Source organism: Paracoccus sp. SSJ (genome assembly GCF_030234105.1).
GTDB lineage: Bacteria > Pseudomonadota > Alphaproteobacteria > Rhodobacterales > Rhodobacteraceae > Paracoccus > Paracoccus denitrificans.
The window spans coordinates 93,997-150,060 of the sequence record NZ_JASSPE010000004.1 but is presented as its reverse complement, the minus strand read 5'-3'; the positions used below and the strand labels follow the sequence as shown (position 1 = coordinate 150,060).

General features: G+C 66.9%; 53 protein-coding genes and 1 pseudogene (1 of these 54 only partly in view). 13 read left to right on the top strand and 41 right to left on the bottom strand.

All coding sequences use genetic code 11. The features are described from left to right. The 3 genes in view from QPR87_RS05975 to lpdA are tightly spaced (at most 57 nt apart) and all read left to right on the top strand, a layout consistent with a single transcriptional unit that may run on beyond the window. Positions 1–569: the 3' portion of an MFS transporter gene (locus tag QPR87_RS05975; protein ID WP_104491236.1), read on the top strand. Its footprint begins 682 nt before the window's first position; the window shows 569 of its 1,251 coding nt (coding positions 683–1,251); its start codon lies beyond the left edge, outside the window; it ends in the stop codon at positions 567–569. A 57-nt stretch (positions 570–626) separates the two neighbouring features. Continuing rightward, positions 627–1,208, top strand: coding sequence for a DUF924 family protein (locus QPR87_RS05970; RefSeq protein WP_285048746.1), 582 nt, complete (start codon positions 627–629; stop codon positions 1,206–1,208). A 45-nt stretch (positions 1,209–1,253) separates the two neighbouring features. Then, complete coding sequence (lpdA, locus tag QPR87_RS05965; RefSeq protein ID WP_011746956.1) at positions 1,254–2,645, top strand: dihydrolipoyl dehydrogenase; 1,392 nt, start codon at positions 1,254–1,256, stop codon at positions 2,643–2,645. Positions 2,646–2,731: 86 nt separating this feature from the next. On the opposite strand, the gene QPR87_RS05960 is transcribed toward lpdA, so the two are convergent. Both QPR87_RS05960 and QPR87_RS05955 read right to left on the bottom strand, forming a co-directional pair. Next, positions 2,732–3,901: a M20 aminoacylase family protein gene (locus QPR87_RS05960; RefSeq protein ID WP_104491235.1), complete on the bottom strand. Its 1,170-nt coding sequence runs from the start codon at positions 3,899–3,901 to the stop codon at positions 2,732–2,734. 98 nt (positions 3,902–3,999) lie between these two features. Next, positions 4,000–5,829, bottom strand: coding sequence for an ABC transporter ATP-binding protein (locus QPR87_RS05955; protein ID WP_285048745.1), 1,830 nt, complete (start codon positions 5,827–5,829; stop codon positions 4,000–4,002). Positions 5,830–6,049: 220 nt separating this feature from the next. Here QPR87_RS05955 and QPR87_RS05950 point away from each other — a divergent pair, with 220 nt between their 5' ends. Genes QPR87_RS05950 through QPR87_RS05940 form a run of 3 tightly spaced genes read left to right on the top strand, consistent with a single transcriptional unit; the run spans position 6,050 to position 9,729 of the window. Beyond that, positions 6,050–7,750 (top strand): peptide ABC transporter substrate-binding protein, encoded by a 1,701-nt coding sequence (locus QPR87_RS05950; RefSeq protein WP_285048744.1) that lies wholly within the window; start codon positions 6,050–6,052, stop codon positions 7,748–7,750. A 7-nt stretch (positions 7,751–7,757) separates the two neighbouring features. After that, positions 7,758–8,765, top strand: coding sequence for an ABC transporter permease (locus tag QPR87_RS05945; protein WP_104491232.1), 1,008 nt, complete (start codon positions 7,758–7,760; stop codon positions 8,763–8,765). Continuing rightward, on the top strand, positions 8,758–9,729 hold the full coding sequence (locus QPR87_RS05940) for an ABC transporter permease (RefSeq protein WP_011746951.1): 972 nt from the start codon (positions 8,758–8,760) through the stop codon (positions 9,727–9,729). Before QPR87_RS05945 ends, QPR87_RS05940 begins: the two co-directional genes overlap by 8 nt. An 85-nt stretch (positions 9,730–9,814) precedes the next feature. Here QPR87_RS05940 and QPR87_RS05935 read toward each other — a convergent pair whose 3' ends face one another. The 3 genes from QPR87_RS05935 to QPR87_RS05925 are packed head-to-tail and all read right to left on the bottom strand — an operon-like array spanning position 9,815 to position 11,984. Next, the gene (locus QPR87_RS05935; protein WP_285048743.1) at positions 9,815–10,450 is read right to left on the bottom strand and encodes a thiamine diphosphokinase; all 636 of its coding nucleotides are present in this window, start codon (positions 10,448–10,450) and stop codon (positions 9,815–9,817) included. A gap of 17 nt (positions 10,451–10,467) precedes the next feature. Continuing rightward, positions 10,468–10,680 carry a DUF2842 domain-containing protein gene (locus QPR87_RS05930; protein ID WP_011746949.1) on the bottom strand — a complete coding sequence of 71 codons (213 nt, stop codon included), beginning with the start codon at positions 10,678–10,680 and terminating at the stop codon, positions 10,468–10,470. 11 nt (positions 10,681–10,691) lie between these two features. Then, positions 10,692–11,984 carry an adenylosuccinate synthase gene (locus tag QPR87_RS05925; protein ID WP_285048742.1) on the bottom strand — a complete coding sequence of 431 codons (1,293 nt, stop codon included), beginning with the start codon at positions 11,982–11,984 and terminating at the stop codon, positions 10,692–10,694. A gap of 387 nt (positions 11,985–12,371) precedes the next feature. Here QPR87_RS05925 and QPR87_RS05920 point away from each other — a divergent pair, with 387 nt between their 5' ends. Further along, positions 12,372–12,593 carry a hypothetical protein gene (locus tag QPR87_RS05920; protein WP_011746947.1) on the top strand — a complete coding sequence of 74 codons (222 nt, stop codon included), beginning with the start codon at positions 12,372–12,374 and terminating at the stop codon, positions 12,591–12,593. A gap of 404 nt (positions 12,594–12,997) precedes the next feature. Here the strand turns inward: QPR87_RS05920 and QPR87_RS05915 are convergent, their stop codons facing one another. The 4 genes from QPR87_RS05915 to recA form a co-directional block, all read right to left on the bottom strand. Beyond that, positions 12,998–13,792: a class II glutamine amidotransferase gene (locus tag QPR87_RS05915; RefSeq protein WP_285048741.1), complete on the bottom strand. Its 795-nt coding sequence runs from the start codon at positions 13,790–13,792 to the stop codon at positions 12,998–13,000. A gap of 66 nt (positions 13,793–13,858) precedes the next feature. Continuing rightward, positions 13,859–14,149 (bottom strand): DUF1330 domain-containing protein, encoded by a 291-nt coding sequence (locus tag QPR87_RS05910; RefSeq protein WP_011746944.1) that lies wholly within the window; start codon positions 14,147–14,149, stop codon positions 13,859–13,861. Next, entirely contained in the window at positions 14,146–16,803 is a 2,658-nt protein-coding gene (gene alaS / locus QPR87_RS05905; protein ID WP_104491229.1) for an alanine--tRNA ligase, read from the bottom strand. The genes QPR87_RS05910 and alaS overlap by 4 nt, the downstream gene beginning before the upstream one ends. A 225-nt stretch (positions 16,804–17,028) precedes the next feature. Beyond that, positions 17,029–18,099: a recombinase RecA gene (gene recA, locus QPR87_RS05900; RefSeq protein WP_104491228.1), complete on the bottom strand. Its 1,071-nt coding sequence runs from the start codon at positions 18,097–18,099 to the stop codon at positions 17,029–17,031. Between the two features lie 243 nt (positions 18,100–18,342). Here recA and QPR87_RS05895 point away from each other — a divergent pair, with 243 nt between their 5' ends. After that, entirely contained in the window at positions 18,343–18,927 is a 585-nt protein-coding gene (locus QPR87_RS05895) for a hypothetical protein (protein WP_104491227.1), read from the top strand. Positions 18,928–18,950: 23 nt separating this feature from the next. Here QPR87_RS05895 and QPR87_RS05890 read toward each other — a convergent pair. From QPR87_RS05890 to QPR87_RS05870, 5 genes and pseudogenes are all read right to left on the bottom strand, one after another. After that, a pseudogene (locus QPR87_RS05890) lies at positions 18,951–20,994 on the bottom strand (ATP-binding response regulator). Positions 20,995–21,051: 57 nt separating this feature from the next. Then, on the bottom strand, positions 21,052–22,203 hold the full coding sequence (locus QPR87_RS05885) for an RsmB/NOP family class I SAM-dependent RNA methyltransferase (protein ID WP_285048740.1): 1,152 nt from the start codon (positions 22,201–22,203) through the stop codon (positions 21,052–21,054). Between the two features lie 75 nt (positions 22,204–22,278). Next, entirely contained in the window at positions 22,279–23,070 is a 792-nt protein-coding gene (locus QPR87_RS05880; RefSeq protein WP_285048739.1) for a lysozyme family protein, read from the bottom strand. Between the two features lie 333 nt (positions 23,071–23,403). Next, on the bottom strand, positions 23,404–24,852 hold the full coding sequence (guaB, locus tag QPR87_RS05875) for an IMP dehydrogenase (RefSeq protein ID WP_011746937.1): 1,449 nt from the start codon (positions 24,850–24,852) through the stop codon (positions 23,404–23,406). A 69-nt stretch (positions 24,853–24,921) separates the two neighbouring features. Then, positions 24,922–25,893 carry a TDT family transporter gene (locus QPR87_RS05870; RefSeq protein ID WP_285048738.1) on the bottom strand — a complete coding sequence of 324 codons (972 nt, stop codon included), beginning with the start codon at positions 25,891–25,893 and terminating at the stop codon, positions 24,922–24,924. Between the two features lie 166 nt (positions 25,894–26,059). Between QPR87_RS05870 and QPR87_RS05865 the strand changes: the two genes are divergently transcribed. After that, a complete protein-coding gene (locus QPR87_RS05865) occupies positions 26,060–27,208 on the top strand; it encodes an OmpP1/FadL family transporter (protein WP_285048737.1) in 1,149 nt (382 codons plus the stop codon). A gap of 200 nt (positions 27,209–27,408) precedes the next feature. On the opposite strand, the gene murD is transcribed toward QPR87_RS05865, so the two are convergent. The 9 genes from murD to QPR87_RS05820 all read right to left on the bottom strand — a co-directional run bounded on the left by murD (position 27,409) and on the right by QPR87_RS05820 (position 38,266). After that, a complete protein-coding gene (murD, locus tag QPR87_RS05860; protein WP_285048736.1) occupies positions 27,409–28,809 on the bottom strand; it encodes a UDP-N-acetylmuramoyl-L-alanine--D-glutamate ligase in 1,401 nt (466 codons plus the stop codon). Positions 28,810–28,891: 82 nt separating this feature from the next. Next, a complete protein-coding gene (gene mraY / locus QPR87_RS05855; protein ID WP_011746933.1) occupies positions 28,892–29,974 on the bottom strand; it encodes a phospho-N-acetylmuramoyl-pentapeptide-transferase in 1,083 nt (360 codons plus the stop codon). Further along, a complete protein-coding gene (locus tag QPR87_RS05850) occupies positions 29,974–31,359 on the bottom strand; it encodes a UDP-N-acetylmuramoyl-tripeptide--D-alanyl-D-alanine ligase (protein ID WP_285048735.1) in 1,386 nt (461 codons plus the stop codon). The genes mraY and QPR87_RS05850 overlap by 1 nt, the downstream gene beginning before the upstream one ends. Then, a complete protein-coding gene (locus tag QPR87_RS05845) occupies positions 31,356–32,825 on the bottom strand; it encodes a UDP-N-acetylmuramoyl-L-alanyl-D-glutamate--2,6-diaminopimelate ligase (protein ID WP_285048813.1) in 1,470 nt (489 codons plus the stop codon). Before QPR87_RS05845 ends, QPR87_RS05850 begins: the two co-directional genes overlap by 4 nt. 29 nt (positions 32,826–32,854) lie before the next feature. Next, positions 32,855–34,660: a peptidoglycan D,D-transpeptidase FtsI family protein gene (locus QPR87_RS05840; RefSeq protein WP_104491219.1), complete on the bottom strand. Its 1,806-nt coding sequence runs from the start codon at positions 34,658–34,660 to the stop codon at positions 32,855–32,857. Continuing rightward, entirely contained in the window at positions 34,657–35,040 is a 384-nt protein-coding gene (gene ftsL, locus QPR87_RS05835; RefSeq protein WP_011746929.1) for a cell division protein FtsL, read from the bottom strand. Before ftsL ends, QPR87_RS05840 begins: the two co-directional genes overlap by 4 nt. Beyond that, a complete protein-coding gene (rsmH, locus tag QPR87_RS05830) occupies positions 35,040–36,008 on the bottom strand; it encodes a 16S rRNA (cytosine(1402)-N(4))-methyltransferase RsmH (RefSeq protein ID WP_285048734.1) in 969 nt (322 codons plus the stop codon). Before rsmH ends, ftsL begins: the two co-directional genes overlap by 1 nt. Position 36,009: 1 nt before the next feature. Next, entirely contained in the window at positions 36,010–36,519 is a 510-nt protein-coding gene (gene mraZ / locus QPR87_RS05825) for a division/cell wall cluster transcriptional repressor MraZ (protein WP_011746927.1), read from the bottom strand. A 640-nt stretch (positions 36,520–37,159) separates the two neighbouring features. Next, positions 37,160–38,266 carry an Mrp/NBP35 family ATP-binding protein gene (locus tag QPR87_RS05820; protein ID WP_285048733.1) on the bottom strand — a complete coding sequence of 369 codons (1,107 nt, stop codon included), beginning with the start codon at positions 38,264–38,266 and terminating at the stop codon, positions 37,160–37,162. Positions 38,267–38,596: 330 nt separating this feature from the next. Between QPR87_RS05820 and QPR87_RS05815 the strand changes: the two genes are divergently transcribed. Together QPR87_RS05815 and QPR87_RS05810 are read left to right on the top strand one after the other, a co-directional pair. Further along, positions 38,597–38,827: a DUF1127 domain-containing protein gene (locus tag QPR87_RS05815; RefSeq protein ID WP_041529762.1), complete on the top strand. Its 231-nt coding sequence runs from the start codon at positions 38,597–38,599 to the stop codon at positions 38,825–38,827. A gap of 464 nt (positions 38,828–39,291) precedes the next feature. Next, positions 39,292–40,065, top strand: coding sequence for a 23S rRNA (adenine(2030)-N(6))-methyltransferase RlmJ (locus tag QPR87_RS05810; RefSeq protein ID WP_285048732.1), 774 nt, complete (start codon positions 39,292–39,294; stop codon positions 40,063–40,065). Here the strand turns inward: QPR87_RS05810 and QPR87_RS05805 are convergent. From QPR87_RS05805 to gatC, 4 genes are read right to left on the bottom strand one after another with little or no spacing between them, the layout of a single operon-like run. Next, positions 40,053–40,679, bottom strand: coding sequence for an N-acetylmuramoyl-L-alanine amidase (locus tag QPR87_RS05805; protein ID WP_011746923.1), 627 nt, complete (start codon positions 40,677–40,679; stop codon positions 40,053–40,055). The two genes, QPR87_RS05810 and QPR87_RS05805, sit on opposite strands and share 13 nt — an antisense overlap. Then, positions 40,676–41,200, bottom strand: coding sequence for a hypothetical protein (locus QPR87_RS05800; protein WP_285048731.1), 525 nt, complete (start codon positions 41,198–41,200; stop codon positions 40,676–40,678). Before QPR87_RS05800 ends, QPR87_RS05805 begins: the two co-directional genes overlap by 4 nt. A 23-nt stretch (positions 41,201–41,223) precedes the next feature. After that, the gene (gatA, locus tag QPR87_RS05795) at positions 41,224–42,705 is read right to left on the bottom strand and encodes an Asp-tRNA(Asn)/Glu-tRNA(Gln) amidotransferase subunit GatA (RefSeq protein WP_285048730.1); all 1,482 of its coding nucleotides are present in this window, start codon (positions 42,703–42,705) and stop codon (positions 41,224–41,226) included. Next, positions 42,702–42,989 (bottom strand): Asp-tRNA(Asn)/Glu-tRNA(Gln) amidotransferase subunit GatC, encoded by a 288-nt coding sequence (gene gatC / locus QPR87_RS05790; protein ID WP_011746920.1) that lies wholly within the window; start codon positions 42,987–42,989, stop codon positions 42,702–42,704. Before gatC ends, gatA begins: the two co-directional genes overlap by 4 nt. Before the next feature lie 131 nt (positions 42,990–43,120). On the opposite strand from gatC, the gene QPR87_RS05785 reads away from it, so the two are divergent. Continuing rightward, complete coding sequence (locus QPR87_RS05785) at positions 43,121–43,813, top strand: metal-dependent hydrolase (protein WP_011746919.1); 693 nt, start codon at positions 43,121–43,123, stop codon at positions 43,811–43,813. On the opposite strand, the gene QPR87_RS05780 is transcribed toward QPR87_RS05785, so the two are convergent. From QPR87_RS05780 to QPR87_RS05720, 13 genes are all read right to left on the bottom strand, one after another. Further along, positions 43,810–44,643, bottom strand: coding sequence for an urea carboxylase-associated family protein (locus tag QPR87_RS05780; protein ID WP_285048729.1), 834 nt, complete (start codon positions 44,641–44,643; stop codon positions 43,810–43,812). The genes QPR87_RS05785 and QPR87_RS05780 overlap by 4 nt on opposite strands. Positions 44,644–44,868: 225 nt before the next feature. Further along, a complete protein-coding gene (locus tag QPR87_RS05775) occupies positions 44,869–45,030 on the bottom strand; it encodes a hypothetical protein (RefSeq protein ID WP_157137424.1) in 162 nt (53 codons plus the stop codon). Positions 45,031–45,159: 129 nt separating this feature from the next. Next, positions 45,160–45,939 (bottom strand): succinate dehydrogenase iron-sulfur subunit, encoded by a 780-nt coding sequence (locus tag QPR87_RS05770; protein ID WP_011746917.1) that lies wholly within the window; start codon positions 45,937–45,939, stop codon positions 45,160–45,162. Between the two features lie 70 nt (positions 45,940–46,009). After that, complete coding sequence (locus tag QPR87_RS05765; RefSeq protein WP_011746916.1) at positions 46,010–46,336, bottom strand: hypothetical protein; 327 nt, start codon at positions 46,334–46,336, stop codon at positions 46,010–46,012. Further along, positions 46,336–46,692, bottom strand: coding sequence for a hypothetical protein (locus tag QPR87_RS05760; protein ID WP_011746915.1), 357 nt, complete (start codon positions 46,690–46,692; stop codon positions 46,336–46,338). The genes QPR87_RS05765 and QPR87_RS05760 overlap by 1 nt, the downstream gene beginning before the upstream one ends. Then, positions 46,692–48,494, bottom strand: coding sequence for a succinate dehydrogenase flavoprotein subunit (gene sdhA / locus QPR87_RS05755; RefSeq protein WP_011746914.1), 1,803 nt, complete (start codon positions 48,492–48,494; stop codon positions 46,692–46,694). Before sdhA ends, QPR87_RS05760 begins: the two co-directional genes overlap by 1 nt. A 9-nt stretch (positions 48,495–48,503) precedes the next feature. Beyond that, positions 48,504–48,893 (bottom strand): succinate dehydrogenase, hydrophobic membrane anchor protein, encoded by a 390-nt coding sequence (sdhD, locus tag QPR87_RS05750; RefSeq protein ID WP_011746913.1) that lies wholly within the window; start codon positions 48,891–48,893, stop codon positions 48,504–48,506. A 16-nt stretch (positions 48,894–48,909) separates the two neighbouring features. After that, entirely contained in the window at positions 48,910–49,302 is a 393-nt protein-coding gene (gene sdhC, locus QPR87_RS05745; RefSeq protein WP_011746912.1) for a succinate dehydrogenase, cytochrome b556 subunit, read from the bottom strand. A 312-nt stretch (positions 49,303–49,614) separates the two neighbouring features. Continuing rightward, a complete protein-coding gene (locus QPR87_RS05740) occupies positions 49,615–50,649 on the bottom strand; it encodes a MaoC family dehydratase (protein ID WP_285048728.1) in 1,035 nt (344 codons plus the stop codon). 9 nt (positions 50,650–50,658) lie between these two features. Continuing rightward, complete coding sequence (locus tag QPR87_RS05735; protein ID WP_011746910.1) at positions 50,659–50,865, bottom strand: DUF1737 domain-containing protein; 207 nt, start codon at positions 50,863–50,865, stop codon at positions 50,659–50,661. 1 nt (position 50,866) lies between these two features. Continuing rightward, entirely contained in the window at positions 50,867–51,418 is a 552-nt protein-coding gene (locus QPR87_RS05730; RefSeq protein ID WP_285048727.1) for an NnrU family protein, read from the bottom strand. Positions 51,419–51,463: 45 nt separating this feature from the next. Continuing rightward, complete coding sequence (locus tag QPR87_RS05725; RefSeq protein WP_285048726.1) at positions 51,464–52,303, bottom strand: HpcH/HpaI aldolase/citrate lyase family protein; 840 nt, start codon at positions 52,301–52,303, stop codon at positions 51,464–51,466. A gap of 80 nt (positions 52,304–52,383) precedes the next feature. Next, positions 52,384–53,118: a sulfite exporter TauE/SafE family protein gene (locus QPR87_RS05720; RefSeq protein WP_285048725.1), complete on the bottom strand. Its 735-nt coding sequence runs from the start codon at positions 53,116–53,118 to the stop codon at positions 52,384–52,386. 185 nt (positions 53,119–53,303) lie between these two features. On the opposite strand from QPR87_RS05720, the gene mdh reads away from it, so the two are divergent. After that, complete coding sequence (gene mdh, locus QPR87_RS05715; protein WP_011746906.1) at positions 53,304–54,266, top strand: malate dehydrogenase; 963 nt, start codon at positions 53,304–53,306, stop codon at positions 54,264–54,266. Positions 54,267–54,325: 59 nt separating this feature from the next. On the opposite strand, the gene QPR87_RS05710 is transcribed toward mdh, so the two are convergent. Continuing rightward, on the bottom strand, positions 54,326–56,064 hold a 1,739-nt coding region (locus tag QPR87_RS05710), incomplete at its 5' end, for a calcium-binding protein (protein ID WP_285048724.1).

The following is a 56,064-nucleotide window of genomic DNA, read 5'->3' as shown; positions in this document are numbered from 1 at the left end:
AGGGGCTTTCGGTGCGAGAGATCTCGGCCTTCGTTGCCGCGATCTATGCCGGCGGGCTCTTGCTGCAATATCCGATCGGCTGGCTGTCGGACCATGGCGACCGGCGCATCATCGTGCTGGGGCTGTCGGTGCTGGGTGCTGCGGTCAGCCTGGCGACGGTGACGCTGCAGCCGGACATCTGGGGCCTGCTGCTGGCGGCGGCGCTGATCGGCGGCGTGGCCAATCCGGTCTATTCGCTGCTCTTGGCCTATACCAACGACTTCCTGGACAGCAGCGACATGGCCGCCGCCTCGGCCGGGCTTCTGTTCATCAATGGCGTGGGCGCCATGGCCGGGCCGTTGATCACCGGCTGGCTGATGTCGCTGCTGGGGCCGGACGGGTTCTGGGTCTATATCGGCCTGCTGCTGGCGGTGCTGGCCTTCTATGCCGGCTGGCGCCGCACCCGCCGCCCGGCCGCCCCGGTGGCGGATCAGCAAAGCTTTGCGGTCATCGCCCCCTCGGCCACGCCCGTCGCGGTCGAGGCGGCGCTGGAAACCGCCAGTTCCGACGACGGCGACAAACCCGCCTGACGGGGTTGCGACAGGCGGCACGCTCTGCAACCATCCGGGAAAACGGAGGGCGCAGCCATGACCGACACCGTGACACCCGAGGGCATCAACCGCTTCTGGCTCGACGAGGTCGGCGAGGAGGGCTGGTATACCCGCTCGGACGATCTGGACGAAACCATCCGCCAGCGCTTCCAGCCGGCCTGGGAGCGCGCCGCCGACCTGGTGCCCGGCTGGGCCACGACGCCCGAGGGCGCGCTGGCCGGGCTGATCCTGACCGACCAGTTCCCGCGCAACATGTTCCGCGAGGATGCCCGCGCCTTCGACACCGACCCGCTGGCCCGCAGCCTTGCCCGCGAGGCCATAGCCAACGGCTTTCACCTGCGCATCGAACCGCCCGGCCGGCAGTTCTTCTACCTGCCCTTCGAGCATTCCGAGGATCTGGCCGACCAGGAGCGCGCGGTCAGCCTGTTCGCCGAATTCATGCCCGGCGAGAACCTGCGCCATGCCGAGTTGCATCGCGACGCCATCGCCAGGTTCGGCCGCTTCCCCTGGCGCAACGCGGCGCTGAACCGCGTGCCCACGGCGGCGGAAAGCCGCGTGATGGAGGCCGGCGGCTATGGCGCGCTGGTCTCGGGCAAGCTGTCGCTTGCTGACGTCTGAAAATTGGTTTAACGCTGAACTATCTTTTCTGATAGGGGGACATCCATGGCGCAGAGCTTTGACATGGTGGTGATCGGTTCCGGCCCTGGCGGCTATGTCTGCGCCATCCGCGGCGCGCAGTTGGGGCTGAAGGTGGCCTGTATCGAGCGCGAGCATCTGGGCGGCATCTGTCTGAACTGGGGCTGCATCCCGACCAAGGCGCTGCTGCGTTCGGCCGAGGTCTTTCACCTCATGCACCGCGCCAAGGAGTTCGGGCTGTCCGCCGACAAGATCGGCTACGATCTCGGCGCCGTGGTGCAACGCTCGCGCGGCGTGGCCAAGCAGCTCGCCGGCGGCGTCGGCCACCTGCTGAAAAAGAACAAGGTCACCGTCATCATGGGCGAGGCCAGCCTGACCGCCCCCGGCAAGATCAGCGTCAAGACCGACAAGGGCACCGAGGAAGTCACGGGCAAGGCCATCGTGCTCGCCACCGGCGCCCGCGCCCGCGAATTGCCGGGACTGGAGCCGGACGGCGACCTGGTCTGGAACTACAAGCACGCCCTGCAGCCGCCGCGCATGCCGAAAAAGCTGCTGGTCATCGGCTCGGGCGCCATCGGCATCGAATTCGCCAGCTTCTTCAACACGCTGGGCGCCGACACCACCGTGGTCGAGGTCATGGACCGCGTGTTGCCGGTCGAGGATGCCGAGATCTCGGCGCTGGCCAAGAAACAGTTCGTCAAGCAAGGCATGAAGATCCTGGAAAAGGCGGCGGTCAAGAAACTCGACCGCGCCAAAGGCAAGGTCACCGCCCATATCGAGACCGGCGGCAAGACCGAAACGCATGAGTTCGACACGGTGATCTCGGCCGTCGGCATCGTCGGCAACGTCGAAAACCTCGGGCTGGAAAAACTGGGCGCCAAGATCGACCGCACCCATGTCGTCACCGACGAATATTGCCGCACCGGCGTCGAGGGGCTCTATGCCATCGGCGACGTGGCCGGCGCGCCCTGGCTGGCGCACAAGGCCAGCCATGAAGGCGTCATGGTGGCCGAACTGATCGCCGGCGGGCACCCGCATCCGATCAAGCCGAATTCGATCCCCGGCTGCACCTATTGCAACCCGCAGGTCGCCTCCGTCGGCCTGACCGAGGAAAAGGCCAAGGCCGCCGGCTACGAGGTCAAGGTTGGCCGCTTCCCCTTCATCGGCAACGGCAAGGCCATTGCGCTCGGCGAACCCGAGGGGCTGATCAAGACCGTCTTCGACGCCAAGACCGGCGAGCTTCTGGGCGCCCACATGGTCGGGGCCGAGGTGACCGAGCTGATCCAGGGCTATGTCGTCGGCCGCACGCTGGAGACCACCGAGGCCGAACTGATGGAGACGGTCTTCCCGCACCCGACACTGTCGGAAATGCTGCACGAGGCCACGCTCTCGGCCTATGGCCGCGCCATCCATTTCTGAACGGCAAAGGCGCCTCGCGGCCCCTGATTTCTCCGTTTCACAAATACTCTCGGGGGTCCGGGGGCAGACAGCCCCCGGTCCGGCCGTCACGCCGGGATCGGCATCCGCGCCTCGACCATGCCGGCATACCAACTCGACCCGGCCGGAATCGCATTGTCGTCGAAATCATAGGCGGGGTGATGCACCATGGCGGTGTCGCCATTGCCGACGAAGATATAGGCGCCGGGACGTTCGTTCAGCATATAGCTGAAATCCTCGCCCGCCATCAGCGGCTCCATCTCCATGTTCACCTCGCCCGCCACCTGGCGCGCCACCTCGGCCGCGAACCCGGTTGCTTCGGGGTGGTTCATCGTCACCGGATAGCCGCGGTCGTATGTCACCTCGGCCGCGGCGCCGAAGGCCGCGGCGGTATGGGTGGCGACGCGCTTGATGCCCTCTTCCAGCTGGTCGCGCACCTCGGGGGCAAGGCTGCGGGCGGTGCCCTTCAGCTTCACCACCTGAGGGATGACGTTATGCGCGGTGGAATCGGTCTGCACCACGCAGACCGAAATCACGCCGCTTTTCAGCGGATCGACATTGCGCGCCACGATGGATTGCAGCGCCACGATGATCTGCGCCGCGACCAGGGTGGTGTCGATCGCCTCATGCGGCTTGGCGGCGTGCCCGCCCTTGCCGGTGACCACGATGTCGAACTGGTCGGCGGCGGCCATCATGGCACCCTCGCGGATGGCAAAACTGCCGGTCGGATAGCCGGGCATATTGTGCATGCCATAGAATTCCTGGATGCCCCAGCGATCCACCAAACCGTCCTGCACCATGGCCAGGCCGCCTGCCCCGCCCTCTTCGGCGGGCTGGAAGATCACCACGGCGGTGCCGTCGAAATTGCGCGTCTCGGCCAGGTATTTCGCCGCGCCCAGCAGCATGGCGGTATGGCCGTCATGGCCGCAGGCATGCATGACCCCCGGATTTTTCGAGGCATATTCCGCCCCGGTCTGCTCGTTGATCGGCAGCGCGTCCATGTCGGCACGCAGCCCGATCACCCGGCCGCTGCTGTTGCTGCGGCCCCTGATGACGCCCACCACGCCGGTGCGGCCGACGCCCTCGTTCACCTCGTCCACGCCGAAGCCGCGCAGCAGCTCGGCCACGCGGCCGGCGGTGCGGTGGACCTGATAGTCGAGCTCGGGATTCTCGTGGAAGTCGCGGCGCCAGGCGGTGATCTCGGGCAGCAATTCGGCAAAGCGGTTCTTGACGGGCATGTGACGATCTCCTTCGGCCGGCAGGTTACGCCTTTCGCACCGCACCGCAAGGCCGCGCAGCTGGGCGCGCGGCATTGCGTGGCGCAGGTGCCCGCGCCTTATCCATGCGTCGCCGGCTCGGCCTGCACCAGATGGCCGGGCGCCACCTCGCGATAGGCCGAGGGCGCGGGCACATGGCCGACGGGATGGATCGGCGAGGGAATGGGACGAAAGCGCAGGTCCTCGCCGATCTTGCGGCGGCGCGGATCGGCAACCGGCACGGCAGCCATCAACTGGCGGGTATAGCCGTGCTGGGGGTTCTCGAAGACCTGCCTGCGGGTGCCGATCTCGACGATGCGGCCCAGATACATGACGCCGACATGATGGCTGACGCGCTCGACCACCGCCATGTCATGGCTGATGAACAGCATCGAGATGCCAAGGTCGCGCTGCAATTCCATCAGCAGGTTCAGCACCTGCGCCTGCACCGATACGTCCAGCGCCGAGACCGCCTCGTCGGCGATGATGAGTTTCGGGTTCAGTGCCAGGGCCCGGGCAATGGCGATGCGCTGGCGCTGGCCGCCCGACAGCTCGTGCGGGTAACGCTTCATGAAGCCGCGCGGCAGTTCCACCCGGTCGAAAAGCCGGGCGATGCGGTCGCGGCGCTCGGCGCGGTTGCCGATACCGTAGTTCAGCATCGGCTCCTCGATCTGGTCGAGCAGGCGCATCTGCGGGTCGAGGCTGGCAAACGGGTCCTGGAAGATCATCTGCATGTCGCGCCGCGCCTTGCGCAGATCGGATGCGCCCAGGGCCAGGATGTCGCGCCCGCCAAGGCTGACCTGGCCCGAACTCGGCTCGACCAGCCGCAGGATCGAGCGTCCGGTGGTGGACTTGCCGCATCCCGATTCGCCCACGAGCGACAGGGTCTCGCCGGCATTGACGGTAAAGGAAACGTCCTCGACCGCATGGACCTGCGCCACGGTGCGGCGCAGGATGCCGCCCTTGACCGCAAAGCGGGTGCAAAGGTTCCTGACCACCAGCAGCGGCTCGGGCGCAGGCGGGACCACGGGCTCGGGCCGCGCCACCTGCCCCTCGCGCATCAGCCGCATCGGCTCGGGCGCATCGCGCCCGGTCATCTCGCCCAGCCGCGGCACGGCGGCAAGCAGCGCCTGGGTATAAGGCTCGCGCGGGGCTTCGAAGATCTGGCCGACCGGGCCTTCCTCGACCTTGTTGCCGCGGAACATGACCACGACGCGGTCGGCCATCTGCGCCACCACCGCCATGTCATGGGTGATGAACAGCACCGCCATGCCGGTCTCGCGCTTCAGGCGGTCGATCAGGGTCAGGATCTCGGCCTGGATGGTCACGTCCAGCGCCGTGGTCGGCTCGTCGCAGATCAGCAGGCGCGGGCGGCAAGCCATCGCCATGGCGATGACGACGCGCTGGCGCATCCCGCCCGAAAGCTCGTGCGGATACTGCCGCAACCGCCGCTCGGGTTCGGGGATGCGCACCTCGTGCAACAGCTCCAGCGCGCGCGCACGGGCCTGGGCGCGCGTCAGGCCGCGATGCACGATCAGCCCCTCGGCCAGCTGCTCGCCCACGGTAAAGACCGGGTTCAGCGCCGTCATCGGCTCCTGGAAGATCATCGCGATCTCGTTGCCGCGGATGTCGCGCATCGCGGCGGGCGGGGCCTTGGCGAGGTCGATCTCGCCCCGCTCGCGCTGGAACAGCAGCCGGCCATTGGCGATCTCGCCGCCGCCGAATTCCACCAGCCGCATCAGCGACAGCGAACTGACCGATTTGCCCGAGCCGGATTCGCCCACCACGCAAAGGCATTCGCCGGGCCGGATGTCGAAGGACAGATCCTCGACGCCCGTGACCGGGCCGTCATGGGTCTGGAACTCGACCCGCAACCCCTCGATCCTGACCAGCGGCTTCGTGTCCAGCATTCGCGCCCCCTGACCATCGCTGCGACATTCAGGCTAATGCGCCGCCACCGCATTGCAACCTGAAACCGGGACGGAAACTTGTTTCTTGCTTTTCAACCGGGACCTGTCTGAAACTCGGCGCATCCGAGGGACAGCAAGACCGGGGAAACGGCAAAGGCAGAAGACCACCAAAACCGGCAGCGCCAGACGTCCCGCGCAAATCCACCAACAGGAGAGAGCGATGAAACTGAAAACCCTGATGCTGGGCGCGGCGGCCACCGCCGCCATGGCCCCGGCCGCATTCGCCGAGCGGGGCAGCGACGGGCAGGTCAATGTCATCATGTGGCAGGCGCCCTCGACGATGAACCCGTATCTGTCGGCCGGCACCAAGGACATCATCGCCGGCAGCGTGGTGCTGGAGCCGCTGGCCAGCTTCACCCCCGAGGGCGAGGTGGTGCCGCGCCTGGCGGCCGAGATCCCGTCAGTCGAAAACGGCGGCATTTCCGAGGATCTGAAGACGGTCACCTGGAAATTGCAGCCGGGCATAAAATGGTCGGACGGCACGCCCTTCACCGCCGAGGACGTGGCCTTTACCGCGGAATATTGCATGAGCCCGAACGGCGGCTGCGCCCAGCTTGCCAAGTTCGAGGGCGTCGAAAAGGTCGAGGCGGTCGATGAGCTGACCGTGCGCGTGACCTTCGTCTCGCCCCGGCCCGATCCCTTTTCGGCCTTCGTGGGGGCGCAATCGCCGATCCTGCAAAAGGCGCAGTTCCAGAATTGCCTGGGCGAGGCGGCGCCGACCTGCACCCAGCAGAACTTCAACCCCGTCGGCACCGGCGCCTTCGTGGTCAAGGAATTCCGCACCAACGACGTGATCTCGTTTGCCGCCAATCCCGAATATCGCGACCCGGCAAAGCCCGCCTTCGCCACGCTGCTGATGAAGGGCGGCGGCGATTCGGCGGCGGCGGCGCGCGCCGTGTTGGAAACGGGCGAGTTCGACTATGCCTGGAACACCCAGCTTGCCCCGGACGTGATCGCCGGCATGGAGGCGGCCGGCAAGGGCAAGAACGTCGCCGCCTTCGGCAGCCTGGTCGAGCGCATCCATGTCAACCTGACCGATCCTTCGCCCAGCCTGCCCGAGGGCGAGCGCTCGACGGTCAAGCATCCGCATCCGATCCTGACCGACCCGGCGGTGCGCAAGGCGCTGTCCATGGCCATCGACCGGGAATTGCTGACCGAGATCGGCTATGGCCCGGCCGGGCAGCCGACCTGCAACCTGGTGCCGGCGCCCGCCGCCTGGGCATCCGAGAATACCGAATGCTTCACCCAGGACATCGAGGGGGCAAAGGCGCTGCTGGACGAGGCGGGCTGGACCGTCGGCGCGGGCGGCGTGCGCGAAAAGGACGGCAAGCGGCTTACGCTGCTGTTCCAGACCTCGGTCAACGCGGTGCGCCAGGACTTCCAGGCGCTGATCAAGCAATGGTGGTCCGAGATCGGCGTCGAGACCGAGCTGAAGGTGGTGGACCCCTCGGTCTTCTTCGGCGGCGATGCCGGCTCGCCCGACACGTTTCAGAAGCTTTATGCCGATGTCGAGATGTATGCCAACAACTTCGAGGGCTCGAACCCCGAGCCCTATCTGGCGCGGCAGACCTGCGACAAGGCGCCGGGGCCGGAAAACCAGTGGCAGGGCGAGAATACCAGCCGCTATTGCGACCCGGAATACGACCGGCTGATCGCCGAGATGACGCAGATCGTCGATCCGGCCGAGCGCGGCGCCATGGGCCGGCGCCTGAACGAGATGCTGACCAAGGACAGCAACGCCATCATCCCGCTGGTCTATCGCGGCACGACCTCGGCCCATGCCAACAGCCTGGGCGGGGTGGCGCTGAACGCCTGGGACAGCGAGTTGTGGAACGTCGCCGACTGGCATCGCGTGAAGTGACGCGGCGATGCTGAGCTTTGCCCTGCGCCGCCTGCTGCTGGCGGTGCCGACGCTGCTGTTCATCTCGCTGGTGATCTTTCTGCTGCTGGAGGCATCGCCCGGCGATCCGCTGGGCGACGTGCCGCTGACCGTGCCGCCCGAGGTCAAGGAGCGGATGCGCGAGGCGCTTGGCCTGGGCCAGGCGTGGTATATCCGCTATGTGCTGTGGCTGAAGCAGTTCTTCTGGGTCGAGCCGCTCTATTGGTTCGACCGCGCCTTCGGCACCGGCTTCAGCGAGGGGATGCAGCGCATCATCAGCTTCCAGAGCCGCAGCCCGGTCTTCGACGTGATCGCCGAGCGGCTGCCCCAGACGCTGACCGTCGTCGGCATGTCCTATCTGGTCGGCGTGATGATTGCGCTGCCCATCGGCATCATCTCGGCCTATCGGCAATATTCCTGGTTCGACCAGATCGGCACGTTCATCTCGATGGTCGGCTTCTCGCTGCCGACCTTCTTTACCGGGGTGGTGCTGATCATCGTCTTCGGCATCAAGCTGCAATGGTTCCCCTCGATCTACGACACCACGCATCGGGTCACGGATTGGGACAGCTTCGTGGTGCAGTTGCGCCAGATGGCGATGCCGGTCGCGGTGCTGGCGCTTTACAACGCCGCGCAGATCAGCCGCTTCATGCGCGCATCCATGCTGGACAACCTGCGGCAGGATTACGTCCGCACCGCCCGCGCCAAGGGCCTGTCCGAGCGGGTGGTGGTGCTGAAGCATGTGCTGAGGAACAGCCTGATCCCGGTGGTGACGGTGATCGCGCTGGGGCTGCCGGCGGTCTTCGGCGGCGCCATCATCACCGAGCAGGTGTTCAAGGTGAACGGGCTGGGGCAGCTGCTGATCCTGGCGATCCATGCCAACGACATGCCGATGGTGATGACGCTGACCTTCATCTTCGCGGTGCTCATCGTCGGCTTCACCCTGATCGCCGATCTGCTCTATGGCGTGCTGGACCCAAGGATTCGCTATGACTGACCGGCTGCTCATCGAGGAAAGCGCCGTCAATGCCCCCGCCCCGGGGGCCGAGGCGCTGCCGCCCGCCGATCCTCCGCCCCAGGCGCCCGCCCGCAGCCAGTGGCGCGACATCTGGCGGCAGTTCCGCAACCATCGCGGCGCCATGCTGGCGCTGGTGCTGTTCGTGGCGATCCTGCTGTTCGTCGGGCTCGGGCCGCTGGTCTGGACCATCGATCCGGGTTTCGTCGATATCCGTGCCCGCAACCAGGGTTTCAGTGCGGCGCATCCCCTGGGCACCGACCAGCTTGGCCGCGACATGCTGGCACGGCTGATGGCCGGAGGGCAGGTTTCGCTGGCGGTCGGGCTGACCGCCATGGCCGTCGCACTGACGCTGGGCAGCCTGATCGGCATCAGTTCGGGCTATTTCCGCCGGCTGGACGCGCCGCTGATGCGGCTGACCGAGCTGTTCCTGGCCCTGCCGCTGCTGCCCCTGCTGCTGCTGATGGTGACATTGTTCCGCGAGCCCCTGGGCCGGGCCATGGGTCCGGCGGGCGGCACCTTCCTGCTGATCGTCAGCGCCATCGGCATCACCTCGTGGATGCAGACGGCGCGCATCCTGCGCGGCGAGGTGCTGGGCCTCAAGGAGCGCGAATTCATCCTGGCCGCGCAATCCATCGGCACGCCGGCGCCGCGCATGATCCTGCGCCATGTGCTGCCCAACGTGATCTCGCCCATCGTGGTGGCGGCGACGCTGGGCATCGCCACGGCGATCATCACTGAAAGCGCGCTGTCCTTTCTGGGGCTGGGCTTTCCGCCGGACTTCCCGACCTGGGGACGGCTGCTCTATGACGCGGTGGACCAGATGCAGATGTATCCCTGGCGGGTGGTGTTGCCGGGGCTGCTGATCTCACTGACGGTGCTGTCGGTGAACTATATCGGCGACGGGTTGCGCGATGCCATGGACCCGCGGATCCGAGGGCGCTGAGCGGCGCGGTCGCATGAGTATTTGGGGAACAGAGAAGGCCCCGGCCGGCTTTTCCGAACGGGTATGCGGGAAACGGCGAAAGCGATCAGAGGGCGCGGGCGAGCGTCGCCAGTTCCGAGCGCGGCAGGATCAGCAGCATCGGGCCGTCGCATTCCAGCGTGACCGGACCCGTGGCCTGGTTCGAGGTGCCGCTGCGGCCGCCCGGCGCGAAGGCCAGGCCGTCGATGGGCCATTTCAGGCCCTGCGAGCGGCCGGTGGCCGGGCCCATCGGGAAAAGCGAGACCCGCGTGCCGGGCGCGAGATCCAGCGCGAGGCGCGGCGGGGCAAGCGCGATCACGTCCTCGCCCGCGATCAGGATGCAGGGCGGGCCGATACGGCGGGCGAGCACATTGAGCACCGACAGGAAATGGTCATGGCGCGCGCCCGAAAAGCCCAGGGCGACGACGAAGGGAGCATCGAGATTGGACAAGCATTTCTCGAAATCGGTGCTGTTCTGCTCGGCGATGGGGTGCTGGTTCGCCAGCGGGATCTCGGCCCGGGCGCGAGCGGAAATGCTGTCGAAATCGCCCCAGACCGCCGCCGGCATCAGCCCGTGGCTCAGCGCGGTATCGGCGCCGCTATCGGCGGCGGCCACCACCGGCGCCAGGGCCAGCGCCTGCTCCAGATCGGCGCGGCCGACCGGCGCACCGCCGATCAGCGTGACCGGGCGGGCACTGGCCAACCTGGTCCCTTGCTGGCTCATTCGCCCTTGCCGATGCCGGTGAACACCTTGCGGAAAGGCAGCGCCCAGAGGATGCCCAGGGCGACATAGACCGCAAGCTCGACCAGGATCGGCTGGCGGCCCCAGGTCCGGTCCATCCAGTTCACCAGGCTTACCGCCACCACGATATAGAGCGGCAGCCCGACAAGCAGGATCACCAGCGACCAGCGTTTGCGCGTCTTGAGGTCCATGTCAGCCCGCGTCAGTCCGCGAAGGGATCGGTCACGAGGATGGTATCGTCCCGCTCGGGCGAGGTCGAGAGCAGCGCGACGGGGCACTGGATCAGTTCCTCGATGCGGCGGACGTATTTGATCGCATTGGCGGGCAGGTCGGCCCAGGACCGCGCGCCTTGCGTCGATTCCTGCCAGCCCTCCATTTCCTCGTAGACGGGCTTCGCCTTGGCCTGAAGCGAGGCGGCAGTGGGCAGGTGGTCGTAATGCCGGCCGTCCACCTCGTAGCCGGTGCAGATCTTCAGCGTCTGGAAGCCGTCCAGCACGTCCAGCTTGGTCAGCGCAATGCCGTCCACGCCCGAGATGGCGCAGGTCTGGCGCACCAGAACCGCATCGAACCAGCCGCAGCGGCGCTTGCGGCCGGTCACGGTGCCGAATTCATGGCCGCGCTCACCCAGGCGCTGGCCGTCGGCATCGTCGAGCTCGGTGGGAAACGGGCCTTCGCCGACGCGGGTCGTATAGGCCTTGACGATCCCCAGCACGAAGCCGATGGCCGAAGGGCCAAGCCCGGTGCCGCTGGCCGCCATGCCCGACATGGTGGTCGAGCTGGTCACGTAAGGGTAGGTGCCGAAGTCGATGTCCAGCAGGCTGCCCTGCGCACCCTCAAACAGGATGCGCTTGCCGGCCTTGCGGTAGTCGTTCATCACCTTCCAGACCGGCTGGGCGTATTGCAGCAGTTTCGGCGCGATTTCCAGCAGCTTGGCGCGCAGTTCCGCCCGGTCGATGGGCGCTGCACCCAGGCCCTGACGCAGCGCATCGTGATGGGCAAGCAGGCGGTCGAGGCGGGAATCCAGCGTCTCCTCATCGCCCAGGTCGGCGACGCGGATGGTGCGGCGGCCGACCTTGTCCTCATAGGCCGGGCCGATGCCGCGGCCGGTGGTGCCGATCTTGGATGCGCCCGCGGCCTCTTCGCGCAGCTTGTCGAGATCCTGGTGCAGCGGCAGGATCAGCGGGGTGTTCTCGGCGATCATCAGGTTCGCCGGGCTGATCTCGACCCCTTGCGCGGAAAGCTTGTCGATTTCGGCAAACAGGGACCAGGGGTCCAGCACAACGCCGTTGCCGATGACCGCCATCTTGCCCTTGCGCACGATGCCCGAGGGCAGCAGCGACAGCTTGAACACCTGATTGCCGATGACCAGCGTGTGGCCGGCGTTATGACCGCCCTGAAAGCGCGCGATCACATCGGCGCGTTCCGAAAGCCAGTCGACGATCTTGCCCTTGCCTTCGTCGCCCCATTGCGCGCCGACGACCACCACATTGGCCATTGTGCTTTCCCCTTGCGGTCATGAATGCCGCGAACCGTATAATGGCCGAAGCCCTTGGGGGAAAGTGCATTCCGCCCTGCTCACGAAATGCGCACCCTGCCCGGTCGGCGCGCGGATCTGTGGTCCGACACGGGGAAATCGGCCGGCTTTCCGGTGCGCCAGGCCAGGTTCGCGGCCGATGTCCGGCACCGGGCCGAAGATGGCACTACGGCAGCATGATCAGCCCGGGAAACGGGTGATGCATCGGCTGGACGGGGGCACGGCCGAACGCCGCAAAGGCGCTGCTGCAATGCAGCATTGCAAAAGAAGCCATGGTGATGGCCGTAAAGAGGCCCTACATTCGTCGTCAGGGGAGGAAACCATTCGCCAATACCGAAAGGGTTTCCAATGGCTACCATCGCAACCAACCGCTTCTCGCCCCGCCTGCCCGACCTGTTCGCCGCTGTCCGCAAGCGGCTTTCGCGCGGGGCCGCGGCCTATATCACGAAGCATTCGCGCCGCGCCGAGATCGAGGCGCTGGAAGCAAAATCCGATGCCGAACTGGCCCGGATGGGCCTGACCCGCGACCGGATCGTGCATTACGTCTTTGCCGACCGCATCTGGTTCTGACCTGCGAAGGGGCGCAAGATATGTGCGCCCCTGCCCTTGCCGGTCGTCGCAATGGTCGGCGGCGCATTGATGTCCAAGCGGTCCTCGATTGCGCGGATCGCTTCCCGCGCCGCGGGTGCCTGGCGTTGCATGACGGATTGTCAGGTTCGAGATGGCCAGCCTCGATCCCGGCAATGCCCTGCTGGATGAGCATGGGCAAAGGAGAGGCGAGATCAGGGATTTCCTGATCCGCGAAAGCAGGCGGGTGCTTTCCATACCGATCTGATCGGTTCACGGCCACGCTGATGACAGCATTCCCAAGAATTTGGAAACAGTGAGGCGCCGACTGGTGGCGGAGTCGAGCGAGCATCCGGCGCATCGGCATGAGCCGGCTTTCTGCGGACCCGCGGGGCCTGGGCGAAGTCTCAGGCAGCAGCGCGAAGCGGCTCGGGCCGGAAGGGCGTGATCGTCACCTCGGCACCATCGAAGATGCAGAAGCTTTGCGCCGGAACCTCCAGCCAGTCCGCCTCGTCGCTCTCCAGCGGTTCGGAGACCACCGCGCGGCCGCCGCGGGTGTCGGACCAGCGATGGAACAGCGTCGGCGCATGCTCGTCGCTGGCATAGCGCAGGGCGTAAAGCTTGGCCCCGTCCGAAAAGGCCGCCGTCAGCCGCACATGCGGCGCGGTGCCCTTTTGCCGGGCCAATGCCTCGAATTTCGCGGTGGCGCGGGCCATGGCGCCGGCAGGGTCGCCGCCCAGCCCTTCACCCAAGGCCATCAGGAACAGCGCCTCGCTATCCGTGGCGCCCTTGCGATGGGCATAGAGTTCGTCTGGGATCAGCACTTCGGCATGGCGGCGATAGCTGTCGTAACCGCCGAACTGCCCATTATGCATGAAGCACCAGCGACCCACGACAAAGGGATGGCAATTGTTGCGACTGGTCGCGGTGCCAGTCGAGGCCCGCACATGCGCAAGGAACAGGTGCGATTTCACCGTGGCGGTCAGGCTGCGAAGGTTGCTGTCCGACCAGGCCGGCATGATGTCGCGGTAAAGGCCGGGCTCTTCACGCTCGCCATACCAAGCGATGCCGAAACCGTCGGCATTGACCGGAGTATGGCAGCGCGTCGCACCATGGCTTTGCCGGACCAGCGAATGGCCGGGCCGGCAGATGACATCCTCAAGATAGATCGGACTGCCGAGATAGGCTGCCCAGCGGCACATGTCCTGCCCCTTTCCGTGCTTTTTCCTAGGGCTAGCACGAAAAGCCTAACGAATCACCAAAAAGTCCTAGGCCGGATTCTCTTCCACGATCACAAGGTCGCGCTCTGCCGCCCCTTTCGCATGCTCCAGCGCAGCCTGATATTCGGCCGAGCGGTAGCAAGCCACCGCATCTTCCAGGCTGGGAAACCGCGCCACGACATTGCGGGCGCGGTCCTTGCCCTCAAGCTGGACATAGCGCGAGCCGCGCGCCAGGAATGCCCCGCCATGCGCGGCTATCGCCGGCCCCGCCAGCCGGGCATATTCGCCATAGGCCTCGGGGTCGGTCACGTTCACATGGGCGATCCACAGCGCGGTCATGCTTTCTCTCCGATCAGGGTTTCGACGGCGGAAATGGCGCTGTCAGCGGCAGCAAGGCTGGGTGCCCCGCCCTGGGCGCGGTCGGGCCGACCACCGCCGCCTTTGCCGCCCAGCGCCGCCGTCGCGGTCTGCACCAGTTCGACGGCGCTGATCCGGCCGGTCAGGTCGGGCGTCACGCCCGCCGCCACCGTCGCCTTGCCATCTGCCTCGGCCAGCACCACCACGGCGCCCGAGCCGAGCCGCGACTTCATCTCATCGACCAGCGGACCGAGTTCCTTGCCGCTCACACCCTCGACGCGGCGGGCGATAAGCTTGATGCCGTTGATTTCACGGGGCTTGTCCTCGGAGCCACCGCCCATGGCAAGCTGGCGCTTGAGTTGCGCGACCTCGTTCGCCAGCGCCTTGCGCTCATCGGCAAGCGCGCGGACCTTGTTCACCACGTCACCCGCCTGCGCCTTGACAATGCCGGCAATCTCATTGAGTTCGCCGTCCACGCGGCGCAACTCGTCCATCGCCGCCTGGCCGGTCAGCGCCTCGATGCGGCGGATGCCGGCGGCCGATGCGGTTTCCGAAGTCAGGGCAAACATGCCGATATCGCCGGTGCGCGCGACATGGGTGCCGCCGCAAAGCTCCAGCGAATAGGTCTGGCCGCCGGTGCCCTTGCCCGAACCCGGCAGCTCGCCCATCGAGACCACCCGAACCTCATCACCGTATTTCTCGCCGAAAAGCGCCTGCGCGCCCAATGCACGGGCATCGTCGGGGGTCATGATCCGGGTCTCGACCGGGCTGTTCTGGCGGATAAAATCGTTCACCTCGCGCTCGACCTGCGCCAGCTCCTCGGGCGTCATCGCCTTGGCATGGCTGAAGTCGAAGCGCAGCCGGTCGGGCGCGTTCAGGCTGCCGCGCTGCGCGACATGCTCGCCCAGGGCGCGGCGCAGCGCCTCGTGCAGCAGGTGCGTGGCCGAATGGTTGGCGCGGATCGCGCTGCGACGGTCGTGATCGACGGACAGCTGCGCACCCTGGCCGCGCTGGATCGTGCCCAGCGTCACCTCGGCGATATGGATGAAGACGCCGCCGGTCTTTTTCGTATCGGTCACGCGCGCGGCGCCGGTCTCCGTCTTGATCAGGCCAGTATCGCCGACCTGGCCGCCGGCCTCGCCATAGAACGGCGTCTGGTTCACGACGATCTGGACCTGCTGCCCCTCGCCGGCTTCCTCGACCGCAGCGCCGTCCTGAACCAATGCGAGGACCTGGCCCTCGCTGATCTCGGTGTCATAGCCGAGGAATTCGGTGGCGCCATGCTCTTCGGCGATGTCGAACCAGATCGCGGCATCCTTGGTCTCGCCAGAGCCGGCCCAGGCGGCACGGGCCTTGGCCTTCTGCTCCGCCATCGCTGAATCGAAACCGGCCGTATCGACCGCCCGACCCTTTTCGCGTAGCGCGTCCTGGGTCAGATCCAGCGGGAAACCATAGGTGTCATAGAGCTTGAAGGCCGCCTCGCCCGGCAGGTTCGCACCTTCGGGCAGCTTCGCCAATTCGTCGTCCAGCAGCCGCAGGCCACGGTCCAGGGTCTGCTTGAAGCGGGTCTCCTCCAGCTTCAGCGTCTCTTCGATCAACGCCTGCGCGCGGCCAAGCTCGGGATAGGCCGCGCCCATCTCGCGCACCAGCGCCGGGACCAGGCGGTGCATCACCGGATCCTTGGCGCCCAGCATATGGGCGTGGCGCATGGCGCGGCGCATGATGCGGCGCAGCACATAGCCACGTCCCTCGTTCGAGGGCATCACCCCATCGGCGATCAGGAAGCTGGTCGAGCGCAGATGATCGGCGATGACGCGGTGATGCACCTTGCCGGGACCGTCCGGGTCGGCGCTGGTCGCATGCGCGCTGGCCTCGATCAGGCCACGCATCAGGTCGGTATCGTAATTGTCGTGCTTGCCTTGCAAGAGCGCACCGATCCGTTCCAACCCCATGCCGGTGTCGATCGACTGCATGTCCAGCGCGCGCATCGTGCCGTCCTCGAACTGCTCGTTCTGCATGAAGACGAGGTTCCAGATCTCGATGAAGCGGTCGCCGTCCTCGTCGGCCGAGCCGGGCGGGCCACCCCAGATCTGCTCGCCATGGTCATAGAAGATCTCGGTGCATGGACCGCAGGGGCCGGTCGGGCCCATCTGCCAGAAATTGTCGCTGGTCGGGATGCGGATGATGCGGTCGTCGGAAAGCCCCGCGACCTTCTTCCAGATATCGGCGGCTTCGTCGTCGGTATGATAGACGGTGACCAGCAGCTTGTCCTTGGGGATGCCGAAATCCTTGGTCAGCAACTCCCAGGCAAAGGGGATGGCACCGTCCTTGAAGTAATCGCCGAAGCTGAAATTCCCCAGCATCTCGAAGAAGGTATGGTGGCGCGCGGTATAGCCGACATTGTCGAGGTCGTTATGCTTGCCGCCGGCGCGCACGCATTTCTGCGCAGTGGTGGCGCGCTTGTAGTCGCGCGTTTCGACCCCGGTGAACAGGTTCTTGAACTGCACCATGCCCGAATTGGTGAACATCAGGGTCGGGTCGTTCCTCGGCACAAGCGGGCTCGACTCGACGACACGGTGGCCGTTGCGTTCGAAATAGTTCAGGAAAGTCGAGCGGATATCGTTCAAGCTGGGCATATCGGGCCTTCATCGCAAAGCGGTCTTCCGGCCAGAGACCGGTTTGCCGCCCGGTCTAGCCCCAGCCATGGCGGCTGTCCAGCAATCCTGCATGGCCTCGCGCAGACGACGCCCAACTCCGCGCCGGACAACCCGACCCGCGGCACCAAGCCGAGCCAGGTCTCAGAGCCAGGAATGTGCGCGAGACCACGTCCCGCGCACCCTATGAGCGAGGGCGATGCGGGATCAATCCTCGGCCATCACCTCATCGCCATCGTCCGCGACGCCGAAATCCAGGCCGTGGCTGGCGCGGATCTTGTCCTCGATCGCATGGGCCATATCGGGATGGTCGCGCAGGAATTGCTTGGCATTTTCACGGCCCTGGCCGATGCGCTCGTCGCCATAGGAGTACCACGACCCCGATTTTTCGACCACGCCGGCCTTGATGCCCAAGTCGATCAGTTCGCCGACCTTCGAGATGCCCTCGCCATACATGATGTCGAACTCGACCTGACGGAAAGGCGGCGCGACCTTGTTCTTGACCACCTTGACGCGAGTGGCGTTGCCGGTCACCTCGTCACGGTCCTTGATCGAGCCGGTGCGGCGGATATCCAGGCGCACCGAGGCATAAAACTTCAGGGCATTGCCGCCGGTCGTCGTCTCTGGGCTTCCGAACATCACGCCGATCTTCATGCGGATCTGGTTGATGAAGATCACCATGCAGTTCGACCGGCCGATGCTGGCGGTCAGCTTGCGCATCGCCTGGCTCATCAGCCGGGCCTGGCTGCCCATCTGCATGTCGCCCATGTCGCCTTCGATCTCGGACTTGGGAGTCAGCGCCGCGACCGAATCGACCACCACCAGGCTGACCGCGCCGGAACGCACCAGCGTATCGACAATCTCAAGCGCCTGCTCGCCCGTATCGGGCTGGCTGATCAGCAACTCGTCCAGATTGACGCCCAGCTTCTTGGCATATTGCGGGTCCAGCGCATGCTCGGCATCGACAAAGGCGCAAACGCCGCCTTTCTTCTGCTCTTCCGCCACGACATGCAGCGTCAGCGTGGTCTTGCCCGAGCTTTCCGGCCCGAATATCTCGATGATCCGGCCCTTGGGCAGACCGCCGATCCCCAGCGCGATGTCGAGCCCCAGCGAGCCGGTCGAGGTGGCCTCGATCTCGGCCACCGGATTGTCGGCGCCCAGCTTCATGATCGAGCCTTTGCCGAACTGCCGTTCGATCTGGGCCAGCGCGCTGTCCAGCGCCTTCTGCTTGTCTGCGGATCGCTTGTCGTTCATGTCGAAAAGTGTTGCCCCTGCCATGCGGTCCTCATGCTTATTTCATACCCCGCCATCCGGGGCAATCAGCGCCCGCCCGCCACTTTGTTCACGGGTTGTTCCTATTTGCGCCTCATTGCGCCGAAATGCAAGTCCTGGTTCGCGAATCGAAAGATGCATCGCATCTTCCCGGTCCAAGTTGCCGCAAAAGAATTAAGAAACGGTTTACAGTCGCAGAACTGGTGGCTATCCCGGCGCGCGTGCCGCAATGGCTGAAAGTTTTCGAGTATGCTGATATTCTGGGAAAGACGGCTGGTTTTCCTCGCGACGCCGAAAGCCGGCTCCACCGCTGTCGAAACCGCGCTAGAGGCCCTTGCCAGTGTCGTCGTCCAGCGCCCGGCCGAGTTGAAGCATGCCGATCTGCGCACCTACCGGCACCATATCGAACCCTGGTTGCGCTCGGTCACCGGCGAGAAATTCACCACCATCGCCCTGATGCGCGAACCGATCGGATGGCTTCGCAGCTGGTATCGCTTTCGCCTGCGCGACGATGACGAAGACCCGAACCACGCCATGATCGGCCTCAGCTTCGCGGATTTCGCGCAAGCCTATGCCGATCCCGGCGGCCCGGACGTCGCGCGCGTCGGCGCACAGGCGGATTTCCTGACCGCGGAAGCCGATCGTGTCGATTGCATCTTTCGCTACGAGGACATGGATGCCTTTACCCATTTCCTCGAGGATCGGCTGGATTGCGAGATCAGCCTGCCACGCGTCAACGTCCCGCCCGCCGTCGATGTCAGCCTGAACCCCGAGCAGGAAGGTTCGCTGCGCCAGATCATGGCGCGGGACTTCGCACTTTACGCTTCGCTCTGATCGGCGTCCGGCCACCCGGAGGCCTAGCGCGCGCCCTCCAGTTGCCGCGTGACCAGAGCGGTCAGGTCCGAAAGCGAAAAAGGCTTGGCAAGGAAGGCCGCATCGGGCACCGGAGGTCGCCCCTCCGAAAAGATGTCCTCGGCATAGCCCGACATGAAGATCACCTTGGTGTCGGGCCGGTCACGCAGCGCGGTGCGGACCCAGGCCGGACCGTCCATCCCGGGCATCACCACATCGGTGACGAAGACGTCGACCGCCAACCCCCGATCGGCCAGCAGCGACAGCGCATCCTCGGCGCAGGCGGCCTCGAGCACATGGAACCCCTGCAACTTCAGCGCACGGCTGGCAAAGGCACGAACCGGGGCCTCGTCCTCGACCAGCAGCACGGTCGCCTCGACATCGCGGCGGACGCGGATCGGCCCGGCCGGCGCCGGTCGCCGCGTCTCTTCGGGCACCGCGCGGTCATGGGCCGGAAAGAACAGCGAAAAGCAGCTGCCTTCACCCGGGGTGCTGTCGCAGAAGATATAGCCGCCAGTCTGCTTCACGATGCCGTAGGCGGTCGAAAGCCCCAGACCCGTGCCCTCGCCGGTGCGCTTGGTCGTGAAGAAGGGCTCGAAGATCTTGGCGAGATCGTCGGGGGCGATGCCGCAGCCCTGGTCGCGAACCTGGACCCGGACGTAATCCCCGGCGGGCAAGACGGCGCGGCCCAATTCGGCCCGGGTCTCCAGTCGGACATTGTTCGGTGCAGATGGTGATGTCGCCGCCCTCGGGCATGGCATCGCGGGCGTTCACTACCAGGTTCATGATCACCTGTTCAAGCTGGCGGCGGTCGGCATGGACCATCCGCAGCGCGGGATCGTGGTCAAAGGTCAGCACGATCCGTTCGCCCACCAGGCGGTTGAGCAGATGGGTCAGTTCCGAGAGCGTGTCGCGCAGGTCCATGATCTGCAGCTTGAGCGTTTGCTTGCGCGAAAACGCCAGCAATTGCCGCACCAGAGCCGCCGCACGATTGGCATTCTGGCTGATCTGGTCGAGGTCGGCATAATCGGGATCGGCCTTGTCGTGGCGCAGCATCAGCAGGTCGCAATGCCCGGTGATCGCAGTCAGGAGGTTGTTGAAGTCATGGGCGATGCCGCCGGCAAGCTGCCCGATGGCCTGCATCTTCTGACTCTGGACGAACTGCGCCTCGAGCGTCTTGAGCGCGCTGGCGTCCGAGAGCACGGCGGTGACATGCCCGCCCCGGCCGCGCGTCAGCGACAACTGCACGAAACGGTCGGGCCCCTCGGCCTTGACATGCAGCACCTCGCTCCCGCCGATCGTGCGACCCGCACCGACATCCGAGACCCAGCCCGCCAGTTCTCGCCCCAACCCGTCCAGCAGCGCGGCCAGGTTCTGCCCCAGGATATCCCCGCCCAGCAGTTCGCAAGCGGCCATATTGGCGCGAACGATATTGGCGCCCGGGTCGAGGATCAGCAGCGAGACCGGGAGCAGGTCGAAATCGTCCTCCTCTACCCGAGGCGGCAAGGGAGTGGGCGGCGACGGGCGTTCGGGTGCGGCAGCCTGCCATAGCTGGATGGTCGAGCCGGGCGCTCGCGTCACCAGGTATTCCCCGGCATCGCCCAGATCGGCGCGCATCCTGCCCCGGCGCGACAGGCCCAGGCCCAGACCGTTCCAGAGCATTGCCGGATCGGCGTGGCGACGGCCCAGCGCGTCATGGATATAACGACCGACCAGATCACCGATTCGCTCCACCCCCACCTGATTCTGCGCCAGAACCAAGCCATCCGGGTCGACCGCAAAGGCCGTCAGGTCATGCTCCAGGACAGCCGGCAGCACGCGGTCCAGATCGCGCCGCACCGCCAGCCCGCGCCGGAGATGCCGCACCGAGATGACACCACCCAGCAGATACCAGGCGGTCACGGCCGCACCCACGGCCAAGAAGGTGACGCCGCCCCCCGCATCCTGGGGTCGCAACGCCAGCCAAAGCGCACCGATCACCGCAGGCAGCGTCAGGAAAGGCAGCACGATCTGCGCCGAGCGCAAGGCTTCCGACCGTTCCGAATTCATCCCGCCCCTCGCGTCCAGCCGTTTTCCGCTGCATAACGGAGGCGCGTTAACGGAGGGTTAACGGCGGCGCATCAGGGCCAGATAAAAGCCGTCCGAGGCGGTCAGCGGTGTAAAACGCCGCGCCAGGACCTGCTCGAACCGCCGGTTTCGCGCCAGAAAACCTTGCACCTGATCGTCGTTCTCGGCATCCAGGACCGAGCAGGTCATATAGGCCAGATGCCCGCCATCGGCGACGAACCCCGCCGCCTGATCCAGAATCCGGCACTGCCGGGCCGCAAGCTGCTCCAGATCGTCGCGCGTCAGGCGCCATTTCGCATCCGGGCCGCGCCGCCAGGTTCCGCTGCCCGAACAGGGCACGTCGGCAACGACCGTATCGAACCGGCCCGCAACCTTGCCCGGCGCCGCAAGACGGATGCGCACCCCTGCCCTTTCGGCGCGTGCGGGCAGATCGGCCATGCGCCCCGCATCGATGTCATGCGCGGTGACCGGCCCCGCACCCTGCGCGGCAAGCGCCAGCGCCTTGCCGCCGCCGCCGGCGCAGAAATCCAGCAGGCTGCCTTGCGCCGGCAGCAGCGCGCAGGCCATCTGGGGCGAAAGATCCTGCAATTCGACCAGCCCCTCGCGATAGGCATGGCTGCCGGCCAGCCGCCGGGCGCCCTCGGTGATGCGCAGGGCCGTCGGCAAATCGGGATGGGGCGCGGTGGCGATCCCCTGCTCGGCCATCGCGGCGGCGGCACGGGCCGGATCGGCACGGCGCAGGTTGACGCGCAGCCAGACCGGCGCGCGATCCCGCATGGCCAGTGCCACGGGCTCGGCATCCCCGCCAAGCGCCTTGCGCCAAAGCGGCAAGAGCCAGTCGGGCAGATCCAGCGCCTCGTCCGGCGTGGGCGCACGGCCAGCCTGACCCTCGCCCTCGGAGAGCGCCGGGGGCGCGTGCCCTTCACCGGTGAACAGGGTTGCGGGGTCGATCCCCTCTTCGCGGCACATGCCCAGCAGCAGCCCGCGCCCGGAGAGCGCGCCGCCCAGGGCGGCACGCGAACGCAATCGGCGCAAGGCGTCGAAGACCAGGTCCCGCACCGCCGCGCGGTCGCCGGAGCCGGCAAAGCGGCTGGTCCGTGCCCAGCGGATCAGCGCCGCTTCGGCGGCCTGCCCGTCGAGAATGCGGTCAAGAATGTCGATGGCCGCGGCGGCACGGGCGGCGGGCGTCATGTCAGGTTGCGTCCCTGGCGCGGCAGATGGCGGATCCCGGCCAGAAATGACGCCGGCCCGGCTTTGTCAATCCCGTCAGGGCGGCACTGACGACCGCCAGAGCGAGGCATCCTCATCCCCGGTGGCCGCCATGCGAACGGCGATCAGCGGGGCGCTCCCCGCCCGCAGGGGAGAGCGCCCCGAGGCCAGAACCGCCAGCGAACCGGGCTGCCCGGTGCCCCCACTGCCCAACGGGGCACCAAGCAGCATCACGCTGTCCCGCACGCGCTTTCTCCGGCCCGTATCGATCGAGGCGAAGCTGTTATAGGTCTGGGGCGTGCCGGTCATGCCTGCAGGCCCACGCTCGCGCAGCATCCGGTGCAACGTATCGAAGCGGGCCAGGTAGCGCTGCGCATGGGCAGGGGTGCGGGAGTGGAACGCCCCCGCCGCCACCCGCCAATCGCCCATCTCGTCATGAAGCTGGCGCAGGAAACGGGCGGCATAGCGGGCGTTTTCCAGCGGATCGAACATCCGTGCTACCGAAGGGAAATGCGCGCCATGCCAGCGATAGTTCAACTGAAAGCAGCCGATGTCGATATTGGTGCGCCCCCGCGTCACGCGATCTTCGGCAAAGGCGACGGCGCTGGCAGGATCGTCGAACCAGGTGCCCTCTCCCTCGGCATTGGCGCTCCAGGCCCAGGGGCGCACGATGCCGTCCAGCCGGCGCCCGGTTTCCGTCAGGGCCAGCGCGCCAAGGATATCGGCAGGCACCCCGATTTCCGCAGCCGCCTGCTGCGCGGCCCATTCGCAGGCATCGGCAGGAGGCAAGGCCAGCCCTCGCAACGGCATGAAGGCCAGCGCCAGGACCAGGATGCGGAAAAGAGACAAGAAACCAGACATGAGAGGCCGCAAATGACGATATGCGACCGTCTCTAGAGCAAAGCCGTTAAGATTCGATGAGCGCCCAAGATCAGCGACGCCCGCGCCCTTGCAGCGACCACCCTACAGCGATCAATCCGGCTGCATGGGGCAAAGAGCATCGGCGGTCCGGCACAGGAATGGCAGGATCACCTTGAAGCCGCCCAAGGGTTGGACGGCATTGCGGCGGGAATCGCGATGTCCCGCCGACAAGCGCCGGATGATCCTGAAAAACTTCGGGGCTCATACCCGAAAAAGCCGCTGGGCCGGCCCCGCCACCCGGCGGCGGCTCGGCCCAAGGGCTCAACCCAGGCGATAGTTCGGGCTTTCCCGCGTGATCTGCACGTCGTGGACATGGCTTTCCTTGAGCCCGGCGCCGGTGATGCGCACGAACTCGCAGCCGCCGCGCATCTCGGCCACGGTCGCATTGCCGGTATAGCCCATGGCGGCGCGCAGGCCCCCGACCAGTTGGTGGATCACCGCGGCGGCCGAGCCCTTGTAGGGCACCTGGCCCTCGATCCCCTCGGGGACCAGCTTGTCCGAGGCCGCGTCCTTCTGGAAGTAACGGTCGGCCGAGCCGCGCGCCATGGCACCCAGCGAGCCCATGCCGCGATAGGACTTGAAGCTGCGGCCCTGATACAGGATCACCTCGCCCGGGCTCTCATCCGTGCCGGCGATGGCCGAGCCGACCATGGCACAGGACGCCCCCGCAGCGATCGCCTTGGCGAAATCGCCCGAGAACTTGATGCCGCCATCGGCGATGACCGGCACGTCGCCCGCACCGCGCGCCGCGTCCATGATCGCGGTCAGCTGCGGCACGCCCACACCCGCCACGATCCGCGTGGTGCAGATCGAGCCCGGGCCGATGCCGACCTTGATCGCATCCGCACCGGCATCGACCAGCGCCCGCGCGGCATCGGCCGTCGCCACGTTGCCGGCCACCACCTGAACCTGGTTCGAATAGGCCTTGATGCGGGAAACGGCACGGGCCACGCCCTCGGAATGGCCATGCGCGGTGTCGATCACCACCAGGTCCACCCCGGCCTCGATCAGCGCCAGGCTGCGCTCATAGCCCTCGTCGCCGACGGTCGAGGCGGCCGCGACGCGCAGCCGGCCCAGTTCGTCCTTGCAGGCCAGGGGGTTCAGCACCGATTTCTCGGTATCCTTCAGCGTCAGCAGGCCGGTCAGCTTGCCTTCGGCATTGGTGATCAGCAGCTTCTCGATCCGGCGGGCCTTCATCAGGTCGATGGCCTCGGCCCGGTCGGCAGGCTCGCGCAGGATGGCGAGGTTGCCCGAGGTCATCACCGCCCGCACCGGCATGTCGTCGCTGTTGGCAAAGCGCATGTCGCGGTTGGTGATGATGCCGACCACCCGGCCGGCCGCATCCACCACCGGAAAGCCGGTGACGTTGTAACGCTCTTGCAGGGCCTTCGCGTCGGCGATGGTCTGTTCGGGGGTCAGGGTGATCGGGTCGTAGACGATGCCCGATTCGAAGCGTTTCACCCGGCGGACCTCGTCGGCCTGTTGCTCGGCGGTCAGGTTGCGGTGGACCACGCCGATGCCGCCGGCCTGGGCCATGGCGATGGCCATGCGGCTTTCGGTGACGGTGTCCATGGCGCTGGAGAGCAGCGGAATGTTCATTCGGATCTGCCTGGTGACATAAGTCGTCACGTCGGCGGTCGAGGGCATCACCGAGGACGCCGCAGGAACGAGGAGAACATCGTCGAAGGTCAAAGCCTCACGAATCTGCATGGGAGCATCCTTGTCAGGGGTTCGTTTGGCAGTTTCCCATTTCACGCGCCGGCGGGAATGTCCAGCCTGTCAGGCGATGGCCGCGTTGGTTTTCATGGCAAGCCCGCCGCTGGCCCAGGCCCGCCACACCCGAAACAGGATCGGCAGCACCACGAGGCTTGCCGCAACCAGCAGGATCTGCGCCGGCAGCGACCAGCCTGACGCAAAGCCCGAGACCGCGGTCCACAGCCCCGCCGTCGCCGCCAGGGGGAAGGTGAAGGCCCCCCAGAGCGGCGAGAACCCGGCCTCGACCAGCCAGCGCAGGCGCAGGGCGGCCAAGGCCAGCGCGGCGGCCGTGGCCCAGGCCAGCCCCAGAGCCACATCCTGCCAGCCAAGCGCGGCGGCGACATTGCCCAGCATGGCGATGGGCGCCAGATGGATCATCAGCAGCGGGCGCAGGGGCGCCGGCAGCCGCTCGGTCAGCGCTTGATAAAGGCTGACGGTCCAGACGAAGCCGGCGATCGCCGCCATGGGCCACCACAGCGCCTGGGCAAGCCCCAGCCAGCCGAAACCGGCCGCCGCCTGCGCCGCGACGACGGGACCGACGAAGGTCAGCTGCCAGACCGGCGTCACGCGCCCCTGCCCCGGGGTGCGGGCCATGACCGGGATCGCCACCGCCCAGAACACCGCTTGCGCCGCCATGCCGGCGATCAGCACCACCCGGGCCAGCGCCGGCGCAAAGGGTGCAAGCAACTGCGCCGCGACATAGATGCCGACCAGCGCCGCGGCGATGCCGGCGCGGCCGGGCAGGATGCGCAATTCCTCGGCCAGAACGGCAGGGCGGCGCGCGAGCTTGCCGCCATAGGCAAGGGTCGCAAAGACCCAGGCCGCGACGGCCATGCCCATCATCATCCCGGAAAGCCCCTGCGGCAGCCCGAAGCGCGCCGTGGCGGCACGCCAGGCCAGAGCAAGGCCGAGCGCGCCCAGCAGCGGCGGAAAGATCGCCGGCGGAACCCGGCGCCAGAGCCCGGGCGGATTGATGCGAGGCGGGGCAAAGCGCATGGCGGACCTCCTGTCCCTTACGTCATAGCGTTGCCGGCGGGCCACGCCAGAGCGGCCGGTTGCGTCAAGACGCCGCGTTACCAAGCCCCGGCAATTGACGCAAGCGGGCAGCCTGCCGCAGGCTGAATCCAGAGGTCCGAAAGGATCTGTTCTTGGGAGGAAAATCATGAAAAGGATCATCACCGGCATCGGCGCCCTGCTGGCCACGGCCGCGCCCGTTCTTGCCGGCGGGATCGAACGCGCGCCGCAATCGCTGGCGCCGCTGTTCGAGCAAGGGAATTACCTGGAGTTGAGCTTCGGCGGGGTCAATCCCACCGTGCGCGGCAGGGATGTGGCGGGCGTCTCGACAGGCGACGTGGCCCAAGGCTATGGCTTCTTCGGGCTGGCCTACAAGCATCAGTTCAACGAGAACCTGTCCGGCGCGCTGATCGTCGAACAGCCCTTCGGTGCCGACGTCCTCTATCCCACGGCGAATTCGCCGGTGCTGGGCGGCACGCGGGTCGAGGTGAACTCGACCACCTATACCGCATTGCTGCGCTACAAGTTCGACAACAACTTCTCGGTGCATGGCGGTATCCGCGGCTCGCATGCGGATGGAAAGCTCAGCCTGCGCGGCGCGGGATACGGTGGCCCGCCCGTACCGACCGATCCTGACGTCCAGCCGGGAGTCTCGGGCTATGACCTCGACATCGACGGCGCTTGGGGCATCGGCTGGGTGGCGGGCGTCGCCTATGAGATGCCCGAGATCGCGGCTCGCGTGTCACTGACCTACAACTCCCCGATCACCCATGATTTCGACATGAAGGAGAGCTTCTCGGGCACTCAGATCGCCACGAGCGGCAGCTATGAGGTCAAGACCCCGCGCAGCTGGACGCTGGAGGGTCAGACCGGCATTGCCGAGGACACGCTGCTGTTCGGTTCGATCCGCTGGGTGAAATGGTCCGAATTCCGGGTGGACAACTTCTTCTTCCCGACACAGACTGGCGCCGAGTTGGTCGAGGTCGAGGACACGACCACCTACACCATCGGCGTGGGACGCAAGTTCACCGAGAACTGGTCGGGGTCGATCTCGTTCCTGTATGAGCCGAGCGAAGGCGACACCGTGTCGCCGTTGGCCCCGGTCAACGGCCGCAAGGGCGTGACGCTGGCCGCGATCTATACCATGGACAACATCAAGATCACCACCGGCATCAACTATACCAAGCTGGGCGACGCGACCCTTGGCGTCGGGCCCAGCGGCAACAAGCGCGAGGTCGCCAGGATGGATGACGGCGACGCCTGGGGCATCGGGGTCCGCATCGGCTATTCCTTCTGAAGATTGGCAAAAGCTTGAAGGCCCCGGTTCTCGCCGGGGCCTTTTTCATGCGCGCTCGGCTCCTGATCGCGCGGTTCCATGAGTATTTGGGGAACGAAGAAGTCGGGTGCCGTGCGCCGATCGGCATGATGAGGTTGTCGCCATGCCCTGCATACGCCGGCTGGCGGTCCGGGGGCGTGAGTATTTGGAAACGGTAGGGCTCAGGCCTGCAGCGCCTTGACCAGGGCGGTGAAATGCTCGCCCCGTTTCTCGAAGTCCGGGTATTGGTCGAAGCTGGCGGCGGCGGGGGCGAGCAGCACGGTCTCGCCCGGCTGGGCCTCGGCCGCGGCGCGGGCGACAGCCTGCTCCATGGTTTCGACGATCTCATAGGGGGTCTGGCCGATCTGGAGCGCGAAGTCGCGGGCGGAATGTCCGATCAGATAGGCCTTCACCACCGGGCCGAGGCAGGGGGCCAGTGCCTCGATGCCGCCATCCTTGCCCATGCCGCCGGCAATCCAGCGGATGCGCGGAAAGGCGGCCAGCGCCTTGGCGGCGGCATCGACGTTGGTGGCCTTGCTGTCGTTGACCCAGGCCACGCCGCCGATCTCGGCCACGGTCTGGCTGCGATGCGGCAACCCCTGGAAGCTGTGGAAGGCGCGCTCGATCTCGCGCGGGGCGATGCCGACGGCGCGCGCCGCGGCATAGGCTGCGCAGGCGTTCTGGTGGTTGTGTGCGCCCGGCAGGCCCTGGATGCCGCGCAGGTCGATCGAGGCAACCTGGCGGCCCTTGCGGTATTCCGCAAGGTATCCCTTGCGGGCAAAGACCGACCAGCCGAAGCCTTCCAGCTTCTGGCCGGACGAGACGCGGATCACCCGGTCGTCGGCGGCACCCATGCCGAGCTGGCCGGCGAGATAGCGCCCCTCTACCTCGTCCACGCCGATCACGGCGCGATCCGGCCCGCCCTCGGCGAAAAGCCGGCGCTTGGCGGCGAAATAGCCGCCAAGGCCGCCATGGCGGTCCAGATGGTCAGGCGAGAGATTGGTGAAGACCGCCACGTCGGGGGTCAGGGCGCGGGCAAGGTCGGTCTGGTAGCTGGAGAGCTCCAGCACCACCACCTCGCCGTCATGGGCCGGATCGAGCGACAGCACGCCGGTGCCGATATTGCCGCCGATCTGGGTCGGACGGCCGGTTTCCTTGAGGATGTGGTGGATCAGTGCCGTGGTGGTGGACTTGCCGTTCGAGCCGGTGACGGCGATGACACGCGGGGTGGTGTCGAAGCGCTCCCATTCGGCGGTGGCGAAGCTGCGGAAGAACAGGCCGATATCGTTGTCCACCGGCACGCCGAGCGCGTAGGCCCTGGCGATGACCGGATGCGGTTTCGGATAGAGATGCGGGATGCCGGGGCTGGCGATCAGCGCCGAGATGCCGTCCCAGTTCTGGTCCTGGGTCAGGTCGAGGAGGCGCAGGCCCTCTTGCTCGGCCTGTTCGCGCGTGTCGACGCCGTCGTCCCAGGCGACGACCCGGGCGCCGCCGGCGGCAAGCGCAGCGGCGGTGGCGCGGCCCGAACGCCCGAGGCCGAGCACGGCGATGGTCTGGTTCTGGACGCCCTGGACCGGAATCATGCTGTTTCCTTCGCTGTCGCAGGCCGGGGGCGCTTCGCCCCCCGGACCCCCCGAGGGTATTTGGAAAACGGAAAAAAGCCTGTCAGCGCAGCTTCAGCGTCGCAAGCCCGATCAGTGCCAGGATCAGCGCAATGATCCAGAAACGGATCACGATCTGCGCTTCGCCCCAGCCCTTCTTTTCGAAATGGTGGTGGATCGGGGCCATCAGGAAGACCCGCTTGCCGGTGCGCTTGAAATAGAGCACCTGGATGATGACCGACAGCGCCTCGACCACGAAGAGCCCGCCGACGATGGCCAGGACGATCTCGTGCTTGGTCACCACGGCGATGGCGCCGAGCGCGCCGCCCAGGGCAAGGCTGCCGGTGTCGCCCATGAAGACGGCGGCGGGGGGCGCATTATACCACAGGAACCCCAGGCCGCCGCCGATCAGCGCGGCGACGAAGACCGCGAGCTCGCCGGTGCCGGGGACGAAATGCACGCCGAGGTAATTGGCGAAATTGGCGTTGCCGACCATATAGGCGATCACCGAGAAACTGGCCGCCGCGATCATCACCGGCATGATCGCCAGCCCGTCGAGCCCGTCGGTCAGGTTCACCGCATTGGCCGCGCCCAGGATCACCAGCACGGTAAAGGGCACGTAGAGCAGGCCCAGGTTGATCAGCGCATCCTTGAAGAAGGGTAGCGCGAGCTCGCCGCTGAGTGCGGCCGGGTGCAGCCAGGCAGCCGCGGCACCGGCGGCGGCGGCGATGCAGAGCCCGATCAGCAGCCGGACCTTGCCCGACAGCCCGGCATGGTGCTGCTTGGTGACCTTGGCATAGTCGTCGGCAAAGCCGATGGCGGCGAAGCCCAGCGTGACCAAAAGCACGATCCAGACATAGCCGTTGTCGAGCCGTGCCCAGAGCAGCGTGCCGATGGTCAGCGCGGCAAGGATCAGGAGCCCGCCCATGGTCGGCGTGCCGGCCTTGGAGAAATGGTTCTCGGGTCCGTCGTCGCGGATCGGCTGGCCCTTCTTCTGCTTGCGGCGCAAGAGGTCGATCAGCGGCCGGCCGAAGAAGAAGCCGAAGAGCAGCGCGGTAAAGAAGGCGCCGCCCGCGCGGAAGGTGATGTATCGGAACAGGTTGAAGAAATCCCCGCCATCGGAGAGGTTCGTGAGCCAATAGAGCATTACGCTGTCCTTTCGCCAGGGGGCGTGCTTTGGCGCGTTCGCCGCAGCGCGTCAACCACCGTCGAGACCTTGGAGGACTTCGAACCCTTCACGAGCACGATATCGCCGGACGCGACCAGTTCACCTACTTTCCCGGCCAGTTCGGCGGCCGTCTCGGCATGCATTCCGCGCCGGCCTGGAGGCAGCGCCTCGTGCAGGGCGCGCATGCGCGGGCCGGCGGTATGGACCAGGTCGACGGCTTCCATCGCGGGGTCCCCGGCCATGCCGGCATGAAGCGCGATCTCGTCCGGGCCGAGTTCCAGCATGTCCCCCAGGATCGCCACCCGGCGCCCGCCGGTCAGCCGCGCCAGCGTCGCGAGGCCGGCGGAAAGCGAGGTCGGATTGGAGTTGTAGGCATCATCGATCAGCCGAATGCCGTCCAGATCCTCGACGGCGCCGCGACCCAGCGGCGGGCGCCAGTCGGACAGGTGCTTCGCCGCCTCGGCCACATCCGCCCCGGCGGCGGAAAGCGCGGCCAGCATGCCGACCGCGTTCATCACGAAATGCGTGCCGGCGCTGGCGAGCGTGAAATCCACCGTCTCGCCCAGCACGCGGGCGCGGACCCGGGTCACGCCGTCCAGGGTCTCGGCATTGAGCGGCCTGGCCATGCCCTGCTGGCCGAAGCCGATCACGATGGCGGCGGCATCGTCGGCACAGTCGCGCAGCAGTTGCGTGACGGGCAGATCCTCGGGGATGATGGCGGTGCCGGGCTGGATCAGGCCGCGAAAGATCGCGCCCTTTTCGCGGGCGATGCCCTCGATGGCGCCGAAGGCTTCCAGATGCGCGGCGGCAACGGTGGTGACCATGGCGACATGCGGGCGGGCAAGGCGGGCAAGGGGCTCGATCTCGCCCGGATGGTTCATGCCGATCTCGACAATGGCGAAGTCGGTGTCCTCGGGCATGCGCGCCAGCGTCAGGGGCACGCCCCAATGGTTGTTGTAGCTGGCCTCGGCCGCGTGGACCCTGCCCTGCCCGGCCAGGGCGACGCGGGCCATCTCCTTGGTCGAGGTCTTGCCGACCGAGCCGGTGATGGCGACGATCTTGCCCCGCATCCGGGCGCGACCGGCGCGGCCCAAGGCCTCCAGTGCCGGCAGGACATCGGGGACGACCAGCAGCGGCGCATCCGGCGCCACGCCTTCGGGGATGCGGCTGACCAGCGCGGCGCCGGCACCCTTCTCGAGCGCCCGGGCGACGAAGTCATGGCCGTCGCGGGCGGCTTGCAGGGCGACAAACAGGTCGCCCGGCCGGATGGTGCGGGTGTCGATGGAAACGCCGCCGACCGCGAAATCACGGGTGGCACGGCCGCCGGTGGCCTCGGCGGCATCCTGCGAGGTCCAGAGCGTCATATCTTGCCATCCAATGCCGCGACGGCCACCGAGGCCTGCTCGGCATCGTCGAAGGGGTAAACGTCGCTGCCGATGATCTGGCCGGTCTCGTGCCCCTTGCCGGCGATCAGCAGCGCATCGCCCGGTTGCAGGGCGTCGACGCCGCGCAGGATCGCCTCGGCGCGGTCGCCGACCTCGATGGCGTCGGGACCGGCGCCGGCCATGACCTCGGCACGAATCGCAGCCGGATCCTCGGAGCGGGGGTTGTCGTCGGTCACATAGACCACATCGGCGAATTGCCGCGCCGCCTCGCCCATCAGCGGGCGCTTGAGCCGGTCGCGATCGCCGCCGGCGCCGAAGACCACGACGATGCGGCCCATGACATGCGGGCGCAGCGATTGCAGGGCCGAGGCCAGCGCGCCGGGCTTGTGGCTGTAATCGACGAAGACCGCCGCGCCGTTTTCCCGCACCGCGGCCAGTTCCATGCGACCGCGCACGGTGGTCAGGCCCGGCAAGGTCTCGATCACCCGGGGCGCCTCGTCCCCGGCGGCGATGGCAAGGCCGGCCGCGGCGAGCACGTTTTCCGCCTGGAAACCGCCGATCAGCGCCAGCCGCACCAGATGCGCCTGCCCGTGGAAACTGAAGCGCAGATCCTGCCCGGTCGCGTCATAACGCTGGCCGAGGATGCACAGGTCCGCCCGTTCGTCCTTGCCGATGGTGGTCAGCTTCAGGCCACGCTCGCCCGCGATCTGCGCCATCTGCCGGCCGCGAGGATCGTCGATATTGATGACCGCTCCGGCGCCTTCTTCAAGGATATGGTCGAAAAGCAGTGCCTTGGCGGCGAAATATTCGTCGAAATCCTTGTGGTAATCCAGGTGGTCCTGGCTGAAGTTGGTGAAGGCGCCGGCCTTCAGCCGCACCCCGTCCAGACGGCGCTGGTCCAGCCCGTGCGAACTGGCCTCCATCGCCGCATGGGTGACGCCCGCGGCGGCGGCCTCGGCCAGCACGCGATGCAGGGTGATCGGCTCGGGCGTGGTATGGGCAAGCTTGGCCTGATAGTCGCCCTGCACGCCCATGGTGCCCAGGCTGATCGCCTTGTGGCCCAGCGCCTGCCAGATCTGCCGTGTGAAACTGGCGACCGAGGTCTTGCCGGAAGTGCCGGTGACGGCGACCATCGTCTCGGGCTGGGCCGCGAACCACAAGGCGGCGGCGCCGGCCAGTGCGGCGCGCGGGTCCTCGGCCACGACCAGTGCGGCATCGGCACCGGCAAGCTCGGCCGCCGCGATCTCGGCGCCCTTGCGGTCGGTCAGGATCGCGCGGGCGCCCTGGCGCAGCGCGTATTGGATGAACTCGCCCCCATGCGTGGCCGAGCCCGGCAGTGCCGCGAACAGATGGCCCGGCCTGACCTGCCGCGAATCGACGGCAAGGCCCGTCACCTCGGGGTCGCGCCCCTTGTCCCCCCTAAGCCCCAAAAGGGACAGCCGCATCGCCCGCTCGGTCACAAAACCTCCGCTCATCAGTTCGAGACGAGCTTTAGCCGATCCGGCAAAGGCCGTTCAACCATCGGCAACTGCGTTTCCGTGCTGGGACGCAGGCCCAGCAGCGGGGCGACGCGGCGGATCACCTCGGCGGCCACCGGGGCAGAGGTCGCGCCCGCCGTCCGGCTTTCGCCGCCCGCACCGATGGTCGAGGGTTCGTCCAGCGACAGCACCAGCACATATTGCGGATCGCTGGCCGGGAAGACCGAGGCGAAGGTCGAGACCACCTTGTTGCCGTAATAGCCGCCTGTCGGGCGCGGCTTGTCGGCGGTGCCGGTCTTGCCGGCGACCTCGTAGCCCTCGACATTGGCGCTGCGGCCGCTGCCCCGGACCACCACCTGGCGCAGCATCTGCACGGCGATGCGCGCCGCCTCGGGCGAAAGCACCTGCTCGCCCCCGCGCTGGCTGCGGTCGTGGATCAGCGTCGGCATCACCCGCTTGCCGCCATTCGCGACGGTCGCATAGGCGGTCGCAAGATGCAGCGGGCTGGCCGCCAGGCCATGGCCGAAGGCCACGGTCGCCGAGGTCACGGCGGGCCAGCGCTTGGGCACCAGCGGCTTGCCGGTCGGTGCCTCGCTCATCTCGATCGGCGTCGGATCGAAGAAGCCCAACTTTTGCAGGAAATCCCTCTGCCGGTCCGGCCCCAGAAGCTGGGCGACGCGGACGGTGCCGACGTTCGACGACTTCACGATGATATCCGTCACCGAAAGCGTGCCGTAATTGTGTCCCCGGAACTCGTTGATCAGGTATTTGCCGATCTTCATCGGCGCCTTGGCATTGATCATCGTGGTCGGGCTGACCAGCTTGAGGTCGATGGCCTGCGCCACCGGGAAGATCTTGAAGGTCGAGCCAAGCTCGTATTGGCCCTGCACCGCGCGGTTGAACAGCGGGCTGTCCGAGGGATCGCCCTTGAGCAACGGACGCGGCCGGTCGTTCGGGTCGAAATCGGGCAGGCTGGCCATGGCGACGATCTCGCCGGTCTTGATCTCCATCAGGATGCCGGTGGCGCCCTTGGCGTTCATGACCTTCATGCCGTTGCCCAGCACCTCCTCCATCGCGGCCTGGACGGTCAGGTCCAAGGACAGCATCAGCGGCGCGCCGTCGTTGGCCGGGTCGCGCAGCCAGTGATCGAAAGCCTTTTCGACGCCGGCGACGCCGACGACCTCGGCGCTGGCCACGTCCTCCTTGCCGAAGGTGGCGCCGCCAAGGATATGGGCGGCGATATGGCCGTTCGGGTAAAGCCGCATCTCGCGCGGGCCGAACAGCAGACCCGGCTCGCCGATGTCATGCACGGCCTGCATCTGCTCGGGGCTGATCTTCTTCTTGATCCAGACGAAGGTGCGCTTTCCGGTGAAATCCTTGTCGAGCCGCTCGATCTCCAGATCGGGAAAGATGCGGACCAGTTCGCGCGCCGCGCGCTCGGGCTCGACCATCTGCTGGGGATGGGCGTAAAGCGAATGGGTCAGCAGGTTCGTGGCCAGCACCCGCCCGTGCCGGTCGGTGATGTCGGCGCGCTGCGAGATGATCTGTGCGCCGGTGGTCTGGACGCGCGGCTCGCTGGGCTGGCTGGCGGCCAGCACGCCCATCTTGGCGCCCACGGTGCCGAAGGCCAGCGCAAAGGCGCAGGACATGAAGAACAGCCGGGTCCGGGCGCTGCCGCGCGCCCTTTCCTGGATCGCGGCATGCCTCTGGGCGCGGTTCTCGGCCTCGATGGCATCGGGGTTCTCGCCTGTTTCGCGGGCGCGAAGGATGCGGGCCAGCGGGCGCAGCGGGGTGCGGATCATGGCGTGCTCTCCTGTGGTCTGCGGGGCGGGAAGCCGGCGGGACGTTCGACCGGCATGTCTGCATCGGCGCCCGGCTCGCGCTCGGGCGCCTTGGGCGTGGGAAAGGCCACCTGCCCGACATCGACGAACTGGTCGGAACCGAAGGGCACCAGCTTCAGCCGCTCGAAGTTCAGGTCGACCAGCTGGCGCAGACGCCCGGGTCGGTTGAGATAGGCCCATTCGGCGCGCAAGACGCCCAGATCCTCGCGCAGCCGGCCGATCTGGCGCTGGATATCGCTCATCTCGCTGATGGCGGCCTGGGTGCGGTAATTCTCGCGATAGGCCCAGAAGGCCAGCCCCATCACGGAAAGCGCGGTCAGAAGATAAAGCACCGAACGCATCACGCCCTCCTTTCCGACAGCAGCGGCAGGCCCAAGGCCGCGGGATCGACCCGGCCGGCCGGCGCCTCGGTGCGGATGCCGACCCGCAGAAGCGCCGAGCGCGCACGCGGGTTCGTCGCCAGTTCCGCCTCGTCCGGGCCGATGGCGCGGCGGAAGGGCAGCGTGAAGGCCGGCTCCTCGCGCGCGGCCTCGGGCGCATAGCGGCTGCCGCCGCCGGCGCTGTTCGAGCGCGCCTGCATGAAACGCTTGACGATGCGGTCCTCGAGCGAGTGGAAGCTGACCACCGCCAGCTTGCCGCCCGGCCGCAGCGCCCGTTCGGCCGCCGCAAGCCCGGCGACCAACTGGCCGAATTCGTCGTTCACCCAGATGCGGATCGCCTGGAAGGCGCGGGTCGAAGGGTGGCTCTGCCCCGGCTTCGGGCGCGGCAGGCAGGCGCTGACGATGTCGGAAAGCTGGCCCGTGCGGCTCAGCGGCCGCGCCGCGACGATGGCCTTGGCGATGCGGCGCGAGGCGCGTTCCTCGCCATAGAGATACAGCACGTCGGCGATCACCTGCTCGGGCGCGGTGTTCAGCAGCTCGGCCGCCGTAGGTCCATCGCCGCCCATGCGCATGTCCAAAGGCCCGTCGCGCAGGAAGGAAAAGCCGCGCTCGGGCTGGTCGAGCTGCATCGAGCTGACGCCAAGGTCCAGCACCACGCCATCCACCGGCCCGCCGGCCAGGCTGTCCAGATCGGAAAATGTGCCCTCGACCAGCCGCAGCCGGTCGCCGTATTCGCCCGCCCAGGTCTCGGCCATGCGAAAGACCGCCGGGTCGCGGTCGATGCCGATCACGCGATCCGCGCCCTGCTCCAGCAGGCCGCGCGCATAGCCGCCGGCGCCGAAGGTGCCATCGACCCAGGTGCCCTCCACAGGCGCAACGGCCCGCAACAGCGGGCCAAGCAGGACGGGGATATGCGGCGCCTCGGCCATCCTAACCCTCGTCCCTCGCAGTGGCGGGGGCCAGCAGCGACAAGGGATCGGCGCCCGGCTCCAGTTCGGGCACGCGGGCCTCCAGCGCGCGCTCTTCCTCGGCATAGGCCTCGGGGGTCCAGACCTTCAGGCTGTCGCCGGCCGAGATGAAGAAGGCGCTGTCGGTCAGCCCGATCTTCTCGCGCAGCTTCTGCGGCAGGACCAGACGGCCGTCACCGTCGATCTCGGCCTCGTCGGCATGGCCCTGATAGATGTTTTCCAGAAGGTTGCGGGCGGCCGAGCCGCGCGGCATGGCGGCGATGCCGTCCTCGATCTCTTCCATCGCCTGGATGGTGAAAAGCTGCAGCCAGTTCCAGTCGCGGGTGCCGTAGACGATGACCAGCTGCGCACGCTTGCCGGCCTGCCAGTCGGGATCGGATGCCTCGAAGACCCGGCGGAACTTGGCCGGGATGGAAACGCGGCCTTTCGCGTCCACCTTGACCTCTTCCGAGCCTCTGAACCTGCGTGCCAAGGGCCCGCGCTCCTTCCACTGTCCCGGCCTTTCCGGTTTGCCCGAAAAGGAAAGGCGGACCGGGCTGCTGCCACTGCCCGATCCGCCGCCCTCGTTCCCATCTCTGGGCCCCGTAGTTTCGGGGATCGCGCCCTGCGTTCCGCGCCACCTGGGGGAGGTGCTGCTCGCGCGCCGCAGAGGTCGTTTCGGAAGCGGGTTGCCTGTATGAAAGCTGCTTGTCGCCTTTTGGGGTCTTGGCGCCCCTGTTAGCCCGTTCCGTGATCAAAGGGATGCCATGGGAATTTACGGGACGCAATGGATTTGTTTGGGTAAAGCACGAGCACAGGCGGGCTCTCGCCAGCGAATGCGGGTCGAACGGGTTCACGCCGGCGCGACTCCAAGGGAAGGTATCGAATATCGAGAGAGCGCCGCCACTAAATGTAGTAGCCAGCCACAATGTGGCAAATAAATCCCACCATTTCCCAGAATCGTCCCGCGCCCGCCCGGGGCGGGGCTTTCTACCGCAAGAGGAAGGAAGAGAATCGCCGATTCGGGTGCCGGTCACAGACAATCACGGCGTGGTGATTCGGAATTTTGGGGTTGTTCCCATGTTTTCCCCGACCCGTTCCCGTGCTTTCCCGAACGGGTCCGCAAGGCCGAGTCAGGCCATGCCGCCGTCGATCAGCCGCTCGGCCAGCCGGGCAAAGGATTGCGCCACCGGGCCGTCGCCGACCGCGATCGGCGTGCCCGCATCGCCCGACAGCCGCAGGTCGAGGTTCAGGGGGATCTCGCCCAGGAAAGGCAGCCCCAGCGCCGCGGCCTCGGCGGCGACGCCGCCATGGCCGAACAGATGCGCCTCATGGCCGCAATTCGGGCAGATATAGGTGGACATGTTTTCGACCAGCCCCAGCACCGGGGTCTTGAGCTTGTCGAACATGTCGATGGCGCGGCGGGCGTCGATCAGCGCCACGTCCTGCGGGGTCGAGACGATGATCGCCCCGCTGACCTGCGCCTTCTGGCACAGTGACAGCTGCACGTCGCCGGTGCCGGGCGGCAGGTCGACCAGCAGCACGTCCAGCTCGCCCCATTTCACCTGGTTGAGCATCTGCTGCAACGCGCCCATCAGCATCGGGCCGCGCCAGACCACCGCCTCGCCTTCCTTCATCATCAGGCCCAGCGACATGACGGTGACGCCATGGGCGTGCAGCGGCTCGATCATCTGGCCGTCGCTGGTCGGGCGCTGCCCGGTCAGGCCCAGCATCCGCGGCTGCGAGGGACCGTATATATCGGCATCCAGCAAGCCGACCCGGCGCCCCTTGCGCGCCAGCGCCACCGCGAGGTTCGAGGTCAGCGTCGATTTGCCGACCCCGCCCTTGCCCGAACCGATGGCGAGGATGCGCGCCACGCCGCTGACCGGGGCCGGTCCCGCCTGGGGCGTCGGGTGGCGGCCGATCTTCAGGCTGGGCGGAGCACCCTCGCCGCCCGAGCGCGCCGTCACCTTCGGCGGCGCACCGCGCGGCACGGTCGGGGCGGTGGTGACGATCTGCACCTTCTCGACCCCCGGCAGGGCCGAAAGCGCACGCTGCGCCTCGGCCTCGACCGGACCGAGGGAGCGGGCGGCGGCGGCATCGGCCGCCTCGATGACGAATCGCACCACGCCCGATTCGACGCTGAGCGCGCGCACCAGATCGGCGGAAACCAGGTTTCCGCCCCCCGGAACTGCGATCCGCGCAAGTTCCTCAAGCACACGTTCGCGTGATATCGTCATCGCTACCCCCAGATCGAAGCGTCCACAGCATGGCAATTCGTGCCGGGGTCGGCAACCCGGGCAAAAAGGCTGATACCGCTAACCCCCTGTGACCCCGCGTAAAATACGACCCATTTGCTAGAGAAACTTGGAAGAGACTGCGCAAGATCTGAAAAACTCACGGTTTATTAACGCTTTGTAACGGTGTCCCAGAAACAGCCATGCCGATTCTGCATAGCAGCATCTCGGCCTCGACCATTGTGCAGATGCAGAAAAGGGACCATGTTCGTCTCAACAGCGCGACAGGGAAAACCGACCGCGCCATCCGCAAGACGAAAAAGAGTGTATGAAATGGCTGTTCTCGATCTGATCCATGGCGGTATGCACCGCAACGACATCGCCGGCAACGGCGCGATCGCGAAATTCGTGGCCAACGTCCGTGAGAACATGGCCCGCCGCGCGGTCTATCGTCAGACCCTGCGCGAACTGGGCGAACTGTCCAACCGCGACTTGGCCGATCTGGGCCTGAACCGCGGCAATATCCGCAGCGTGGCTTACGAAGCCGCCTGGGGAAAGAAGTAAGCGAATAGAACACCCGACCCACTCCTCCTCCCTTGGGTCCGGGTTCAGGCGGCATCCTCCCTCCTCCTCCCTGGGGATGCCGCCACCCCATACGGCGAGATCCCTCCTCCTCCCTGGGTCTCGCGGTTCCGGCGGTCGCCTCTCTCCTCCTCCCGGAGGCGCCGCCAAACCGATACGGTGAAGCCCCTCCTCCTCCCTGGGCTTCCCGGTTCAGGCGGCACCCTCCCTCCTCCTCCCTGAGGGTGCCGCCAAGAAATACCGCCGCAAGGCGGAACGGAATGCGACGGTCCTCTCCTCCTCCCTGGGATCGTCAGCACGCGGTAATGGCCTCCTCCTCCCTGCCATTGCCGCACCCCATACGCGGCCCCTCCTCCTCCCTGGGCCAGCGTTGCGCGGCGGTGCCCCCTCCTCCTCCCTGGGCACCGCCGCTTTTCATTTCCGGGCCATCGGGTTAATCGCGGGACATGTTGTCCTATCAGCACGCCTATCACGCCGGGAATCTGGCCGACCTGCACAAGCACGCGCTTCTCGCGTCGATTCTGGCTTACCTGACCGCCAAGCCGAAGCCGCTGAGCTACCTGGAAACCCATGCCGGCCGCGGCCTTTACGACCTGTCGTCGCCCGAGGCCGACAAGACCGGCGAGGCGGCGGCGGGCATCACCCGCGCCCTTGCCGAAAACTGGCTGCCGGCCGATCATCCGCTGTGTCTTGCGCTGGATGCGGTGCGCGCCCGCCATGGCGCCTCGGCCTATCCCGGCTCACCGTTGATCGCACGGCATTTCCTGCGACCGGGCGACGTGGCGCATCTGGCCGAACTGCACCCGGCCGAGCACGAGGCTTTGGCCGAGATCGCCGGCTTTGCGCATCTGCACCGACAGGACGGCTTCCAGATGGCGCAGGCGATCTGCCCACCCACCCCGCGCCGGGGGCTGCTGCTGATCGACCCCAGCTATGAGGTCAAGGCCGATTACGACGCCATCCCCCGCCAAATCGCCAAGCTGGCGCGCAAATGGAACGTGGGCGTGATCGTACTGTGGTATCCGATCCTGACCGACCTTCGCCATGCGCCGATGGTCGAGGCTTTGCGCCGCAACCACCCCGAGGCACTGGTTTCCGAAGTGCGTTTCCCGCCGGCACGGCCCGGACATGGCATGGTCGGCTCGGGCATGGTCGTGCTGAACCCGCCCTATGGCCTGGCCGAGGAAGCCCTGCGAATCGAGGCGCTCTACGACCGATAGGCCAAAGCCGCGGCCAGCCGCCGATCCGTGGCATCTTCGGGGCCTTCGGCCCAGGGACGGAAGCGCAGGCGAAAAGCCGCAAGCTGGGCCGGTTCCTTCGCATAGCCGATGCGGCTCAGGCTTTCGGCCAGCGACAGGTCGCGACCCTCACCCTCCGGCCAGACCGCCAATCCCTGCAAGGCCAGCCGCCGCCAGTCGAAACGCGGACCGGGGTCGATCTTGCGCCCCGGCGCCATGTCGGAATGGCCGATCACGCCCTCTGGCCCGATCGGCCAGCGCGCCATGATGCCGCGTAGCAGCGCCTCCAGTGCCGCCATCTGCGGCTCGGGGAAGGGCCGGTCGCCCGGATTGGCCAACTCGATGCCGATGCTGCGCGAGTTCACGTCCTCGCACCCCTGCCAGGACCCGGCGCCCGCATGCCAGGCGCGGCGGTCCTCGGGCACCAGCGCCTCGGTCAGCCCGTCCTCATGGACCAGCCAATGCGCGCTGACCTCGGCTTCGGGATCGCAAAGCCGGGCGCGGGCCGAAGGCCCATCCGCCATGCCGGTGTAATGGATAACGACCAGCGAAGGCCGCTGCCCGCGCCGGTCGCCGTGATTGGGCGAAGGGCTCAAAGCCCCGACTGGCGCAGCGGGCGCGGGTCCCAGCCGCAGACGAAGCCGTCACCGTCCGGGTCCAGCCCGCCCGGGTCGATCACCGGCCCGCCCGCCGCGATAAAGGCGCTTTGCGCCGCATCGGCGCTGCCATAGCTGCGACAGGCTCGTGCCGCCGCCGATTCGGAACCGCCGCTGCGCTGATATTTCCGCGTGCCCGGCGCCTGCGTTTCCTGCTGTGCGTACCGCAAGAGCGAGGGTGGGGCGGCCTGCGCCCTGACCGGAGCGGCAGGCACCGCGGCCTGAGCCGGCTGCTTTTTGGCCGGCGTCCCGGCGATATCGGCAGCGGTCGGCGCCTGCGCCGGCAATTGCACGGGAATGGCGGTCGGCACCGGGCCCTTGCCATGCAGCGCGACCTCGCGCGCCTGCAGGTATTCGGCATAGGGCGAGCCGTTGTACATGGCGCTGTAATTCGGGTTCCAACCCGTATTCTCGCCACAGGCAGCAAGGCCAAGCACCGCAAGGATCGCCAGGTTCCGCATCGGTCTCTCCCGTTTGAAGCCGGTTACCACCAGCGCGAGGGTTTCGCCGTAAACCCTGCCGCAGATTCGAGGCTTTGCGCAAGGTTCAAGAGCCCGCCTTCGTCCCAGGGACGGCCGATCAGCTGCATGCCCAGCGGCAGACCTTGGCGGTCCAGCCCCACCGGCACCGAAATCCCCGGCAACCCAGCCAGGTTCACCGTGACGGTAAAGACGTCGTTGAGATACATCTCGACCGGATCCTTGCCCGACATCTCTCCCAGGCCAAAGGCTGCGCTGGGGGTGGCGGGCGTCAGGATGGCGTCGATACCGTCGGCAAAGACCTGGTCGAAGTCGCGCTTGATCAGCGCGCGGACCTTGCGGGCACGGTTGTAATAGGCGTCGTAAAAGCCCGCCGACAGCACATAGGTTCCGATCATCACCCGGCGCTGCACCTCGGGGCCGAAACCCTCGGCACGGGTCTTTTCATACATCTCGACCACGCCGTCACCCGCCCCCAGCCTGGCGCGGCGGCCATAGCGCACCCCGTCATAGCGCGCGAGGTTCGAGGAAGCCTCGGCCGGCGCGATGACATAATAGGCCGGCAGCGCGTATTTCGTATGCGGCAGGGTGATGTCCACCACCTCGGCGCCGGCGTCGCGCAGCATCTCGGCCGCCTTGTGCCAAAGCGCGTCGATCTCGTCCGACATGCCCTCCATGCGGTATTCGCGCGGAATGCCGATGCGACGGCCGCGAATGTCGCCGGCCAGCGCCGCCTCGTAATCCGGCACCGCGCGCTCGGCGCTGGTCGAATCCTTGGCATCGACCGAGGCCATGGCGCCCAGCATGATCGCCGCGTCGCGCACCGTCTTGGTCATCGGCCCGGCCTGATCCAGCGAGCTGGCGAATGCGATCACGCCCCAGCGGCTGACCCGGCCATAGGTCGGCTTCAGCCCGACCGTGCCGGTAAAGGCCGCCGGCTGGCGGATCGAGCCGCCGGTATCCGTGCCGGTCGCGGCCAGGCACAGGTCGGCCGCCACCGCCGCCGCCGAGCCGCCCGAGGATCCGCCAGGCGTCAACTGCCGGTCGTCCACCTTCCACGGATTGACCACCGGGCCATAGCAGGCGCTTTCGTTCGACGAACCCATGGCGAATTCGTCCATGCTGAGCTTGCCCAGCATCACCGCGCCCGCATCCCACAGGTTCTGGGTCACGGTCGATTCATATTGCGGCAGGAAACCGTCGAGAATGCGGCTGGCCGCCTGCGACGGCACGTCGCGGGTGCAGAACAGATCCTTGATGCCCAGCGGGATGCCGCACATGGCGGGCGCGTCACCCGCGGCGATGCGCTTGTCGGCCGCGGCCGCCATCTCGCGCGCCTTTTCCGGGGTCTTGTGGCAATAGGCGTTCAGCGCACCGGCAGCCTCGATGGCGACCAGGCAGGTCTCGGTCAGTTCAGCGCTGGTGAAATCGCCCTTGCGCAGCCCGTCGCGGGCTGCGGCGATGGTCAGTTTGTTCAGGTCGCTCATTCCACCACCTTCGGCACGGCAAAGAAGCCCTCGCGCGCATCGGGCGCGTTCTTCAGGATCAGGTCCTGCATCTCGCCGTCGGTGACGATATCCTGGCGGCGCTTGAGGCGCATCGGCTCGACGCCGGTCATCGGCTGGACGCCTTCGACATCGACCTCGTTCAGCTGTTCCATGAAATGCAGGATGCCGTTCAGCTCCTGCGCCAGCGCGGGCAGGTCGGCGTCCTTGACCGCAATCCGCGCCAGATGCGCGACCTTGCGGGCTTCGTCCTCGGTGATCGCCATGAGAGGCTCCTTTCGCTTGCGCCGGGTTTTACCGGGGCGGCCGGGGCGGGGCAAGCACCCGCGCAGGCGGAACTTTACGCCCGCCCCCCGGCTTGGCAGGATGCGGCAGCACAAGAACAAGGAGCCTTCCGATGAAACTGACCTGGCTTGGCCATTCCGGCTTTCGGCTGGAGATCGAACAGGCGGTGATCCTGATCGACCCCTGGCTGTCCGGCAACCCCATGTTCCCCGAGGACAGGCGCGACGAGGCTATCCAGGGCGCCACCCATATCCTGCTGACCCATGGCCATGGCGACCATACCGGCGACACCCTCTCGATCGCGCGTGAACTGAAGATCCCGGTCGTCGGCATCTACGACCTGATCAACACCTGGCAGACGCATCAGGGCATCGAGGGCCTGGGCTTCAACAAGGGCGGCACGGTCGACCTGGGCGGCGCCAAGGTGACGATGGTGAACGCCAGCCATTCCTCGTCCTTCGACGGCAACGAGGGGCCGGTCTATGCCGGCCACGAGTCGGGCTACATGATCGCCGGCGAGGGCCATGTGATCTATGTCTCGGGCGACACCGACATCATGGCCGACATGCAATGGATGGGCGAATATCACCAGCCCGACATCGGCATCCTCTGCGCGGGCGGGCATTTCACCATGGACATGGATCGGGCGGCCTGGGCGGCACGGAAATATTTCGACTTCAAGACCGTGATCCCCTGCCATTACAAGACCTTCCCGCTGCTCGCGCAGGATGCCGAGGTGCTGAAGGCCGGCCTGCCGGGCGTGCAGGTGATCGAGCCCGAGGTGATGCAGCCGATCCCGCTCTAGGGCCAGCGATAGGCGCTTGGCCCGGGCTGCGTGCGCGCCGCGGACCGGGCCGGCGCGAATATCTCGACCAGCAGCGGGTGGCAGGCGGCGGCGTCGCTGGAATGCGCGCTGCCGCAATCGCCGCCCGGACAGGCCGAGAGCCCGCCGATCAGGTCGATCTCGGCGAAGAATTCGATGTAGTCGCCCGGGCGCACCGGACTCGCCTTCATGAAATACTGCCCGGAATCGCGAGTGAAGCCGGTGCACATGAAGACGTTCAGCACGTCATGCACCAAGGGCTCGGCCTCGTCTCGGGCAAGGCTCAGTTCCGCCATCAGCGCATTGGCCAGGTTGGAATGGCAGCAATGGTGATAGTCCTGCCCGCTCAGCAGGCGATGCGTATAGGGATCGCAGCGCGTCCCGATGACGTCATGGACCGAGCCGCCGTATTCGTCGATGCCATACCATTCCAGCGTGTCCTCGGTCACCGTGGCCATCGGGCGCAGGTTGGGAAAGCTCGACCACATGCGGTCGCCGCGCGTCAGATGCGTGCCGTGCAATGCCCGGGTCTTGCCGGAATAGAACCGCTCGCGCGGATCGGCGGCGGACCACAGGTTCAGGTCGCCGACCTGCGGTCCCTCGACGCTGGTGATGCGAAAGAAATGCCCAGCCGGAACGTGAAAGCAGCGCGCCTCGCGCGGCGGGACCAGGCATTCGCCGGACTTGCGGGCGGTCAGCCGCAACGCCTGCAAACCCGGCAGGTCCGGGTCGGGCAGCGTCTCGTTCGGATAGCAAATGACCGGGCGGACAGCCCGGCGTTCGACGGCGTCTTCGGGAATGATGCGGGTCATGGGGCGATGCTATGCGCGCGGCGGTGGCATCGCAAGCCGTTCGCATCGCGCCCGCCAGCCCTGTCGCATGAGTATTTGGAGAACAGAGAAGCCGGAAAGGCGAGCCTGGCTTCTCTGTTCCCCAAATACTCAGGAAAGCGCGAAGCAAACGCCTTGCGGGAATGACAAAAGCGCGGCCGCGAAGCCGCGCAGGAAGGCCCGTGATGACGAGCGAGAAGACCGCGTTCAGGCGGCGTGACGGATGTCGGCTTCCAAGGGCATCGGATCGAAGCTGAAATAACCGTACATCTGCTCCAGCACGGCCAGCGCCGCGTGGCTCTCTGCCTTGGCCGGCTTCAGCACGGCCAGCTTGGCGGTCTGTTTTTGCGTTTCGGCAAGGGTTTTCATCCGAAAATCTCCGGGTCGAAGTGTGCTCTCCCCGTCAGAAAAGATAACGCCGCACCGCAGAAAAATCCAGCTCTGCGACGCGGCGTCAAACGGCATATCATGGCATACCGGCCATGACCGACATGCAAATCAGACGATCCGGTCCACCATCATGTGCTTGATCGAGGCGATCGCCTTGGCCGGGTTCAGCCCCTTGGGGCAGGTGTTGGTGCAGTTCATGATCGTGTGGCAGCGATACAGCTTGAACGGATCCTCAAGCGAGTCCAGACGCTCGCCCGTGGCTTCGTCGCGCGAGTCGATGATCCAGCGATAGGCGTGCAACAAGGCCGCCGGGCCCAGATAGCGATCACCGTTCCACCAATAGCTGGGACAGGCGGTCGAGCAGCTGGCGCACATCACACATTCGTAGAGGCCGTCCAGCTTCTTGCGGTCTTCGATCGACTGGCGCCATTCCTTGTCGGGGGTCGGCGTCTCGGTGATCAGATAGGGCTGGACCGAGGCGTGCTGGGCATAGAAATGCGTCAGGTCCGGCACCAGGTCCTTGACCACCGGCATATGCGGCAGCGGGTAGATGTTCACATCGCCCTTGATCTCATCCATGCCATAGATGCAGGCAAGATGGTTGCCGCCGTCGATATTCATGGCGCAGGAGCCGCAGATGCCCTCTCGGCAGGAACGGCGGAAGGTCAGCGTTGGGTCGATCTCGTTCTTGATCTTGATCAGCGCGTCCAGCACCATGGGACCGCATTTGTCCATGTCGACGAAATAGGTGTCGATGCGCGGGTTCTCGCCGGTATCGGGGTCCCAGCGATAGATGTTGAAGCGGCGGACATTCGTGGCGCCTTCGGGTTTCGGCCAGGTCTTGCCGACCCGCATGCGGCTGTTCTTGGGAAGGGTAAGTTGGACCATTGGGTAACTCCTGGTGGTCAGACCGTCATCTTGCGACTAGGCCGTCATGCGGTGGCTGGGGCGGAGGGCGTCAATTCACCCTCCAGCCCGGTTGTTGGTAAAGAGGCCGCGTAGGCTGTTGCCCCGAGCGGCGGCGGACGCATTCGTTGAAGACCTGGGACGGATCGCGGCCCAGGATCTGGTCCGAGGACAGGTCGACCCGCACGAAGCCGCCCCGATAGCCGTGCGAGCCGATGCCCAAGCCGACCTCGGTGCGCGGTGCCCGGGCGTCCAACGCCTGGACCATGCAGAGGCGTTCGGCCTCTGCGACCGAAATCCGCACGGGCGCGGGCGCGCAGGCCGCCAGCCCCAGCAGCGCCGGGGCAAAGCCGAGGCCAAGCGCGCCGCGCCCGGCCATCAGGCGGCCTGCTTGGCCGCCGCCGCGGCACCGGCGATGCATTGCGTGGTCGCCGGGCGGCCAACGATGGCGGCCACCGCATTCCCAGCCCCTGCCGCACCGGCAGCGGCGATGCTGGCCAGTTCCGCCGAGGTGGCGTTCTGCAACACGCAATCGGTATAGGGCGCGACATTGGCGCCGGGCAGGCGCCGCGCCATCTCGCGGTTGACGACGACGCGCGCCGAGGAGCGGATCGCCGCATCCGGCGGCGTCACCTGCGGCACCGGCAGAGGCGCGACCGGCGCCATGCCGGGGTTCTGGACCACGCAGCCCGAAAGGGCCAGCGCGGCGGCGGTCAGGATCAGGGGAAGACGCATCAGTAAACCCTCGCTTTGGGTGCGATCTTTTTCAGGTCGATCCCGCCTTCGTCTTGCCTGGTCAGAGGTTCGAGATGCACGGGCCGATAGGCCAGTTTAACATCGTTGCCTTCGATCCAGGCAAGCGAGTGCTTGCGCCAGTTGGCATCATCCCGCTCGGGGTAGTCTTCATGGGCGTGGGCGCCGCGGCTTTCCTTGCGCGCCTCGGCCGCGACGATGGTCGCCAGGGCGTTGGGCATCAGGTTGGTCAGTTCCAGCGTCTCCATCAGGTCGCTGTTCCAGATCAGGCTGCGATCCGTGACCTTGAGGTCGCTGAGCTTGCCCGCGATCACCCGCATCTTGTCGACGCCTTCGGCCAGCGTCTTGTCGGTGCGGAACACGGCGGCGTCGGCCTGCATGGTGCGCTGCATCTCAAGCCGCAGATCGGCAGTCGACACCGAGCCGTCGGCATTGCGGATGCGGTCGAAACGGTCCAGCGCCTTGTCCACCTGCTCCTTGTTGGTCGTGGGGATCTGCGCCTCGCGGTCGATCACCTGGCCGGCGCGGATCGCGGCGGCACGGCCAAAGACCACGAGGTCGATCAGCGAGTTCGAGCCCAGCCGGTTCGCGCCATGGACCGAGGCGCAGCCGGCCTCGCCCACCGCCATCAGGCCGGGGAAAACCTGGTCGGGATTGTCCTGCGTCGGATTCAGCACCTCGCCCCAATAGTTGGTGGGGATGCCGCCCATGTTGTAATGCACGGTCGGCAGGATCGGGATCGGCTCGCGCGTCACGTCCACGCCGGCAAAGATCTTGGCCGATTCCGAGATGCCCGGCAGCCGCTCGGCCAGGCTTTCCGGCGGCAGGTGCATCAGGTTCAGGTGCATGTGATCCTTGTGCGGGCCGACGCCGCGGCCCTCGCGGATCTCGATGGTGATGCAGCGGCTGACCACGTCGCGGCTGGCGAGATCCTTGTAGGTCGGCGCGTAACGCTCCATGAAGCGCTCGCCTTCGCTGTTGGTCAGGTAACCGCCTTCGCCGCGCGCGCCCTCGGTGATGAGGCAGCCCGAACCGTAGATGCCGGTCGGGTGGAACTGCACGAACTCCATGTCCTGCAGGGGCAAGCCGGCGCGTGCCACCATGCCGCCGCCGTCGCCGGTGCAGGTATGGGCCGAGGTCGCCGAGAAATAGGCGCGGCCATAGCCGCCGGTCGCCAGCACCACCATCTTGGCGTTGAAGACGTGGATTGTGCCGTCGTCCAGCTTCCAGCACACCACGCCGGTGCAGGCGCCATCGGTGATGATCAGGTCCAGCGCGAAATATTCGATGAAGAACTCGGCCTTTTCCTTCAGCGACTGGCCATAGAGCGTGTGCAGGATCGCGTGGCCGGTGCGGTCGGCGGCGGCGCAGGTGCGCTGCACCGGCGGGCCTTCGCCGAACTCGGTGGTGTGGCCGCCGAAGGGGCGCTGATAGATCTTGCCTTCCTCGGTGCGCGAGAAGGGCACGCCGTAATGCTCCAGCTCGTAGACCGCCTTGGGGGCCTCGCGCGCCAGGTATTCCATGGCGTCGGTGTCGCCCAGCCAGTCCGAGCCCTTGACGGTGTCATACATGTGCCACTGCCAGTTGTCCGGGCCCATGTTCGACAGCGAGGCGGCGATGCCGCCCTGCGCCGCGACCGTGTGCGAACGGGTCGGGAAAACCTTGGTCACGCAGGCGGTGCGCAACCCCTGTTCGGCCATGCCCAGCGTCGCGCGCAGGCCCGCGCCACCGGCACCGACGACCACGACGTCATATTCGTGCGTTTCGTATTTGTAAGCAGCCATGGCGGAACCTCAGAGGACGACGATCGCGCCAAGGCCCATCCGGGCCAGCGCATAGACGGCTGCGGCGATGACCGCCCAGCCGAAGATGACGGAAAAGATGATGGCCGCCTTGCGCGTGCCACCCTGGAAATAGTCGTCGATCATGATCCGCGTGCCCTTGATGAAGTGGACCATGCCCACGATCACGAACAGAGCGGTGATGAGCGCCGGGAAGGGGCGGCCGAAATAGGCCAGCAACTGTTCCTGCGACAGGCCGATGGCGCGGGCCACGACGATCATGAACAGCGGCGTCAGCACGGTCAGCGCCACGGCCGAGACGGTCATGGCCCAGTGATGCTGGGTGCCTTCGTGGGCCGAGCCCAAGCCTTCGGCGGCTTTGCGGGGGGTGATGTAACGCATGATCCCTGCCCTTTCCTCAGAACACGAAAAAGACGATCAGCGTCAGCACGGCCAGCACGACCGAACCCGCGATCAGCGCCTGGCTCGACTTGTGCGCCTGCTCGATCTCCAGCCCGTAGCCGGCGTCGTAGAACAGGTGGCGCAGCCCGGCGAGCAGGTGATACCACAGCGCCCACATCGAGCCGGTCAGGATGATGAAGCCCAGCCAGGACCGCACCACCCAGTCGGCGCAGGCGAAGGCGCCGGGCGAGGTCACGGCGGCGACCAGCCACCAAGTGATCAGCACGATCCCGGCGACCAGGGCGTGGCCGGTGATGCGGGTCATGATCGAAGTGATTGCGGCAAGTGGCAGGCGATAGACCTGCAAATGCGGTGACAGTGGCCGGTTGCCCCGGTTGACGTCAGCCATGATGCGCTCTCCTGCGTTCAGGCCCCGCACGCGACGGCTGGCGGCGAGGGCTGGCCGAAATTGGGTTTGCTTTTAGTCGTCTTGTCGCATCTGTCACGGGCGGATGCCAGACGTAAGGCGGATATCGGCAGATTTTCCATTTTTGTGATCACGCAAACGGCAGCTGTGATCACATGCGCCCGAAAACCCCTCCGAATGATTGCGGTATCAGGACGGACTCACCCGATTTCCCGGGATAACCGAGGGATTTTGTCATGTTCGCCACCCGCGCCGCCGCGACCAAGGGGCTGGCGGCGCCGGGCCTCCGCGCGGTCACTTCGGCATCAGGGCCCAGTAATCCAGGTCCAGCAGCACCTGCGGGGCGTATTTTCCGTCCTCGCCGCGCAGGGCGTGATCACCGGCCCGGCCCTTGTGCGCCACCAGCCGCAACCGGATCGCGCCGACGCCCGGCGCATGGGTGTCGGCCTTGTCCAGAACCTCGGACCAGGCGCGGATCGTGTCGCCGGCAAAGCAGGGATTCGCATGGGCGCCGCCGTTCAGCGCCACGATCATCTGCGCATTGGCCAGCCCGTTGAAGCTGAGCGCGCGGGCCATGCTGATGACGTGGCCGCCATAGATCAGCCGCTTGCCGTCCTCGCGGAAGGTGGCGTCGAAATGCACCTTGGCGGTGTTCTGCCACAGCCGGGTGGCCAGCATGTGCTCGGCCTCCTCGATGGTGACGCCGTCGACATGGTCGATGACCTCGCCGATCTGGTAGTCGCCCCAGCGATGCGGCTCGCCGGCCAGGTCGAAGTCGTATTGCAGGAAATCCAGCCCCTCGGGCAGCACCAGATCGGCGGGCGCGACCGATTTCGCCAGTTCCGGCGCCACCGGCTCGGGCGCGGGCGCCGCGGCATCGCCCTTGCGCACCATGACCCAGCGCACATATTCCAGCACCACCTCGTCCAGCTGGTTCAGCCCGCGGGTGCGGACCCAGACCACGCCGGACTTGCCGTTCGAGTTCTCCTTGAGCCCGATCACCTCGGATTCCGCGCGCAGCGTGTCGCCCGGCCAGACCGGCTTCAGCCAGCGCCCCTCGGCATAGCCCAGGTTCGCCACCGCGTTCAGGCTGATATCAGGCACCGTCTTGCCGAAGACGATGTGAAAGGCGATCAGATCGTCCATCGGGCTGCCTTCCAGCCCCGAGGCCGCCGCGAACTCGTCCGAGGAATAAAGCGCATGCCGGGCCGGATAGAGCGCGTGGTAAAGCGCGCGCTCGCCCTCGGCCACGGTGCGCGGCACGGCGTGGCGGATCACCTGGCCGATGCGGTAATCCTCGAAGAAACGGCCCGGATTGGTCTTGCTCATGATGGTTCCCTATTGCTGGCCCAGCTTCATCTCGGGGTGGTAATCGGCATCGATCTGCTTGGTGACGGCCTGGGCGCAGCGCATCACGCCGCGCGCCGCGTCAAAGGCGTAGGCGGGGCCGCCGTGCAGTTCCCAGCCCTTGGACAGCGCCTCGCTGACCTTGTGGCAGAAGGCCGAGGTGTCGTCCTCGGTCAGCAGGCGATAGATTTTCGGCATCTCAGCCTCCGAACGGGTTATAGCCGAGCCAGGCGTGGATCAGCCCGACCACCAGCAGGACGACGACGGCGCCGGCCACCGCCATGATCTCCTTGCGCGCCGGGAAGGGGCCGGCGGGCGGCGTCCAGTCCGGCTGCGCGCGGTTGATGACGGCCATCTCGACCAGCGCCCAGACGAGCAGCCCGCCGAACAGCACGAAACTGGGCAGGTCGCCGTTCGGCACCAGATGCGCAAAGGCCCACAGGGCAAAGCCGGTCAGCTGCGGATGGCGGAGATGCCGGGTGATCCGGGTCTTCATCCCGTCGGCCGCGAAGAAGTAAAAGGCCACCAGAACCAGCAGGTTGTTGATGCCCTTGAGCGGCGCCGAGGCGCCCCACCAATAGGGGCCGTCCGCCTGCCTGTAGCCGACCACCATCAGCACGACCGACAAGGCCAGCAGGCCGGCCACGACACCCTTGCCGCGGTCGCCCATGACCGCGCGGCGCTGCGGCGCAAGGCGCTTGAACAGATGCGCGCCCCACCAGAGTGCGAGGCCAAGGATCAGGATGAACATCTGGCTATTCCTTTCCGCTGGATGTTAATGGCGCTTACTTTGCCATCACCCCGCGAGTTCGGCAATCGCTGCCGCCTTGGCCAGCGTGGCGCGGGCGGTCTCGACATGCAGGTTCTCGACGATCCTGCCATCCACCACGGCAACGCCCTTGCCCTGGGCCTGCGCCTCGTCGAAGGCCTCGATCTGGCGGCGGGCGAGATCAACCTCGGCCTCGGAGGGCGCAAAGACCTCGTTGGCGACGGCCAGTTGCGCCGGATGGATCAGGGTCTTGCCGTCGAAGCCCATGTCGCGGCCCTGTTCGCATTCGGCGCGCAGGCCCTCTTCGTCCTTGAAGGCGTTGAAGACGCCGTCCACGATGACGCGGCCATGCGCCCGCGCGGCCAGCAGGCACAGGCCCAGACCCGCCATCATCGGCAGCCGGTCGGCGCGAAACCGCGAGTTCAGTTCCTTGGCCAGATCGTTGGTGCCCATCACCATGCCCTGCAAGCGCGGATGGGCGGCGATCTCGGCGGCGTTCAGCATGCCCTCGGCCGTCTCCATCATCGCCCAGAGCGGCGTGTCGGGCACCAGCGCCGCCACTCGGTCAAGATCGGCGCCGCGGCTGACCTTGGGCACCAGCACCGCATCGGCGCCGACGGCAAAGGCGCGGGCATCGCCCTCGCCCCATTCGGTGTCCATGCCGTTGATGCGCACGATCCGCGCCCGACCGCCGTAATCCGCCTGCAAGGCCCGGGCCAGCAATTCCCGTGCGCCCACCTTCTCGGCAGGCGCCACGGCGTCCTCGAGGTCGAAGATGATCGCATCGGCGGCCAGCGTCTGGGCCTTTTCCATGGCCCGCGCATTGGCGGCCGGAATGTAGAGGACGGAACGATAGGGACGGGTCATCGGGGCCTCGCGTAATAATCTTGCGCGAACCTGCCCGGAAAGGAAGCGAATCGCAAGCACCGATTTGCCGCACTGCGGCGTCAGATCCCGTCCCAGATCAGCTTGGCCGAAACCAGCATCAGCGCCCAGGTGATGAAACCATAGAAGATTCGCGGCGACATGCGCCTGACCAGCCACAACCCGGCCAGCACGCCCAGCACGCCTGGCACCATCAGCACCGCAGCCACCGACAGGTTATCCGCCGAAAGCTGGCCCAGCATGGCATAGGGAATCAACTTCACCGCATTGCAGATGGCAAAGAAGATGGTCGTCGTGCCGGCATAGGTCATCGGCGTCATGCGCAGGGGCTGGGCATAGACCTGATAGGGCGCCGCCCCGGAATGCGACACGAAGCTGGTATAGCCCGAGACCGTGCCCCAGAAGCTGCCCGCCCCCCAGCGCGGCGGCTTGGCGCTGGCGCTGACCCGGCTGCGCAGCAGGGCGTTCAGTGCGAAGGCCAGGCCGATCACGCCCACGATCAGCCCGACCTGCGCGTCGTCGACGTGATGCGCCGTGGCCCAGCCCAGCCCGATGCCGGTGATCGCCCCCGGCACCAGGGTCCGCAGCACCCGGCGATCGAAATCGCGGCGAAAGGCGATGAGCCCGCCGATGTCCGAGATGATATAGACCGGCAGCAGGATGCCCGCCGCCTGCACCGGCGACATGACCAGCGCCAGCAGCGGGACCGAGATGGTGCCGACCATGGACAGCCCTCCCTTGGCCAGCCCGATCGAAAAGGCGGCGATTACCGCCAGCACCCAGCCCAGCATCTCCATCGGTGCGCTCCTTCGTCCCAGACCCCGGACTAATCCAGCGCCGGGCCGGCGGCAATGCGGGACGGGTTTGCCCTGTTAGCGGTTGACAACGGCCGATTTTGCGCCCGGCACGCAGCCAAGGCTTGCGATTCTCATCCCGAGGGACTACGCCACCGCGCGAACCATCATGGAAATCGGAGGTTAACATGGCCCGACCCAAGATCGCACTCATCGGTGCGGGACAGATCGGCGGCACGCTGGCGCATCTGGCCGCGATGAAGGAGCTGGGCGACGTCGTCCTGTTCGACATCGCCGAGGGCACGCCCCAGGGCAAGGCGCTCGACATCGCGCAATCGGGCCCGTCCGAGGGTTTCGACGCCGTCATGAAAGGCGCCAACGACTATGCCGACATCGCCGGTGCCGATGTCTGCATCGTGACCGCCGGTGTGCCGCGCAAGCCCGGCATGAGCCGCGACGACCTGCTGGGCATCAACCTCAAGGTCATGAAATCCGTGGGCGAGGGCATCAAGCAGCATGCCCCGAACGCCTTCGTGATCTGCATCACCAACCCGCTGGACGCCATGGTCTGGGCGCTGCGCGAATTCAGCGGCCTGCCGCATGAAAAAGTCGTCGGCATGGCCGGCGTACTCGATTCGGCCCGCTTCCGGCACTTCCTGTCGCTGGAATTCGGCGTCTCGATGCGCGACGTGACCGCCTTCGTGCTGGGCGGCCATGGCGACACCATGGTGCCGCTGACCCGCTATTCGACCGTGGGCGGCATCCCGCTGCCCGATCTCGTCAAGATGGGCTGGACCACGCAGGAAAAACTGGACGCCATCGTGCAGCGCACCCGCGACGGCGGCGCCGAGATCGTCGGCCTGCTCAAGACCGGCTCGGCCTTCTATGCGCCCGCCACCTCGGCCATCGAGATGGCGGAAGCCTATCTCAAGGACCAGAAGCGCGTGCTGCCCTGCGCCGCCTATGTGAAGGGCGCCTATGGGCTGGACGGGCTTTATGTCGGCGTGCCGACCGTGATCGGCGCCGGCGGCATCGAGCGCGTCATCGACATCACGCTGGACAAGGACGAGCAGGCGATGTTCGACAAGTCCGTGGATGCGGTGAAGGGCCTGGTCACCGCCTGCAAGGGCATCGACGGCACCCTGGCCTGATCCCGCCACCCATCGGAACGAAGAACCCCGCGGGTGCGTCCCGCGGGGTTTTTTCTTGCTCAGACGAAGATGAAATCCGAGGCGTCGAGCTGGCCGCTGCCGATCCCGGCCAGCGTGATCGTGGTGCCGCCGAAGCTGACCACCGCATTGCCGGCCGACTGGGTGATGCTCAGGTCGTCGAAGCTGTCGTAACGCTCGCCCTGCCAGTTGCCCGAGACGATGCGGATCACATCCGTACCGTCCTGCCAGTCGGTGATCCGGTCCGCGCCATTGCCGACGGCGAACACGAAGACATCGGCCCCGACGCCGCCCGTCAGCGTGTCGTTCCCCGCACCACCGTTCAGCGTGTCGTTGCCGGCGCCGCCAAGAAGCCGGTCCGCGCCCGCACCGCCAGACAACTGGTCCCTGCCGGCTCCGCCCAACAGCGTGTCGTTTCCGGCAGCGCCGTTCAGGACGTTGTTCCCGGCATTGCCGGTCAGCCGGTCGGCGAAGCCCGAACCGTTGACGTTCTCGATGTTGCGCAGCACGTCGCGGCCCTGCCCGCCGCCGATCAGTTGCGCAACGGTCAGGCCAAGGTTCACCGTCACGCCCGAGGACGCGCCGCCGTAAGCCGCGGTATCGATCCCCGCACCGCCGTTCAGCGTGTCATTCCCGGCGCCGCCGTTCAGCGTGTCGTTGCCGGCACCGCCAAGAAGCTGGTCTGCGCCCGCGCCGCCAAGCAACTGGTCCCTGCCGGCTCCGCCCGACAGCGTGTCGTTGCCGGCAGCGCCGTTCAGGACGTTGTTCCCGGCATTGCCGGTCAGCCGGTCGGCGAAGCCCGAACCGTTGACGTTCTCGATGTTGCGCAGCACGTCGCGGCCCTGCCCGCCGCCGATCAGTTGCGCAACGGTCAGGCCAAGGTTCACCGTCACGCCCGAGGACGCGCCGCCATAAGCCGCGGTATCGATGCCCGCACCGCCGTTCAGCGTGTCGTTCCCGGCGCCGCCGTTCAGCAGGTCGTTGCCGGCATCGCCATTCAGCACGTCATTGCCTGCTCCGCCCAAAAGCTGGTCCGCGCCTGCGCCGCCGAACAGGCGGTCATTGCCGCCCAGCCCGCTCAGGCTGTCGTTGCCCGCACCACCGCGCAGGGCGTTGCTCCCGGCATTGCCGGTCAGCCGGTCGGCAAAGCCCGAGCCGTCGATATTCTCGATGCTGCGCAGCACGTCGCGGCCCTGCCCGCCGCCGATCAGTTGCGCGCCGGTCAGGCCAAGGTTCACCGTCACGCCCGAGGATGCGCGGCCATAGGCGGCCGTATCCATGCCCGCGCCGCCCGACAGCGTATCGTTCCCGGCGCCGCCGTCCAGCGTGTCGTTGCCGCCCGCCCCTTGCAGCAGGTTGGCGGCGGCATTGCCGAGCAAGGCATCCGCATAGGCCGAGCCGTTGACATTCTCGATGTCGATCAGCGTGTCGACGCCCTGGCCCCCGCCGACGGCCTGCGCGGTCGTCAGCGCCAGGTTGACCATCACGCCCGCCGTCGCGGTGCCGTAAGCCGCCGTATCGATCCCGCTGCCGCCGTTCAGCGTGTCATTGCCGGCACCGCCGATCAGCGTATCGTTGCCAGCACCGCCATCGACGTTGTCGTTGCCGGCATAGCCGGTAAAGCGGTCGTTGCCGTCCTGCATATAGATGCGGCTATAGCCCGACACATAGGTCATGCCGCTGATGTCGAACACGTCGTTGCCGCCAGTGCCCTCGATGCCGTAGCCGTAGAAATTCAGCGTCTCGGTGCTGATCACGTTGGCACTGGTCAGCGACAGGT

Excerpts from the sequence above, each read along its gene's own strand:
- QPR87_RS05970 (WP_285048746.1), top strand. The coding sequence starts at position 627 with ATGACCGACACCGTGACACCCGAGGGCATCAACCGCTTCTGGCTCGAC.
- lpdA (WP_011746956.1), top strand. The coding sequence starts at position 1,254 with ATGGCGCAGAGCTTTGACATGGTGGTGATCGGTTCCGGCCCTGGCGGC.
- QPR87_RS05960 (WP_104491235.1), bottom strand. The coding sequence starts at position 3,901 with ATGCCCGTCAAGAACCGCTTTGCCGAATTGCTGCCCGAGATCACCGCC.
- QPR87_RS05955 (WP_285048745.1), bottom strand. The coding sequence starts at position 5,829 with ATGCTGGACACGAAGCCGCTGGTCAGGATCGAGGGGTTGCGGGTCGAG.
- QPR87_RS05950 (WP_285048744.1), top strand. The coding sequence starts at position 6,050 with ATGAAACTGAAAACCCTGATGCTGGGCGCGGCGGCCACCGCCGCCATG.
- QPR87_RS05945 (WP_104491232.1), top strand. The coding sequence starts at position 7,758 with ATGCTGAGCTTTGCCCTGCGCCGCCTGCTGCTGGCGGTGCCGACGCTG.
- QPR87_RS05940 (WP_011746951.1), top strand. The coding sequence starts at position 8,758 with ATGACTGACCGGCTGCTCATCGAGGAAAGCGCCGTCAATGCCCCCGCC.
- QPR87_RS05930 (WP_011746949.1), bottom strand. The coding sequence starts at position 10,680 with ATGGACCTCAAGACGCGCAAACGCTGGTCGCTGGTGATCCTGCTTGTC.
- QPR87_RS05925 (WP_285048742.1), bottom strand. The coding sequence starts at position 11,984 with ATGGCCAATGTGGTGGTCGTCGGCGCGCAATGGGGCGACGAAGGCAAG.
- QPR87_RS05920 (WP_011746947.1), top strand. The coding sequence starts at position 12,372 with ATGGCTACCATCGCAACCAACCGCTTCTCGCCCCGCCTGCCCGACCTG.
- QPR87_RS05915 (WP_285048741.1), bottom strand. The coding sequence starts at position 13,792 with ATGTGCCGCTGGGCAGCCTATCTCGGCAGTCCGATCTATCTTGAGGAT.
- QPR87_RS05910 (WP_011746944.1), bottom strand. The coding sequence starts at position 14,149 with ATGACCGCGCTGTGGATCGCCCATGTGAACGTGACCGACCCCGAGGCC.
- alaS (WP_104491229.1), bottom strand. The coding sequence starts at position 16,803 with ATGCCCAGCTTGAACGATATCCGCTCGACTTTCCTGAACTATTTCGAA.
- recA (WP_104491228.1), bottom strand. The coding sequence starts at position 18,099 with ATGGCAGGGGCAACACTTTTCGACATGAACGACAAGCGATCCGCAGAC.
- QPR87_RS05895 (WP_104491227.1), top strand. The coding sequence starts at position 18,343 with ATGCTGATATTCTGGGAAAGACGGCTGGTTTTCCTCGCGACGCCGAAA.
- QPR87_RS05885 (WP_285048740.1), bottom strand. The coding sequence starts at position 22,203 with ATGACGCCCGCCGCCCGTGCCGCCGCGGCCATCGACATTCTTGACCGC.
- guaB (WP_011746937.1), bottom strand. The coding sequence starts at position 24,852 with ATGCAGATTCGTGAGGCTTTGACCTTCGACGATGTTCTCCTCGTTCCT.
- QPR87_RS05870 (WP_285048738.1), bottom strand. The coding sequence starts at position 25,893 with ATGCGCTTTGCCCCGCCTCGCATCAATCCGCCCGGGCTCTGGCGCCGG.
- QPR87_RS05865 (WP_285048737.1), top strand. The coding sequence starts at position 26,060 with ATGAAAAGGATCATCACCGGCATCGGCGCCCTGCTGGCCACGGCCGCG.
- murD (WP_285048736.1), bottom strand. The coding sequence starts at position 28,809 with ATGATTCCGGTCCAGGGCGTCCAGAACCAGACCATCGCCGTGCTCGGC.
- mraY (WP_011746933.1), bottom strand. The coding sequence starts at position 29,974 with ATGCTCTATTGGCTCACGAACCTCTCCGATGGCGGGGATTTCTTCAAC.
- QPR87_RS05850 (WP_285048735.1), bottom strand. The coding sequence starts at position 31,359 with ATGACGCTCTGGACCTCGCAGGATGCCGCCGAGGCCACCGGCGGCCGT.
- QPR87_RS05845 (WP_285048813.1), bottom strand. The coding sequence starts at position 32,825 with ATGCGGCTGTCCCTTTTGGGGCTTAGGGGGGACAAGGGGCGCGACCCC.
- QPR87_RS05840 (WP_104491219.1), bottom strand. The coding sequence starts at position 34,660 with ATGATCCGCACCCCGCTGCGCCCGCTGGCCCGCATCCTTCGCGCCCGC.
- ftsL (WP_011746929.1), bottom strand. The coding sequence starts at position 35,040 with ATGCGTTCGGTGCTTTATCTTCTGACCGCGCTTTCCGTGATGGGGCTG.
- rsmH (WP_285048734.1), bottom strand. The coding sequence starts at position 36,008 with ATGGCCGAGGCGCCGCATATCCCCGTCCTGCTTGGCCCGCTGTTGCGG.
- QPR87_RS05820 (WP_285048733.1), bottom strand. The coding sequence starts at position 38,266 with ATGACGATATCACGCGAACGTGTGCTTGAGGAACTTGCGCGGATCGCA.
- QPR87_RS05815 (WP_041529762.1), top strand. The coding sequence starts at position 38,597 with ATGGCTGTTCTCGATCTGATCCATGGCGGTATGCACCGCAACGACATC.
- QPR87_RS05810 (WP_285048732.1), top strand. The coding sequence starts at position 39,292 with ATGTTGTCCTATCAGCACGCCTATCACGCCGGGAATCTGGCCGACCTG.
- QPR87_RS05800 (WP_285048731.1), bottom strand. The coding sequence starts at position 41,200 with ATGCGGAACCTGGCGATCCTTGCGGTGCTTGGCCTTGCTGCCTGTGGC.
- gatA (WP_285048730.1), bottom strand. The coding sequence starts at position 42,705 with ATGAGCGACCTGAACAAACTGACCATCGCCGCAGCCCGCGACGGGCTG.
- gatC (WP_011746920.1), bottom strand. The coding sequence starts at position 42,989 with ATGGCGATCACCGAGGACGAAGCCCGCAAGGTCGCGCATCTGGCGCGG.
- QPR87_RS05785 (WP_011746919.1), top strand. The coding sequence starts at position 43,121 with ATGAAACTGACCTGGCTTGGCCATTCCGGCTTTCGGCTGGAGATCGAA.
- QPR87_RS05780 (WP_285048729.1), bottom strand. The coding sequence starts at position 44,643 with ATGACCCGCATCATTCCCGAAGACGCCGTCGAACGCCGGGCTGTCCGC.
- QPR87_RS05775 (WP_157137424.1), bottom strand. The coding sequence starts at position 45,030 with ATGAAAACCCTTGCCGAAACGCAAAAACAGACCGCCAAGCTGGCCGTG.
- QPR87_RS05770 (WP_011746917.1), bottom strand. The coding sequence starts at position 45,939 with ATGGTCCAACTTACCCTTCCCAAGAACAGCCGCATGCGGGTCGGCAAG.
- QPR87_RS05765 (WP_011746916.1), bottom strand. The coding sequence starts at position 46,336 with ATGGCCGGGCGCGGCGCGCTTGGCCTCGGCTTTGCCCCGGCGCTGCTG.
- QPR87_RS05760 (WP_011746915.1), bottom strand. The coding sequence starts at position 46,692 with ATGCGTCTTCCCCTGATCCTGACCGCCGCCGCGCTGGCCCTTTCGGGC.
- sdhA (WP_011746914.1), bottom strand. The coding sequence starts at position 48,494 with ATGGCTGCTTACAAATACGAAACGCACGAATATGACGTCGTGGTCGTC.
- sdhD (WP_011746913.1), bottom strand. The coding sequence starts at position 48,893 with ATGCGTTACATCACCCCCCGCAAAGCCGCCGAAGGCTTGGGCTCGGCC.
- sdhC (WP_011746912.1), bottom strand. The coding sequence starts at position 49,302 with ATGGCTGACGTCAACCGGGGCAACCGGCCACTGTCACCGCATTTGCAG.
- QPR87_RS05740 (WP_285048728.1), bottom strand. The coding sequence starts at position 50,649 with ATGAGCAAGACCAATCCGGGCCGTTTCTTCGAGGATTACCGCATCGGC.
- QPR87_RS05735 (WP_011746910.1), bottom strand. The coding sequence starts at position 50,865 with ATGCCGAAAATCTATCGCCTGCTGACCGAGGACGACACCTCGGCCTTC.
- QPR87_RS05730 (WP_285048727.1), bottom strand. The coding sequence starts at position 51,418 with ATGTTCATCCTGATCCTTGGCCTCGCACTCTGGTGGGGCGCGCATCTG.
- QPR87_RS05725 (WP_285048726.1), bottom strand. The coding sequence starts at position 52,303 with ATGACCCGTCCCTATCGTTCCGTCCTCTACATTCCGGCCGCCAATGCG.
- QPR87_RS05720 (WP_285048725.1), bottom strand. The coding sequence starts at position 53,118 with ATGGAGATGCTGGGCTGGGTGCTGGCGGTAATCGCCGCCTTTTCGATC.
- mdh (WP_011746906.1), top strand. The coding sequence starts at position 53,304 with ATGGCCCGACCCAAGATCGCACTCATCGGTGCGGGACAGATCGGCGGC.